56 protein-coding genes and 1 pseudogene (1 of these 57 running past the window's edge) are annotated in these 57206 nt (G+C 68.8%); 39 read left to right on the forward strand and 18 right to left on the reverse strand.

Features of this window, described 5'->3' with window-relative positions; all coding sequences use genetic code 11:
- Nucleotides 1-842: ATPase, T2SS/T4P/T4SS family (locus tag R2707_14575; protein ID MEZ5246324.1), on the reverse strand; the 842-nt coding region annotated here is incomplete at its 3' end.
- Between the two features lie 124 nt (nt 843-966).
- Between R2707_14575 and R2707_14580 the strand changes: the two genes are divergently transcribed.
- On the forward strand, nt 967-2670 hold the full coding sequence (locus R2707_14580; protein ID MEZ5246325.1) for an ATPase, T2SS/T4P/T4SS family: 1704 nt from the start codon (nt 967-969) through the stop codon (nt 2668-2670).
- 87 nt (nt 2671-2757) lie between these two features.
- Here the strand turns inward: R2707_14580 and R2707_14585 are convergent, their stop codons facing one another.
- The 4 genes from R2707_14585 to R2707_14600 all read right to left on the reverse strand — a co-directional run bounded on the left by R2707_14585 (nt 2758) and on the right by R2707_14600 (nt 5819).
- Nucleotides 2758-3621, reverse strand: a complete 864-nt coding sequence (locus R2707_14585) for an HDOD domain-containing protein (protein MEZ5246326.1) — start codon at nt 3619-3621, stop codon at nt 2758-2760.
- An 85-nt stretch (nt 3622-3706) separates the two neighbouring features.
- Nucleotides 3707-4732, reverse strand: coding sequence for a hypothetical protein (locus tag R2707_14590; protein MEZ5246327.1), 1026 nt, complete (start codon nt 4730-4732; stop codon nt 3707-3709).
- A complete protein-coding gene (locus R2707_14595) occupies nt 4729-5262 on the reverse strand; it encodes a hypothetical protein (GenBank protein ID MEZ5246328.1) in 534 nt (177 codons plus the stop codon). The genes R2707_14590 and R2707_14595 overlap by 4 nt, the downstream gene beginning before the upstream one ends.
- Complete coding sequence (locus tag R2707_14600) at nt 5259-5819, reverse strand: hypothetical protein (GenBank protein ID MEZ5246329.1); 561 nt, start codon at nt 5817-5819, stop codon at nt 5259-5261. Before R2707_14600 ends, R2707_14595 begins: the two co-directional genes overlap by 4 nt.
- A 98-nt stretch (nt 5820-5917) precedes the next feature.
- Here R2707_14600 and pilM point away from each other — a divergent pair, with 98 nt between their 5' ends.
- Genes pilM through R2707_14620 form a run of 4 tightly spaced genes read left to right on the forward strand, consistent with a single transcriptional unit; the run spans nt 5918 to nt 9898 of the window.
- On the forward strand, nt 5918-7537 hold the full coding sequence (pilM, locus tag R2707_14605) for a pilus assembly protein PilM (GenBank protein MEZ5246330.1): 1620 nt from the start codon (nt 5918-5920) through the stop codon (nt 7535-7537).
- A complete protein-coding gene (locus R2707_14610) occupies nt 7537-8172 on the forward strand; it encodes a hypothetical protein (protein ID MEZ5246331.1) in 636 nt (211 codons plus the stop codon). The genes pilM and R2707_14610 overlap by 1 nt, the downstream gene beginning before the upstream one ends.
- Nucleotides 8169-8408 (forward strand): hypothetical protein, encoded by a 240-nt coding sequence (locus R2707_14615; GenBank protein MEZ5246332.1) that lies wholly within the window; start codon nt 8169-8171, stop codon nt 8406-8408. Before R2707_14610 ends, R2707_14615 begins: the two co-directional genes overlap by 4 nt.
- A complete protein-coding gene (locus R2707_14620; protein ID MEZ5246333.1) occupies nt 8405-9898 on the forward strand; it encodes a diguanylate cyclase in 1494 nt (497 codons plus the stop codon). Before R2707_14615 ends, R2707_14620 begins: the two co-directional genes overlap by 4 nt.
- A gap of 12 nt (nt 9899-9910) precedes the next feature.
- On the opposite strand, the gene R2707_14625 is transcribed toward R2707_14620, so the two are convergent.
- The 3 genes from R2707_14625 to R2707_14635 form a co-directional block, all read right to left on the reverse strand.
- Nucleotides 9911-10462 carry a hypothetical protein gene (locus tag R2707_14625; GenBank protein ID MEZ5246334.1) on the reverse strand — a complete coding sequence of 184 codons (552 nt, stop codon included), beginning with the start codon at nt 10460-10462 and terminating at the stop codon, nt 9911-9913.
- Complete coding sequence (locus tag R2707_14630) at nt 10459-11031, reverse strand: hypothetical protein (protein ID MEZ5246335.1); 573 nt, start codon at nt 11029-11031, stop codon at nt 10459-10461. Before R2707_14630 ends, R2707_14625 begins: the two co-directional genes overlap by 4 nt.
- Before the next feature lie 61 nt (nt 11032-11092).
- Nucleotides 11093-12601, reverse strand: a complete 1509-nt coding sequence (locus R2707_14635; protein MEZ5246336.1) for a GGDEF domain-containing protein — start codon at nt 12599-12601, stop codon at nt 11093-11095.
- Nucleotides 12602-12736: 135 nt separating this feature from the next.
- Between R2707_14635 and R2707_14640 the strand changes: the two genes are divergently transcribed.
- The 11 genes and pseudogenes from R2707_14640 to R2707_14690 all read left to right on the forward strand — a co-directional run bounded on the left by R2707_14640 (nt 12737) and on the right by R2707_14690 (nt 22184).
- Complete coding sequence (locus R2707_14640) at nt 12737-13627, forward strand: FliM/FliN family flagellar motor switch protein (GenBank protein ID MEZ5246337.1); 891 nt, start codon at nt 12737-12739, stop codon at nt 13625-13627.
- A complete protein-coding gene (gene fliN / locus R2707_14645; GenBank protein MEZ5246338.1) occupies nt 13624-14283 on the forward strand; it encodes a flagellar motor switch protein FliN in 660 nt (219 codons plus the stop codon). Before R2707_14640 ends, fliN begins: the two co-directional genes overlap by 4 nt.
- Nucleotides 14283-14720, forward strand: coding sequence for a flagellar biosynthetic protein FliO (locus tag R2707_14650; GenBank protein MEZ5246339.1), 438 nt, complete (start codon nt 14283-14285; stop codon nt 14718-14720). Before fliN ends, R2707_14650 begins: the two co-directional genes overlap by 1 nt.
- 52 nt (nt 14721-14772) lie before the next feature.
- Nucleotides 14773-15609, forward strand: coding sequence for a flagellar type III secretion system pore protein FliP (fliP, locus tag R2707_14655; protein MEZ5246340.1), 837 nt, complete (start codon nt 14773-14775; stop codon nt 15607-15609).
- A 74-nt stretch (nt 15610-15683) separates the two neighbouring features.
- Nucleotides 15684-15953: a flagellar biosynthesis protein FliQ gene (gene fliQ / locus R2707_14660; protein MEZ5246341.1), complete on the forward strand. Its 270-nt coding sequence runs from the start codon at nt 15684-15686 to the stop codon at nt 15951-15953.
- A gap of 26 nt (nt 15954-15979) precedes the next feature.
- Complete coding sequence (locus R2707_14665) at nt 15980-16738, forward strand: flagellar biosynthetic protein FliR (GenBank protein ID MEZ5246342.1); 759 nt, start codon at nt 15980-15982, stop codon at nt 16736-16738.
- A 3-nt stretch (nt 16739-16741) separates the two neighbouring features.
- A complete protein-coding gene (locus R2707_14670; GenBank protein MEZ5246343.1) occupies nt 16742-17917 on the forward strand; it encodes an EscU/YscU/HrcU family type III secretion system export apparatus switch protein in 1176 nt (391 codons plus the stop codon).
- Between the two features lie 43 nt (nt 17918-17960).
- On the forward strand, nt 17961-19214 hold the full coding sequence (locus R2707_14675) for a DUF222 domain-containing protein (GenBank protein ID MEZ5246344.1): 1254 nt from the start codon (nt 17961-17963) through the stop codon (nt 19212-19214).
- A 10-nt stretch (nt 19215-19224) separates the two neighbouring features.
- Nucleotides 19225-19488, forward strand: a pseudogene (locus R2707_14680) (HIT domain-containing protein).
- A gap of 126 nt (nt 19489-19614) precedes the next feature.
- A complete protein-coding gene (locus R2707_14685; protein MEZ5246345.1) occupies nt 19615-21282 on the forward strand; it encodes an acyl-CoA synthetase in 1668 nt (555 codons plus the stop codon).
- On the forward strand, nt 21279-22184 hold the full coding sequence (locus tag R2707_14690; protein MEZ5246346.1) for an SDR family NAD(P)-dependent oxidoreductase: 906 nt from the start codon (nt 21279-21281) through the stop codon (nt 22182-22184). Before R2707_14685 ends, R2707_14690 begins: the two co-directional genes overlap by 4 nt.
- Before the next feature lie 10 nt (nt 22185-22194).
- Here the strand turns inward: R2707_14690 and R2707_14695 are convergent, their stop codons facing one another.
- Nucleotides 22195-22947, reverse strand: a complete 753-nt coding sequence (locus R2707_14695; GenBank protein ID MEZ5246347.1) for an enoyl-CoA hydratase-related protein — start codon at nt 22945-22947, stop codon at nt 22195-22197.
- Nucleotides 22948-23038: 91 nt separating this feature from the next.
- Between R2707_14695 and R2707_14700 the strand changes: the two genes are divergently transcribed.
- The 4 genes from R2707_14700 to R2707_14715 are packed head-to-tail and all read left to right on the forward strand — an operon-like array spanning nt 23039 to nt 27052.
- Nucleotides 23039-24271: a Xaa-Pro peptidase family protein gene (locus R2707_14700; protein ID MEZ5246348.1), complete on the forward strand. Its 1233-nt coding sequence runs from the start codon at nt 23039-23041 to the stop codon at nt 24269-24271.
- Nucleotides 24268-25218: an aminopeptidase P family N-terminal domain-containing protein gene (locus R2707_14705; GenBank protein MEZ5246349.1), complete on the forward strand. Its 951-nt coding sequence runs from the start codon at nt 24268-24270 to the stop codon at nt 25216-25218. The genes R2707_14700 and R2707_14705 overlap by 4 nt, the downstream gene beginning before the upstream one ends.
- A complete protein-coding gene (locus R2707_14710) occupies nt 25215-26303 on the forward strand; it encodes a phosphotransferase family protein (protein ID MEZ5246350.1) in 1089 nt (362 codons plus the stop codon). The genes R2707_14705 and R2707_14710 overlap by 4 nt, the downstream gene beginning before the upstream one ends.
- Complete coding sequence (locus tag R2707_14715) at nt 26303-27052, forward strand: SDR family oxidoreductase (protein ID MEZ5246351.1); 750 nt, start codon at nt 26303-26305, stop codon at nt 27050-27052. Before R2707_14710 ends, R2707_14715 begins: the two co-directional genes overlap by 1 nt.
- Before the next feature lie 12 nt (nt 27053-27064).
- Here the strand turns inward: R2707_14715 and R2707_14720 are convergent, their stop codons facing one another.
- From R2707_14720 to R2707_14730, 3 genes are read right to left on the reverse strand one after another with little or no spacing between them, the layout of a single operon-like run.
- Nucleotides 27065-27829 carry an SDR family NAD(P)-dependent oxidoreductase gene (locus R2707_14720; protein ID MEZ5246352.1) on the reverse strand — a complete coding sequence of 255 codons (765 nt, stop codon included), beginning with the start codon at nt 27827-27829 and terminating at the stop codon, nt 27065-27067.
- A gap of 8 nt (nt 27830-27837) precedes the next feature.
- Entirely contained in the window at nt 27838-28995 is a 1158-nt protein-coding gene (locus R2707_14725) for a hypothetical protein (protein MEZ5246353.1), read from the reverse strand.
- A 10-nt stretch (nt 28996-29005) separates the two neighbouring features.
- On the reverse strand, nt 29006-29614 hold the full coding sequence (locus tag R2707_14730) for a hypothetical protein (protein ID MEZ5246354.1): 609 nt from the start codon (nt 29612-29614) through the stop codon (nt 29006-29008).
- A gap of 206 nt (nt 29615-29820) precedes the next feature.
- Between R2707_14730 and R2707_14735 the strand changes: the two genes are divergently transcribed.
- The 4 genes from R2707_14735 to R2707_14750 are packed head-to-tail and all read left to right on the forward strand — an operon-like array spanning nt 29821 to nt 34684.
- On the forward strand, nt 29821-30756 hold the full coding sequence (locus R2707_14735; protein MEZ5246355.1) for a hypothetical protein: 936 nt from the start codon (nt 29821-29823) through the stop codon (nt 30754-30756).
- Complete coding sequence (locus R2707_14740) at nt 30756-32663, forward strand: PQQ-binding-like beta-propeller repeat protein (protein ID MEZ5246356.1); 1908 nt, start codon at nt 30756-30758, stop codon at nt 32661-32663. The genes R2707_14735 and R2707_14740 overlap by 1 nt, the downstream gene beginning before the upstream one ends.
- 12 nt (nt 32664-32675) lie before the next feature.
- On the forward strand, nt 32676-33857 hold the full coding sequence (locus R2707_14745) for a hypothetical protein (GenBank protein ID MEZ5246357.1): 1182 nt from the start codon (nt 32676-32678) through the stop codon (nt 33855-33857).
- Nucleotides 33854-34684 carry an amidohydrolase family protein gene (locus tag R2707_14750; protein ID MEZ5246358.1) on the forward strand — a complete coding sequence of 277 codons (831 nt, stop codon included), beginning with the start codon at nt 33854-33856 and terminating at the stop codon, nt 34682-34684. Before R2707_14745 ends, R2707_14750 begins: the two co-directional genes overlap by 4 nt.
- On the opposite strand, the gene yqeC is transcribed toward R2707_14750, so the two are convergent.
- Nucleotides 34681-35418, reverse strand: coding sequence for a selenium cofactor biosynthesis protein YqeC (gene yqeC, locus R2707_14755; protein ID MEZ5246359.1), 738 nt, complete (start codon nt 35416-35418; stop codon nt 34681-34683). The two genes, R2707_14750 and yqeC, sit on opposite strands and share 4 nt — an antisense overlap.
- Nucleotides 35419-35536: 118 nt before the next feature.
- Here yqeC and R2707_14760 point away from each other — a divergent pair, with 118 nt between their 5' ends.
- The 5 genes from R2707_14760 to R2707_14780 all read left to right on the forward strand — a co-directional run bounded on the left by R2707_14760 (nt 35537) and on the right by R2707_14780 (nt 41058).
- The gene (locus R2707_14760; protein ID MEZ5246360.1) at nt 35537-36709 is read left to right on the forward strand and encodes a BMP family ABC transporter substrate-binding protein; all 1173 of its coding nucleotides are present in this window, start codon (nt 35537-35539) and stop codon (nt 36707-36709) included.
- Complete coding sequence (locus R2707_14765) at nt 36706-38214, forward strand: ABC transporter ATP-binding protein (GenBank protein MEZ5246361.1); 1509 nt, start codon at nt 36706-36708, stop codon at nt 38212-38214. The genes R2707_14760 and R2707_14765 overlap by 4 nt, the downstream gene beginning before the upstream one ends.
- The gene (locus R2707_14770; protein MEZ5246362.1) at nt 38211-39284 is read left to right on the forward strand and encodes an ABC transporter permease; all 1074 of its coding nucleotides are present in this window, start codon (nt 38211-38213) and stop codon (nt 39282-39284) included. Before R2707_14765 ends, R2707_14770 begins: the two co-directional genes overlap by 4 nt.
- Nucleotides 39281-40231, forward strand: coding sequence for an ABC transporter permease (locus R2707_14775; GenBank protein MEZ5246363.1), 951 nt, complete (start codon nt 39281-39283; stop codon nt 40229-40231). Before R2707_14770 ends, R2707_14775 begins: the two co-directional genes overlap by 4 nt.
- A 92-nt stretch (nt 40232-40323) precedes the next feature.
- Complete coding sequence (locus R2707_14780) at nt 40324-41058, forward strand: thioesterase family protein (GenBank protein MEZ5246364.1); 735 nt, start codon at nt 40324-40326, stop codon at nt 41056-41058.
- Here R2707_14780 and leuA read toward each other — a convergent pair.
- Nucleotides 41039-42748 (reverse strand): 2-isopropylmalate synthase, encoded by a 1710-nt coding sequence (gene leuA / locus R2707_14785; protein MEZ5246365.1) that lies wholly within the window; start codon nt 42746-42748, stop codon nt 41039-41041. The two genes, R2707_14780 and leuA, sit on opposite strands and share 20 nt — an antisense overlap.
- Before the next feature lie 214 nt (nt 42749-42962).
- Between leuA and R2707_14790 the strand changes: the two genes are divergently transcribed.
- Nucleotides 42963-44444 (forward strand): alkaline phosphatase family protein, encoded by a 1482-nt coding sequence (locus tag R2707_14790; protein MEZ5246366.1) that lies wholly within the window; start codon nt 42963-42965, stop codon nt 44442-44444.
- A 7-nt stretch (nt 44445-44451) separates the two neighbouring features.
- On the opposite strand, the gene R2707_14795 is transcribed toward R2707_14790, so the two are convergent.
- Nucleotides 44452-45315: an alpha/beta hydrolase gene (locus R2707_14795; protein MEZ5246367.1), complete on the reverse strand. Its 864-nt coding sequence runs from the start codon at nt 45313-45315 to the stop codon at nt 44452-44454.
- A 31-nt stretch (nt 45316-45346) separates the two neighbouring features.
- Here R2707_14795 and R2707_14800 point away from each other — a divergent pair, with 31 nt between their 5' ends.
- On the forward strand, nt 45347-46264 hold the full coding sequence (locus R2707_14800; GenBank protein ID MEZ5246368.1) for an amidohydrolase family protein: 918 nt from the start codon (nt 45347-45349) through the stop codon (nt 46262-46264).
- Here the strand turns inward: R2707_14800 and R2707_14805 are convergent.
- Complete coding sequence (locus R2707_14805; GenBank protein MEZ5246369.1) at nt 46251-48029, reverse strand: bifunctional diguanylate cyclase/phosphodiesterase; 1779 nt, start codon at nt 48027-48029, stop codon at nt 46251-46253. The two genes, R2707_14800 and R2707_14805, sit on opposite strands and share 14 nt — an antisense overlap.
- A gap of 82 nt (nt 48030-48111) precedes the next feature.
- Between R2707_14805 and R2707_14810 the strand changes: the two genes are divergently transcribed.
- The 7 genes from R2707_14810 to R2707_14840 all read left to right on the forward strand — a co-directional run bounded on the left by R2707_14810 (nt 48112) and on the right by R2707_14840 (nt 53929).
- Nucleotides 48112-48969, forward strand: a complete 858-nt coding sequence (locus tag R2707_14810) for a PAC2 family protein (protein ID MEZ5246370.1) — start codon at nt 48112-48114, stop codon at nt 48967-48969.
- Nucleotides 48970-48983: 14 nt separating this feature from the next.
- Nucleotides 48984-49454: a 2,4'-dihydroxyacetophenone dioxygenase family protein gene (locus tag R2707_14815; GenBank protein MEZ5246371.1), complete on the forward strand. Its 471-nt coding sequence runs from the start codon at nt 48984-48986 to the stop codon at nt 49452-49454.
- A 100-nt stretch (nt 49455-49554) separates the two neighbouring features.
- Nucleotides 49555-50247 (forward strand): 50S ribosomal protein L11 methyltransferase, encoded by a 693-nt coding sequence (locus R2707_14820; GenBank protein MEZ5246372.1) that lies wholly within the window; start codon nt 49555-49557, stop codon nt 50245-50247.
- 10 nt (nt 50248-50257) lie between these two features.
- Nucleotides 50258-50773: a carboxymuconolactone decarboxylase family protein gene (locus R2707_14825; protein ID MEZ5246373.1), complete on the forward strand. Its 516-nt coding sequence runs from the start codon at nt 50258-50260 to the stop codon at nt 50771-50773.
- Nucleotides 50774-50781: 8 nt separating this feature from the next.
- A complete protein-coding gene (locus R2707_14830) occupies nt 50782-51603 on the forward strand; it encodes an alpha/beta hydrolase (protein MEZ5246374.1) in 822 nt (273 codons plus the stop codon).
- Nucleotides 51604-51641: 38 nt separating this feature from the next.
- On the forward strand, nt 51642-52469 hold the full coding sequence (locus R2707_14835) for a thioesterase family protein (GenBank protein MEZ5246375.1): 828 nt from the start codon (nt 51642-51644) through the stop codon (nt 52467-52469).
- Nucleotides 52466-53929 carry an NAD(P)/FAD-dependent oxidoreductase gene (locus tag R2707_14840; GenBank protein ID MEZ5246376.1) on the forward strand — a complete coding sequence of 488 codons (1464 nt, stop codon included), beginning with the start codon at nt 52466-52468 and terminating at the stop codon, nt 53927-53929. Before R2707_14835 ends, R2707_14840 begins: the two co-directional genes overlap by 4 nt.
- Here R2707_14840 and R2707_14845 read toward each other — a convergent pair.
- Nucleotides 53926-54729 (reverse strand): SDR family NAD(P)-dependent oxidoreductase, encoded by an 804-nt coding sequence (locus R2707_14845; GenBank protein ID MEZ5246377.1) that lies wholly within the window; start codon nt 54727-54729, stop codon nt 53926-53928. The genes R2707_14840 and R2707_14845 overlap by 4 nt on opposite strands.
- Nucleotides 54730-54748: 19 nt before the next feature.
- On the opposite strand from R2707_14845, the gene R2707_14850 reads away from it, so the two are divergent.
- A complete protein-coding gene (locus R2707_14850; GenBank protein MEZ5246378.1) occupies nt 54749-56233 on the forward strand; it encodes a hypothetical protein in 1485 nt (494 codons plus the stop codon).
- On the opposite strand, the gene R2707_14855 is transcribed toward R2707_14850, so the two are convergent.
- Nucleotides 56226-57206: the 3' portion of an EAL domain-containing protein gene (locus tag R2707_14855; protein MEZ5246379.1), read on the reverse strand. Its footprint extends 3183 nt past the window's final position; only the last 981 of its 4164 coding nucleotides appear in the window; its start codon lies off the right edge, out of view — the gene reads right to left on this strand; it ends in the stop codon at nt 56226-56228. The genes R2707_14850 and R2707_14855 overlap by 8 nt on opposite strands.

The raw sequence follows: 57206 nt of genomic DNA on the forward strand, positions 1-57206 counted from the left end.
GCTGCGGTCAGCGCTGCGGCGATCGTCTCCGTGTCGCGCATCTCGCCGATGACGATGACATCGGGGTCCTGGCGGAGCGCCTGACGCAACCCGCTGGGGAAGTTCGATGCATCGTCGCCGATCTGGCGTTGGGTGACGAGGGCGACCGGTGTCGTGTAGCGATACTCGATCGGGTCCTCGAGGGTGATGACGTGCACGGCGCGGTGACCGATGACCTGTTCGATCAGGGCGGCGATCGTCGTGGTCTTCCCCGATCCGGTCGCGCCCGTGAGGAGGAGGAGCCCTCGTGGCGCGCCGGCGAGATCGGCCACCGCAGGGGGAAGCCCGAGGGCCTCGAGCGACGGAACGGTGTCGGGGAGAATGCGGAACGCCCCCGCCAGCCCGTCGTCGCGGCGGTACAGGTTCATGCGCACCCGGGTGCCCGATCGAAGGGCGATGACACCGTCGACGCTGCCGTCGTCGCCCAGCCGGCCCCTGCCGGTGACGGCGAGCGCCGATTCGAGAATCGTCGCGAGGTCGGCCGGCGTGAGTGCGTCGATGTCGGTGAGCGGGCGGATCAGACCGTCGTGTCGGAGGCTGGCACCCGAACCGGTCGAGAGGTGGAGGTCGCTCGCGCCGCGACGCTCGGTCAGCTCGAGCAGGGCGCGCAGTCGAGGATCGACGTCCCTCGGGGGCGCCGGGCGGGCGGTGGCCGGTTCGGGAGCGGTTGCGGCCGCGGCGACCGCAGCCAGTTCGTCCTCGAGCCAGGAGCGCGCGTCGTCGTCGAGGCCCCGCTCGTAGTGGGCGTGCTCGAGGCTGCTCGTGGGTGTGGCCGAGTCCGGCCGGTCACTGTGGCGCGACACCAGGGACCTCCTTCGAATCACGGCAGTGTCGGCACGTTGCCGGTCGGCATGACGCCGAGCAGAGGTTTCATGTTCCGAGGGCGGCGCTCTCATCGCGCGGCCGAGGGTGACGACACTGTGCGCGATGTCCACGATTCCCACTGTCGCGACCCGCCGCCGACTCGGCGAGATCCTCGTCGACCTCGAGTTGGTCACCGAGGAGGAGCTGTCGCGCGCGCTCGCGACACAGCGGGTGCAGGGCAAGCGTCTCGGCGAGGTGTTGCTCGAGGAGGGACTCATCCCTCCGACGGGCCTGCTCCGTGCGCTCGCCGAGCAGTTCGGCCTCGACTATCTCGAACTCGACGGTGCACCCGTCGACCTGGAGCTCGTCCAGCGGATCCCGGCCTCGATCGCCGAGCGGCATCGCGCGGTGCCCGTCGCGGCCGATGGGGACGTGATCGTCGTCGCGATGGCCAACCCGGTCGACGTGGTGGCGAAGGACGACATCCGCAACATCCTGAGTGCCCCCGTCCGCACCGTGCTCGCCGATCCCGAACAGATCAGTCGGGTCATCGCCAGGGGCGCCTCCGCCGACAGCAAGGTGCGCGAGGTGCTCCTCGCCGCGGCCGACGATGTCGACGACGTCCCGATGGTCACGAGCTCGGCGGGCGACCCCGGTGCCGATGCGCCGATCGTGCGCTTCGTCGACCTGCTCCTCGCCAAGGCGATCCAGGAGCGAGCTTCGGACATCCACGTCGAGCCGTCGGGGTCGGGACTCCGCATCCGCTTCCGCATCGATGGGGTCCTGCACGACGCACTGGACCCGCCGCCCAGTCTTCAGGCCGGTCTTCTCGCCCGCATCAAGGTCATGACCGGACTCGACATCGCCGAGCGCCGGCTTCCCCAGGACGGTCGAGCCAGCGTCCAGGCGGGCGACGAGCGGGTCGACATCCGCGTCGCCACCGCGCCGACGGTCCACGGCGAGAGCGCGGTCCTGCGGATCCTCCGCACGGATGCAGCACTCGCGTCGATCGATCGGGTCGGCCTTCTCCCTCCCCAGCTCGCGCCCCTCCAGTCGGCCCTCGATCATTCGTGGGGCATCGTTCTCGTCACCGGGCCGACCGGTTCGGGAAAGACCACCACGCTCTACGCCGCACTGCAGCAGCTGAACGACCCGGCTCGCAGCATCGTGACCGTGGAGGACCCGGTCGAGTACCGACTCGACGGACTCAAGCAGGTCCAGGTCAACACCAAGGCCGACCTGACGTTCGCTCGTGTGCTGCGCTCCTTTCTTCGCCTCGACCCCGACATCATGCTGGTCGGCGAGATCCGCGATGCCGAGACGGCGCAGATCGCGGTCGAGTCGTCGTTGACCGGGCACCTCGTACTGTCGAGCGTCCACACCAACGGTGCGGCGTCCGCGCCGGTGCGGCTCGTCGAGATGGGCGTCGAGCCCTACCTCGTCGCGGCGTCCATCCGTGCGGTCACGGCGCAGCGACTGGTCCGCCGGGTCTGCACCGCGTGTGCGGTGCCCGAACGACTCGATCCGGCCCTGGTGGCAGCGATCGGCTTCCCGCTCGATCTGGTCGAGGAGGACGGCTCCGTCACGATTCGTCGGGGACAGGGTTGTGAGCGTTGCGCACGGACCGGGTTCCGTGGTCGTCTGGCGATCCACGAGGTCATGCCCTGGTGCGACGAGCTCAGCGATCTGGTCGTGCGTCGTGCGCCGGTGTTCGAGGTCCACAACGCCGCAGTCGCGGCCGGCCTCATGCCGATCCGCGAGGCGGGTCTGCGCCAGGTGATCGCCGGGCTGACCACGCCCGAAGAAGTTCTCGCCGCTGCGGGCTGAGTCCCGGCGAATCCAGCTCCTCGGAGCGAGTCGCGCCGCCGGCCGACATCGACGGCCGGCAGCAGCCGGGGGTCGTGAGGAGCGGACTCAGTCGGTGAAGCTCGCGACGACGTCGCTGGCGAGTTCGGCGGTGGTCGCCACGAGCGACGGCAGCTTCGAGGCCGCGATCCCGACGGCGGCCGCGTGCACCTCGGCGTCGACGAGCCACGGAGAGACGTCGTCCTCTTCCGGGTCGTCGGACAGGTCGTCGACGGCGTGGGCGAGATGATCGGCGAGCATCAGGGCGTGGGTGAACGAGTCCGCCGACGTGGCGTGATGCTGCATGAGCGCAGTCTGGACGCTGACCGGAAGGCCCCACGTGCGGACGACGACGCCGCCGACCTCGCCGTGGTCGATACCCAGTACCTGGCGTTCGGCCTCCCAGACGCCGATGCCGTCCATGGCCGCCGCATCGACGATCGAGTCGGTGAGCGCGGGCGGGAGACACTTGGCGATCACGATCTTGCCGACATCGTGCAGGAGGCCGGCTGTCGAGATCATCGGCGCGACGGGTTGGGTCGCCGCCTTCCTGATGACATCGCCGGCCACCGACGCGGTCACGGCATGACGCCACAGGTCGTTCGGGCCGAGCCCGTACGCGGGCACGGCCCCGGAGAGGCGACTCTGCATCGTGCGTCGCATCGCGATCTCCACGATCGCGTTGGCACCGATGCGGGCGGCGGCCTGCTTGAGATCGCCGATCACCGAGCGCGAGGCCGACATGACCGAGTTCGCACGGATCAAGACGTCGGCGGCAAGGGCGGGATCGTGGGTGATCACGTCGACGATCGCCGCGGCGTCGTAGTCCGATGACGAGACCAGGCTCATCAATCGGGAGATGGATGCCGGGAGCGGCTCGATCGTGTCTGCTGCCGCGATGATGTCGGTCCGGCTGATCAGTGCGCTGTCCATCGGTTCCCTGCTAGTCGAGAGTTCTGTCGTTCCAGTGTCGGCCTCAGCGGCCTCGGGTTGAGCCTTTCGGCCACTTCGCGCCGTGTCATGGTCGGGTTGTCCGCCACTCGGTGATCCGCCACCCACCGAAGCCGAGCGCGACGAGATCGTCGCTCCACCTGCCGGTCAGCTCCGATCCGTCGGCGCTGCGCAGCGTCCCTACGGCGATCGTGCCCTCCCAGCGCAGTCCGTCCGTGCGGAGCCCACCGTCGGAGCCGGTGAGAATGCCGTGGAACTCGCTCTTGCGCGCGGTGACCGCCGCGTCCGAGCGCGAATCGGTGCGGATGAAGAAGTCGGCGGGCGAACCGCCCACGTTGACGACCGCGCCCTCGAGTACCAGCTCGACGTCGGCACCGAAGGAGAGCGTCACCTGGCCGTCGGCGGCCACCTCGCCCGTGATCACGATCGATCGGGGCGACGCGCAGATGTAGTCGTAGCCTCCGGCGAGTTTCCCCGTGATCGCGCCGTCGACGGCGGGGCAGGGGGCCTTCGGGAGTTCCGGGGGCGCGATGGCGATGTCGGTCGGTTCGACCTCGATCGGGTTCGAGCAGCCGTTGCACTGCGCCGACGGCCCGATCAGTTCCTGTACGTCGCCGAGCGACCGACCGGCGAACGTCGCCTCGCCCCTGATGCCGACCCTGCCCTCGACGAGTCCGCTGAGCGGTCCGGTCTTCGCGTCGTTCACGACCAGGGTGTAGGGCGACAGTGGTTCGCGGGACACGATGATCTGTCCTGCGATCCGGTCGTCGTCGGTCCTGGCGTCGATTCGAACGGTCCAGCGTTCGTCGCCGGGCGTGGCCACGAGCGACCACCGGCCGCCGGTCGCCGTGCCCGAATCGGTGAACTCACGGGTTGCTCCGGCCACGATCTCGGCCCAAGCCTCGGCGACGGCGATCTCGATCAGCTGGTCGCCTTCGGTCCGGTCGACGAGCCGTTCGGCTCGACGTACTTCGGCCTGGGCGTTGGCGAGGAGGGCCGCTCCGAGCAGGGCGACGAGGGCGAGCGCCGCCACGGCGATGAGCAGCGCGGCGCCGCGGTCGGTGGCGGGAGAGCGGTCGGGTGCGCGCCTCATGCACAAGCCCCCGCGTCGTTCTCGACCCGAAGGGCGCTGGCGCGAACGGCCGTCCAGTCGTCGCCGACCAGCGTCAGCTCGACGAGTCGAGTGCACCACCGGACGGCGTTCGCGTCGTCGGGGTCCACCTTCGATCCGTTGGCCCCCTTGAGGATGAACCCGCTCGAGTCGTCGAGTCCGACCGCCATCGTCCTCGGTGTCGGACGCGGATCGGCGACGCGGAGCAGTGTCTCGCCCTTCACGTACCAGGCCACCTTGGCCGAATCGGAGACGAGGGTCACGGCGGTCACTCGCCCGCGGCTGGTCATCACCTCGACATGGCCGGCCTCGCGTACGTCGCGGGAGAAGAGGTCGGCGGCCAGCGCGACATCCGGCTCGATCGTGTCGTCGGGGGTGGCGCGGGCGGCGCTGGTCATCAACTGGGCGAGCAACCCGGCCGCCATGGCCGCGAGCAAGACCCCGACGACGGCCTCCACGAGCGTGGTGCCGCGGTCGCCGCCGGCGCCGGTCGGAGCGGTCCTCCGCCTCATCGCGACACTGCGGCGTCGGGTCGTCGGAGCGCGCTGTCCAGCCGGAGTCGGGCGGTTCGTTCGCCCTCGGCCCACTCCACGATCACGATCGCGTTGCGCCAGGCGGCGCTCCCCGGGTCGGTGATGTGTGTGGTGACGGTGAACTCTCGACCGTCTCGGACCTGGTCGACACGGGCAGGAACGCCGCCCTTGCCCTGCACCGTGGGTCGTCCTTCGAAGTCTCGCAGCGCGCCCTTGCTCTCGGGGTCGATCGCTGCGGTGTCCCATGGCCGCAGCCGCAGTTCCTCGAGCGAGTTGGTCGCGAGCTCGAGGGCGATCTCGCGATGGGCGACCGTGGCCTCGGTGCGCGCCGAAGTGACCGAAAGCCGTCCCCAACTGATGACGGCGATCGCCACGAGGGCCAGCGCGACCACCGCTTCGAGGATGGACCGACCGGCGTCGTCGCCGACCGCCGTGGTCGCACACGGAGTGGTGAGCCGGTTCACCGCCGCAGCATCGGGTCGTTGGTTCGAGAGCGCATGATCCGAACGGGCCATCGCGGTCGGCCCCGAGGTCATCTTCTTCGAATCGCCGCACTTCCGTCCGTTTCGAGCTGATGTCGGTCAGAAGCATGCCGACACTCGTCCCGATCCAACGCGGAAGGAGGTTGCCCGGCATGCACAGACGTCGATCCCGCTCGACCAACATCGTCGGCGTCGTGCTCGACGGCGACGTCATTCGGGGAACCCAGATTCGTCACGGCATCGCCCATCCCCGGTCGGTGCAGTGTGCGGAGATCGCGATCGATCCGGCGATCACCGACCATGGTCGTATCGTCGACCACGAAGCGTTCTCCGTTGCCCTGCGGTCCCTGTGGAAAGAGGGCGGTTTCCGGACCCGCCACGTGGCCTTCGGCATCGACGGCCGTGATGCGACCTTCCGACGCCTCGCCGTCCCGACCACGCTCGCCGACGACGTGGTCGACGCGGCGCGCTACGAGCTGAGCACCTATCTCCCCTATCCGCTCGACGAGGCGATCACGACGGTGCAGGAGGTGGCACGCGACGAAGAGAGTGTCGATGTGGTCGTCGTCGCGGTGCGGCGCCGCACGGTCGAGGACCTCGCCGACGCGGTGGCCCAGGCCGGCTTGAAACTCCGCGACGTGACCCTCTCGTCGACTGCGCTCGGCATCGGCGCCTCCGGCTCCTCCGACAGCACCATCGTCAGCGTCGACGGGGCCAGCACGACGATCGTCGTCCGCCGCAACGGGAGGGCGACGGTCACCCGCGTCCTGACCGGTGGCGGTGGTGACCGGTCCGTGCAGGCGGCGGACGAACTCGAAGAGGCGTTGGCCAGCGTCGATCAGTTCCGTCTCGGCCTCGGTGCCCGCGTGGCGGAGAACACCGATCCGCGGGTACGCCGCTTCCGGACCGTGGCCGAAGAGGTCGCCGCGGCGATTCGTTTCGAGGAGTCGCAGCAGCACGGCGACGCACTCGGACTCGGGGTCGAACTCACGGGCGCGTACGGTGCCGACGAGACGCTGGTGTCGTTGATGGCGGCGGGTGTCGACGCCCCCGTCTCGGTCGTCGACACGCCGAGTTGGTGGCCGGCGCAACACTCCTTTGCCGCATTCATGACCGCAGCCGGCGTCGCGCTCGGCTCGTTCGACCGGGTGCCCGGCATCGTGCACCTCGACGTGCCCTCGATCACCGAGCGAGACCGCAAACGTCGCGATCTCAGGGTGGGCATCATCGCCGGAGTCCTCGCGCTCGTCCCGGTCGTGCGTCTGGTCGAGACGGCTCGTGCCGACGCGGACATGGCCGACGAGCGGGCGACGGCCGCGGAGGTGCAGGCCGACGTGCTCGCGGCACAGGCCGACACGTTCGACGAGATCTCCGAGCTCTACGCCGATGTGCAGGTCCAGCGCAGTGTTCGCGTCGACGCCCTCTCCGGCGAAGTGTGGTTCCAACGGGTGCTCGACGAAGTAGCCGAGACCATCCCCGATGAGACCTTCCTCACCGGGCTGACGCTGCGGCGTCCGCTTGCAACTTCGCTGGGTGAGCAGGAGGACGCGACGGCGACCTTCAGCGGCGTCGCCCTGGACCAGGGCGGAGCCGCGCAATGGTTGCTCGCCGTCGAATCCCTCGACCTGATCGACGATGTGTGGCTCGTCCAGTCCACGGCATCCGTCTACGGAGAGAACGAGCTACCGGTGGTGGCGTTCGTGGGGGAGGGGAAGCTCACCCCTGACGCGGCGACACCTCGTTCGCTCGGCCTCGACGAGGAGGCATCGTGATGTCGTCTCGGCTTCTCCGCCTGGCCGGGCCGGCTGTCGCGGTGGTCGTCGTCGGCGCCGCGATCGGATGGTTCCCGGCCCGATCGGATGCATCGCAGGCCGAGGCGCGGACCGAGTCCGCCCTCCGGCTGGTCGACGATCTGACCTGGGAGATCGACGACCTCGACGTTGCCGTCTCGTCGGTCGATGAACTGCGCGACGAACAGGCGCGTCACGCGGCGGAGGTTCCCCCGGATCTTCAGCTGGCCGAGTTCATCCTCGACCTCGAGGCCCTCTCGATCGAGGTGGGCATCGACCTGGTCGACATCATCCCGACGTCGACGCTGAACTCCTTCGACGATCTCGCAACGCCGGTGGGAACGTCCAGCGTCATCATCGCCGTGGCGCTCAACGGCGGTTTCGCCGAGACAATCCGGTTCCTGGACGGACTGTCGCATCTTCCCCGTCTCGTCGTGGCCGAGGCGATCGCGGTCGGGTTCGATGAGGTGAGCGGCACGCTCGCGATCGATCTCGAGCTGCGGGTCTTCACCACCGACGAACTCGTCCCGGTCGACGACGAACTCTTCGATGAGTTCGACGATGCCGGTCTGGACGAGTTCGACGATGTCGGCATCGACGAGGGGAGCGTCTCGTGAGCGGTTCACGGATCTTCGTGGTCGGCGGGCTCGTCGCCGCGGCATGGATGGGTCGCGGGCTGGTGATGCCCGACGAAGGGTCGGACGTCGAGCCGCCCGCGCCGGTCGGCCGCTATGTCGAGGCCGAACCGGTGGATGTGTCATGGGAACCGACGCCCGACGTCCGCGACCCCTTCGCACCGCTCGTATTGCCGGGTGATGCGCCGGTGGACGCGGAGAACCCCACAGTCGGATGACCGATTCGGAGGTGAGCCTCCCGCCGGTGGCGGTGATGGGCCGGGACGACCCCGACGAGGAGCCTCGCGGCTATCACCTCGAACTGCACCCGGACGACGCCGAGGGCCTCGACGCGCTGATCGCCCACGTCGACGTCGAGGACGCGCACGCGATCCTGCGCTGGTCCGACGGCGATCGATGGCGGCTGGTCGAACACCGGGTCGATCGGCGGTTGGCCGACGGGTCGACGCTGCTCACCCGGGCCGATGTGACGCTTCGGGAACAGCTCCGCGAGCGCGCCGGGCGAGACGACGCGTACTGGCGGGCCGTCCTGCGCAACGGCCACGAGTCGATTGCGGTCGTCGAACCGGAGGGATTCACGATCACCCACGCCAGTGATCACCTCGCGTCGCTGTTGGGCGTCGCATCGGACGAGCTACGCGGGAGCCGCGCGCTCTGGCATGTCGATCCCCGCGACCTTCCCGAGGTCCGCCGCCTGTTCGAGAAGGCAGCCGGCGAGGACGGGCCCCATTTCACCGAGCTCCGCCTCCGTCGCCCTCAGGGCGAGCCGGTCTGGATGGAGGCGGTGTTGAGCGATGCGACGGCCGACCCAGCGGTGCGGGCCTATGTGCTCAACCTGCGGGAGATCGGCGACCGCAAGGCCGCGGAGGAGCAACTCCGTTCGAGCGAGCACCTCTTCCGGATGCTCGTCCACCATCTGGCCGACGGAGCGTTCGTGGTCGACCACACCGGTCACATCGCGTTCGTGAGCGAACGAGCGGCCGAGGCCGTCGGGCGCACTGTCGAGGGCTTGCGCGGTGCTCCGGTTCCGCTCGTGTCGACACCCGAAGGACTCGAGCTGGTCTCCCACGATCCCGTCGGGCCGCCGGTTCCGCTCTCGCAACTGCCGGCGGAAGTGCGCGGGCCGCGTGGCCGGTGGTTCCACCTCACCGGTCACGACCTCCGTGACGACCCCATCGTCTCGGGTTGGATGGTCGTGTTGCGCGACATCACCGACGGCAGGGTGCGGGTCGAGCGGCTTCGGCGGGAGGCCTCCCAGGACCCGCTCACCGGCCTTCTCAATCGGCGGGGGCTCGAGAGCCGAGTGGCGGACCATCTCGAGCGGGGCCGCTCGGTCGGTCTCGGCTATCTCGATCTCGATGGCTTCAAGGCCGTGAACGACGTCCACGGCCATGCCGCGGGCGACGCGCTGCTCTGCAGCGTCGCCGAACGGTTGCGCCGCTGTGTGCGGCCCGGCGACGAGGTCGCTCGATTCGGCGGGGACGAGTTCGTCGTCGCCTTCGTCGATCTCCCGTCGGATGGCGAACTCGTCGAGATGACGAACCGTGTCGTCCGCTCGGTCGCTGGTACCTATGCCACCGCCCACGGCCCGGTCGACATCGGCGTGAGTGCCGGTTGGAGCGTCGCCGGCGCGGGCATCGAGGTGGCCGATGCGCTGGCTCGGGCCGATTACCGCATGTACGAACAGAAGCGACGCCAGCAGTCCTGACGACGGTGTCGGTCAGGACGCCAGCGGTGCGGAGTCGTCGTCCGCCGGTCCCGCCGCGTCGTCATCGTCGTTCTCGAGATCGACCCCGACGCTGAGCGCCTCGCCCCATTCGTCGTGTGCTTCGGCGGCATCGGCCGACGGCGTGTCGTGGTCTGCGGAGCCCGCGGGAGCGCCGAGCGCCTCGGGGAGGACCTCGCCGTCTCGGGACACGATCTTGACGCGTCCGAGAATGGTGGTCGCGGTGACCTCGATGCGAGGGAGCGCCGAGACGGGACCCGGTTCGACCTCACACGCGGCGCGGGCGAGAAACGAGGTGCCGTCGAGAACCACGAGGGTGCCGGGCGGAACCACGAGGCTCACCGTGCCGAGGATGCAGGTCACGGACATCTCGACGGTCGGGCGCCCCGTCGTCTCGACCAACCGCAGATCGAAACTGGAACGGCCGAATGCGGTGAGCACGTCGACTTCGTCGCTCAGGTGCCATCGAGCCGTTCTGTGGGTCGAGCCGAACAGCGTGCGGATGTTGCTGTAGGTCGCTTCGCCGGGCTGCATGTCGTCGCTCATGCGATCGCCGCCGCGTCTCGGGGTGTCGCAGCAAGATGCTCGGACAGGTACGTGACGATCTCCTGACTCGACCGGTGGTGTGCGATGTCGCCGGGTCCGCATTCGAGGGGACTGACCACTCGAGCCCCGCGTTGGGCGAGGAGACGGAGCGTGGGGGAGTTCGGCTCGGTCTCGTCGATGACGACGGCGAACACCCGGGAACCGAACTCGACCCGCAGGGAGTGGTAGAGCTTGCCGAGTGACGGCATCGTGGCCGGCGCGGTGCTCTCATCGCCGCTGAGCTCGAAGCGGCCGTCTCGGATGTAGGTGTGACGATTCGGGGGAGAGATCCACAACGCCGCGTCGTCGAGCAGCGCGCCGTGTGTCGCCCAGCGAGAGCGCACGCCGTCGATGTGCGTCTGCAGGTGGTCGATCGACGCGCCGCGCACGCTGACGACGACGGGGCATCGCAGCTCCGGCAGCTGATCGAGCAGCGCGATGGCGCCGGTCAACCCGACCGGGCCGGCGCCCGCGATGAGCACGACTCGGATCGATGTGTGGCTGGTCGGCTGCACGGGGAACGCGTCCATGTCCTTGGCCTCCTTCAATCCCAGCATCGGAGTGGGCGGCGGCCACATGAGGGCGCGGGAGTCACTGCACCGGGGCAACCGCGAAGCGATTGCGACCCGCTTCCTTTGCCACGTAGAGCGCCCGGTCGGCGGCTTCGTACAGGGTGGTCGCGGTGTTCTCGTCGACATCGGCGGTGGACGCGACCCCGATGCTCACGGTCACGGGGAGGGGACCCACACAGGTGTCGAACGGCGAACTGGCGACGCACTTGCGGAATCGCTCCGCGGCGAGCTCGATCTCGTCGGGGTCGGTCACCGGGATGACGATCACGAACTCCTCGCCGCCGACTCGTGCCGCATACTCGTCGCGACGGGTGTGGAGACTCAAGCGGGCCGCGAATCCCCGCAAGACGTCGTCGCCGGCCTGGTGTCCGTGGGTGTCGTTCACCGACTTGAACTTGTCGAGATCCATCATCAGGAGGCCGAGCGACGTCGGCTGCGGGCGACGGAGCCGCGAGTTGATCTCGCGGCTCAGGGTCTGCTCGAAGGACCGACGGTTGGGGAGCTGGGTCAACGGATCGGTCAGCGCCTCGGTCGCGAGTCGTTCGTTCTCCGAAGCGAGTGCCTCGCTGCGAGACTCCTGGGCCGAGAGCGCGGCGACCATGTCGAGCGACATCCGGGCGAGCTCACCCTTGGCGCGGGTGAGGAGTTCGCCGACGGGCATGTGGGTGAGGGCGTCGGTCTTGAACATGGTGGCGATGTCGTCGACCGCGGCCGCAGCTCCGGTCAGGAACTCGTCGACGCCGCCCTCGTCGAGCTGCAACTGCGTCTGCGCGCTGAGCTTGAAGGCCGTGAGGGCAGCGGGTCCCTCGGCCTCGTCTGCGGTCAGGAAGCGAGCCGCGGCATCCGCCACCTGGAGGATCCGGGCGATCGCACCGGCCGGGCCTTCGAGCGTGTGGGGATCGTCGGTGTGGCGGATCGCGTCGGCGAGCAGCTCCGGGAGACCCCAACCCTCCAGCACCTGGGCGGCCACGTCATTGCTCGTCACGCCGAGTGTCGCGAGCTCGTCGGCGCCGTCGATCCACGGCGCGTCGCCACGGAGCGCCACGTATCGGGGCTCCGTCTCGAGGACGAGCTTGCCCATGTTGCCGAGCAGGCCGGCGATGAAGCACTCGTCGGCGAGGCGCCGCTGGTATGTGTCGGCCAGCATGCGGGAGAGGGCCGACTTGATGAGGGTGTGACGCCAGAGACGCTGGCCGAGAGCGTCGCCTTCGTCGGGTCGGGTCACCACCGAGAAACTCAGCGAGAGCAGCTTGACGGTGCGCAACCCCAGAACGGCGGCGGCACGGCTGAGGCTCGTGACCTCACCACCCATGCCGTACATCGCCGAGTTGGCGACCCGCAGCATCTGGCTCGAGAGCCCGGGGTCGCGGCTGATCACCCGGCCGATGTCGTCGAGGGTGGCGCGGTCGTCGTCGGCCAGGCGGAGCACCTCGAACGCCACGGGGGCGAGGGTCGGCAGGTCGCCGAATCGGGCGATCGCGCCAGCGGCGTCGACGGGATCCGCAGTCGTGGTCTGAAAGCTGTTCATCGGCCGGCAGCATCGGCGGTCGGCAGCGGTGTATGAGCGCGCCGACTGGGCCGAACGGCCCATTTGCGAAGGAGTGCCCTTCGCCATCTCATATCGGCGAGCAAGCGCACGAACCTGTGTCCCGTGGGTAACTCGATGGGGAGAAGCGACGTGGCGCCGTACGACTTCGGCGTTCCGCAACGTCTGGGGCGAGAGGCGGCCGGCGGTCTTCGTCGTATCCACGAATCGATCGCCCGGGACCTCGAGCAGGTACTGGGTGCGCTGTTCGAGCACGACGTCCGCGGGTCGGTCGTGAGCCTCGAGCAGACCCGCTACCAGCAGTTCATCGATTCGCTGCCGGCCCGCACCTATCACGGCATCGTCTCGTCTGATGCGCTCGATGGCGATTGCGCGATCCTGCTGCCCGGTGCCACCGCCCTGCGCCTCGTGGACTGCATGCTCCGCACGACCAAGGGTCCCGAGCGGAACCTCACCATCGTCGATGCCTGCCTCATCGAGGACTACCTGCCCCGCATCCTCGACGTGATGACCGCGGCCTTCCGGCCGTATCACCCGCTCGGGTTGGAGTTCGCCCGCAGCGAGTTGAACAACCAGCTGGTCAAGCTCGTTCCGGGGGAGGACGCCGTGGTCGTCCTCGAATTGCTCTTCACGTTCGGCGACGACGACATCACGATCATCATCTGCTATCCGCAGGAAGCGATCGTGCCGATCCTCGCGTCGCTCTCCGACCTCGAACGGGAGGCGACCGCCGAGGCCCTCGTCCGTTCCTCCCCGATTCGCCGCAGCATCCTGCGTGTGCCGATTCCGGTCACCGTGGCGCTACCGACCACGACGATCGCCGCCGGCGACATCAGCGCGCTCAAGGTCGGCGACGTCCTGCAGACCGGTATCGACGCCGACACGGCCCCGATGTTGATGATCGCGGGTCGTCCCACCCTCATCGTTCGACCGACGGTGCGTCGCAATCGACTTGCGTGCGCCGTGGTCGGCGAGCCCAGCAGTTCCACGAAAGGACTTCTGTCATGACTGACACGACAACGGACGGGGTCGACCTCGGCCGCCTCGCTGTCATCGGGGAGAGTTTCGTCACACCCGACAACGGCACCACGGTCAATGTCGCTGCAATGGACACCGCGCCGGAGCTCCGCCCCGACTTCCGGAGCTGGGAGTTCCTCACCTCGTCGGCGCGGGTGGTGCTGGTCGACGTCTCCGACGGTCTCGGCCATCCGGCCGGCGTGCTCGAACACTTCGCCGCGTCGCTCGGCGTCCAGCCCGCCGAGCTCGGCAGCACGGACACCGCCTCGGCCCACGGTTCGGTGCTCGTCATCGAAGGCGCCCAGGGCCCTGCGCTCGTCGGCTTCGTCACCGAAGCTCCTCCTGCGCCGACCAACGAACGCCGCCACCTCGACGAGGACGACTTCGCCGGCGGGCTCCTCTCGCTCGGCGTGCTCCGCGAGGTTCCGCTCGAAGTCAGCGCCGTCCTCGGCCACACCCAGCTCTCGGTGGCGGAGATCCTCCAGCTCACGGTCGGGTCGATCGTCGAACTCGACCGCACCGCCGGCGCCCCCGTCGACGTGGTCGTCAACGGCGCGCTGATCGCTCGCGGCGAGGTCGTCGTGATCGAGGACGAGTACGGCATTCGGATCACCGAGATCGTCGGTCGGATCGACGACGCCCTCTGATGACCGCTCCGCTCATGCTCGCCGACGTCTCCGTGATCTCGATGGTGTTCCGCCTCGTGGTCTCGTTGGGCATCGTCCTGGGCATGATCGCCCCGCTCGCGTGGGCCGCCAAGCGACCCAAGGGGCTGGGCCTCGGCTTCGGCGCCAAGGGAGCCATCACGGTCCGCAGCCGTGAACAGCTGGGGAGAGCGACCACGGTCGCGCTGCTCCAGGTCGGGGATCGCACGATCCTCGTCGGTGCCAACGAGCACACGGTCGAAGTGCTGGCAGAGGGCGATGACCTCTTGCCGTCCGAGCCGGAGCCGACGGCTTCGGACTCGGAGAATGTTCAGACAGCCGACGACAGGACGTCGTCGATGGTTGCACCGGACGGCGCAACCCCACCAGGGATGAATCTGATCGAGATGCTCCGGGAATGGTCCGTCCGCCGTACCTGACCCGGTGACCCGCCGCGCCCGCTTGCGGGCCGATTGCCGCCACCGGTCGCCGGTGACGGTCATCTTGGCGTTCGCGATCGCATTCGCGGCGCTGTGGATGGCTGCGCCGGTCGCCGCGCAGGATGTCCCCGCGCCGCCGGAGATCGAGCTGCCGGTGGCGGTCGTGCCCGGTCAGGACGCGCCCGCTCCGACCGACGGAAACGGCGACAGCATCTCGCTGAACATCGACCTGGGCGGTGAAGAAGACGGCGCCGTACCCAGCGAGTCGGTGGTGTTGATCATCGGCCTGACATTGCTGAGCGTCGCGCCGTCGCTGGTCATCATGCTGACCAGCTTCACCCGCATCGTGATCGTGTTCTCCCTCGTGCGGAACGCGCTCGGCGTGCAGAGCGTGCCGCCCAACCAGGTGGTCGTCGGACTCTCGCTGTTCCTCAGCATCTTCATCATGGGCCCCACGCTCAAGGCCATGAACGAGGACGGGCTCCAGCCCTACCTGGAGGGCGAGTTGACCCAGGCAGAGGCCTACGACGCCGCAGTCGAGCCGCTGCGCGAGTTCATGTTCGCCAACGTCGGCACCGACGAGCTCGAGCTGATGCTGGCCGCGGAAGACTCCGCGGTCGCTCCGGAAGGTCCCGAGGACGTGTCGATGTCGGCGCTCGTGCCGGCGTTCATCCTCTCCGAACTCAAGACCGCCTTCATCATCGGTTTCGTCGTCTTCATGCCGTTCCTGGTCATCGACCTGGTCGTCAGCTCGGTGCTGATGTCGCTCGGCATGATGATGCTGCCGCCGGTCTTCGTCTCCCTGCCGTTCAAGATCCTCCTGTTCGTGATGGTCAACGGCTGGGTCCTCCTCGCCGAGACGCTCATCACCAGCTTCAACACGACATAGGCGTGCGCGCGCCCGCGCGCGCCCTCTTTTCGATTCCCCCGACCCACTGTTCGCAACGAAACCGGAGTTCCCCAATGGATGACACGATGGTCCTCGAGATCGCCTCTCAGGCGATGATGGCGGCCGCCAAACTCGCGGCCCCCGTGCTGCTCACCTCGCTGTTGGTGGGTCTGCTGGTCGGTCTCGTCCAGAGCGCCACACAACTCAACGAGCCCACGCTGGCGTTCGTGCCGAAGTTCATCGCGGTGGGCGGCGTGCTGCTGCTCAGCGGCGGTTGGATGATGCAGGAGATGATCTCGTTCACCGAGGGGCTCTTCGACAGCATCCCTCGTCTCGTCGCGTGATCGTCCAGGGCTGAGTCGACGATCCCGTGATCGAAGGTCAACTGTCGCTCGAGGCGCTGGTCGCGTTCTTGTTGGCGATGGTACGAACCGTTGCGTGGCTGTCCACTGCGCCGCCGTTCGCCGGCGCGGTGCTGACGCCGCGTATCCGGGTGGCCCTCTCGGTGGGGCTCGCCTGGTTGATGGCGGATCGCATCCCGATGGCCGACGTCGATCTCGGCATCGGCTCGCTGGTGTTCGTGATCGGCTATCAGGTCTTCATCGGCGCGGCGCTCGGGTTCGTCATCCGTCTCTATTTCGTCGCGTTCGAGGTGGCGGGTTCGTTCATCGACTTCGCCAGCGGCCTGTCGATCGGTGCCGTGTACGACCCGTTGTCGGGCTCGCAGAACGCGCCGATCGCCCGCTTCTACGGGCTGATGGCCACGGTGCTGCTGTTCGTCGGCGGCGGCCACCTGTTGATCCTCAACGGCTACATGCGTTCGTTCGATGCCGCCCCGTTGTCGGGGCCGACCCTGGATCATCTGGGCAGCGTCCTGGTCGAAGGGCTGGGCGTCTTCTTCGTCGCCGCGCTCGAGATCGCGTTCCCGATCGCGGCGGTACTGCTCATCACCGAGATCGGGCTCGCGTTGTTGGCCCGGGCGGCGCCGCAGGCCAACGTGTTGATGCTCGGTCTGACCGCCAAGGCCCTCGTTCTCGTCCTGCTGCTCGGCACGGGGCTGGCCGTATTGCCGTGGGCGGTCGACAATCTGGCGGACCGGGCCACCCGCGCCGCGATGGGACTGTGGTGACCCATGGCCGGTGACAAGACGTCGAAGACCGAGAAGCCGACCGAGAAGAAGAAGAAGGACTCCCGCAAGGAGGGTCAGGTCGTCCGGTCGCAGGACCTCGTCCCGTGGCTCCTGGTGGTCTCGGCGACGTTCATCATGCCCGCCTACCTCGGGACGGCGGGCGACGTCCTCTCCGCTCGGTTCGCCCAGGTACGGACCGTTGCCGCCGATCCGAGCCCGCAAGCGGCGTCCGCACAGCTCAGCGGGGCCCTCGGCGACATCTTCCAGCTCTGTCTCCCGATCCTGATCGGCGCCGCGTTCATCGCCCTGGTCGCAACGCTCGGCCAGACCGGCTTCATGCTGAGCTCGAAGGCCATGAAGCCCCAGTTCAAGCGCCTGAATCCGGTGGCGGGACTCAAGCGGATCGCGTCCCCTCGGGGGCAGTGGGAGGCGGTGAAGGCAGCGTTGCGACTCGCGATGGTGGCGATGGTCGCCATCCCGCTGGTGATGGGGGTGGCCGACGATCTCACCGGCCGGCCGCAGTTCGAGATCGGCGCCTCGTTGGCCTACCTCGGTGGGAAGCTCATCGACCTCGCCCGGCTCGTCGGCGTCCTGGGTCTGCTCATCGCCGCGCTCGACTACGCCATGCAGCGTCGAAACCACCTGCGCGACCTGAAGATGTCGAAGCAGGAGATCAAGGACGAACACAAGCAATCCGACGGTGACCCCCACATCAAGGGGCGGATGCGACAGGCGGCGCGCCAGATGTCACGCAATCGGATGTTGGCGAACTCCGCACCGGCCACCGTGATCGTGGTCAACCCGACCCACTACTCCGTTGCGTTGCGCTACGACGAGGCGATCGGCGTGCCGGTCGTCATCGACAAGGGTGTCGGTGCCAAGGCCCTCAAGATCCGAGCGGACGGGCTGGCCCGTTCGGTGCCGGTGGTGGAGTGCCGTCCGCTGGCTCGGGCCCTCTTCCGGGTGTGTGATGTGGGGACACCGGTGCCCAACGAGATGTTCCAGGGTGTGGCCGTGCTGCTGGCCTTCGTGCATCGCCTGGGCGCTCGTCGTTCGCTGGGTGGCGTGCACCTGATGCCGTTCGACATCGAGGCGCTGGCCATACCCGAGAAGACCCGCAAGCTCGACGAAGCGCGGATGCTGGCCGAGGCAAGGATGATGGCCGAGACACCGGCCTGAACGGGCGGAAGCGCTGTCACAGGGGCGGCGTAGTATCGAACGTATGTTCGGTTCCGAGGTGGGTTTCGATGCGGATGTGGCAGCCGCAGAGATCGCGCGGCTCGAGCGTGAAGCGCGGCGGCTCGATGCGCAACGGATCGCCTTGTTGGATCGCATCGACCGGTCCGGCGTGTTCGTGGCCGACGCGCACTTCTCGGCCAAGACGATGATGCGCCTCCATGCCCACCTGTCGGGGCCCGAGGCGACCCAGCGCGATCGGGTGATGAAGTGTCTGCGGGATCTGCCGGCGGTGGCCGAGTGCTACGCCGACGGGCTGGTCGGCACCGACCAGGTGCGGCGCATCGCCGCGGTCTGGGCCAACCCGCGGGTGCGTGAATACGTGGCGGTGTGTGAAGACGAGTTCCTGCTCGCGGCCCGGCAGATGGAGTTCGTCGAGTTCGACGCGTTCTGTGTCGAGTGGGTCAACCGGGTCGATCAGGACGGCGCGCAGGACAAGGCCAACCGGCGCTGGCGACGCCGCTCGATCGACACCGTGCAGGACTTCAACGGGTTCTGGGACCTCCGCGGCCGCATGATGAGTGTCGACGGCGCCCAACTCGACGAAACACTCGACCGGTTGGTCGACGCGTTGCGCCTCGCCGACATCGAAACCGCCCAAACCGAACACGGCGACAACTGGCGCCAACACCTCCCGCGCACAACAGCGCAGCTGCGCTACGACGCCTTCATGCAACTCGTCCGCCGCGGCGCCGCGGTCGGCCCCGACAGCCAACCCCTCGGCACCTGCACCGACCTCGTCATCGACGACACCACCTACGAGCACCACGCGGCCCGCCTGGCCGGCGCGGACGCGCCGCCGATCGATGCGACCGACCGCAACCGGTTCTCCCGTACCATCGACGGCCGCTACGTCAACCCCGCCGAGATCGTCGCCCACTCACTCGTCGACCACGTCCGCCGCGTCGTCGTCAACACCGCCGGAGTCGTCATCGACCTCGGCCGCCGCTCACGGCTCTTCACCGGCAACGCCCGCGACGCCGCCCTGCTCACCGAAGCCTCCTGCTACTGGACCGGCTGCTGGATCCCCGCCTCCAAATGCCACATCGACCACCTCACCCCGTGGCGTCGACACGGCAGAACCAGCCCCGCCAACGGGGCACCCGGCTGCGGGAAACACAACCGCACCAAAGAACACGGCTTCCACACCTGGCGCACCGAGTCCGGCGAATGGAAACTCACCCGCCCCGACGGCACCCCCATCCCCGACCACCTCACCCACTGGCCCGACGCCGCCTGAAACACCGGCGAGCATCGCGCACGAATCGGACCGCATCCTCGCGTTCATGGACATCGACCCGGTGACGCCCGGCCACCTGTTGGTGATCCCGAGGGCGCACCATGCCGATCTCGCCGATGTGGACCCGGCGGATGCGGTGGAAATGATGGTGGTGGCACAACAGTTGAACGTCGCCGTTCGTGCGAGCGAACTCGCACCGCTGGGCGTCAACCTGTTCTACGCCGACGGCGAGGAAGCCGGTCAGGAGGTGTTCCATGCCCATCTCCACATCATCCCCCGCGACGAGGGCGATGGATTCGGGCTCACGATTCGACGCGACCCTGCGCCCTCGCGAGCCGAACTCGATCGACTGGCCGGGCTGATCACACCGCCAGGCGGCCGGGAACCTAGATTCCCCAGGGTGAGCTTCGACGCCAACATCGCGACGGTCTTCGAGCGGATCGCGGCGCGGATCCCCGACCGGGAGGCGGTGATCACCCCCGCTCGGCGGCTCACGTTCGCCGAGGTCGACGATCGAGCGAACCGCCTGGCCAATGCCCTCATCGACGCGGGCGTCGGCTGCCACACCGAGCGGGAAGAGCTCGAACCGTGGGAGTCGGGACAGGGCCATGTGGCGCTCTACCTCCACAACGGGCCCGAGTACCTCGAGGGCATGCTCGCCGCCTGGAAGGCACGCGGGGTCTCGCTCAACGTCAACTACCGCTACGTGGCCGAGGAACTGATCGGTCTGCTGACCGATGCCGACGCGAAGGCGATCGTGTACCACGCCTGCTTCGCGCCGGTGATCGCCGAGATCCGGCCGCACCTCCCGTCGCTGGCCACCCTGATCCAGGTGGCCGACACGAGCGGCGAGCCGCTGCTGGAGGGCGCCGTCGACTACGAGACGCTGCTCGCCGAGTCGTCGGCGGAGCGACCCGACCTCGAGCGTTCACCCGACGACCTCTACATGGTCTACACGGGAGGCACGACCGGGCTTCCGAAGGGCGTGCTGTGGCGCCAGGCCGACATCTGGGTCGGCGCGATGGGCGGCGCCGACCCCCGCAACGGCGAGGAGTTCGACAGCTACGAGGCCGTGGCCGAATCGGCCGCCGAGGAGCGGGTGTTCCCCTACCTCATCGCCGCGCCGCTCATGCACGGCGGCGGCCAGTGGCTGGCCTGGCTCGGGTGGATGGGCGGCGATCCGGTGGTGTTCGGCCATGTCGTCGACCGGCTCGATCCGGCCGATGTCCTGCAGACGATCGAGCGGGAGAAGTGCTCGTTCATGATCGTGATCGGCAACGCCTTCGGGCGGCCGATCCTCGACGAGCTCGACCGCGCCGTCACCGCGGGCACGCCCTACGACATCTCGTCGCTGAAGGTCCTCGCCACCGGGGCCGCGGCGATGACCACCGGGGTGAAGGAGGAGTTCCTCGCCCATCGACCGGGGCTGCGCATCATCGACTCGATGGGCGCGTCGGAGAGCGGCACCCAGGGGCGCAACGTCAGCACCGACAAGGGCGAGATCGAGGCCGGGGTGTTCGAGCCCGGACCCGGGACGGGGATCATCTCCGACGACATGACCGCGCCCGTCCCACCTGCGCCCGGCGCGTCCGGTTGGCTCGCCCGCTCCGGCCGCATCCCGCTGGGATATCTCGGCGACGCCGACAAGACCCGTCGCACCTTCCCGACCATCGACGGTGTGCGCTACTCGGTGCCCGGCGACCGGGCGGAGTGGTTGGCCGACGGACGACTCAAGCTGCTGGGGCGCGACTCGGTGTGCATCAACACCGGCGGCGAGAAGGTCTTCGTCGAGGAGGTCGAGGCGGTGCTGCATGCGCATCCGGCCGTGCGCGACGCCGTGGTCGTCGGCCGACCGAGCGAACGCTGGGGCAACGAGGTGTGCGCGGTCGTGTCGACCTCGTCACCGGTCACCCGCGAGGAGTTGATCGAGCACTGCGACGGGCATCTCGCGCGCTACAAGCTTCCGCGTACAGTGATCGCCGTGCCGGAAGTGGTTCGTGGACCCAACGGCAAGGCCGACTATCGATGGGCCGCGGCGATCGCGGCTGGAGAGAGGGAAGAACCATGAGCGAGCTTCGATTCGACGAGCGGGTCGCGATCATCACCGGCGCCGGCAACGGGCTCGGCAAGGCTCACGCCCTCGAGCTCGCCCGCCGTGGCGCGATAGTCGTCGTCAACGACCTCGGCGGCGCGGTCGACGGCGAAGGCAACGACTCCAGTGCGGCCCAGCTCGTGGTCGACGAGATCACCGCGGCCGGCGGCATTGCCCTCGCCAACACCGACTCGGTGACCGATCCAGCGGCGGCGAAGGCGATGGTCGAGAGCGCAATCGCCGAGTTCGGCCGACTCGACATCGTGGTCAACAACGCCGGCATCCTGCGCGACAAGGCGTTCCACAACTCGACCCTCGAGAACTGGCAGGCCGTGATCGACGTGCACCTGACCGGTGCCTACAACGTGACGCTGCCGGCCTTCCAGCACATGCGCGAGGCCGGCTACGGCCGCATCGTGATGACCTCGTCGCCGGCCGGGCTCTACGGCAACTTCGGCCAGACCAACTACTCCTCGGCCAAGATGGGCCTCGTCGGCTTCGCCCGGGCGATCAAGCAGGAGGGCGGCCGCAAGGGCATCCACGCCAACGTGATCGCGCCGACGGCCGACACCCGGATGACCGAAGGGCTGCTCGGATCGATCGCCGACGACTCCCAGCCCGAGCACATCACCGCCGTGGTCGGCTACCTCTGCCACGAGAGCTGCGAGCTCAACGGCGAGATCCTCGCCTGCGCCGCGGGCCGGGTCGCCCGCGCCTTCGTCGGCGTCACCCCCGGCATCTTCGACCGCGACCTGTCGATCGACACCGTGGCGGCCAACATCGACGAGATCATGAACGAGGACGGCTACACGGTGCCCGACAACGTCGGCGACGAGATGAAGCTGATCCTCGAGGGGCTCAAGGCCAACCCGCGTTAGACCACCACGGTCATCGCCCGGTCCACTCCGGGTCGCGCTTCTCGAGGAACGCGGCAACGCCTTCCTTCATGTCGTCCGAGGCCATCACCTCGGCGACGCCGCGTGCGGTGGCCGACCAGCCCTCGTCGTCGGTGCCGCGCAGCACGGCGTCGATGGCCTGGAGGGTCTGCTGCACCGACACCGGAGAGTTGGCCGCGATCTGCTCGGCCAAGCGGACGGCCTCGTCGAGCGCCGTGCCCTTGGCGACGACGCGGTTGACGAAGCCGAGCTGGGCGGCGCGATCGGCGGAGATCTCGGCGCCGGTGAGCAACAGCTCCTTGGCGACGTTTGGGGGCATGAGCCGGGCGGCCCGGAACAGCGCGCCACTGTTGGCGATCACGCCCCGCTTCACCTCGGGAAGTGCGAACCGCGCGTCGTCGGCGGCCACGACCATGTCGCTCGCCATGCAGAGCTCGAAGCCACCACCGAACGCCAGCCCCTCGACCGCGGCGATCATGGGCTTGGTTCGGCGCCGACGGATGACGCCGTACTCGCCGCCGCGTTCGGTGGGACGACCCGGGCCGTCCTTCAGGTCGGTGCCGGCGCAGAACAGGTTCGGCCCGCCCGTGAGAACGACCACCCACTGATCGGGGTCGTCCTCGAAATCGTTGAACGCTGCGTCGAGCCCTGCGGCGACATCGCGGTTGATCGCGTTGCGCTTGTCCTCGCGGGTGATCGTCACGATCGTCACCCGACCGCGGGCTGTCACATCCACTACTTCCATGAGTGCCTCCTGGCGGAATGATGCCACCGGTTCGGCCGCGCACCGGCGTCCGCACATGACGCGAGTGTTAGATGTGATGCATGCTGGCGGAATGAACGCCGCCGTGGAGCTCCCGCTTCCCGACCTCGCCCGCATGCGCCGGACCCGTCTCGACCGACTCCAAGCCGAGATGCGGCGCCAGGATGTTGCGCTCGCGGTTCTGCTCCACGCCCCGCATGTCACCTACGCGACCGGCTACGTACCCGACGCGGTCGATGCCAGCCATGTGAACTACCTCCGGCCGGTCGCGATCGTGCCGGCGCAGGGACCGGCTCGACTCCACGCACACACCACCGGCCGCACGCCCGACGGGAGCCTCGGCGCACTCGACGCGGTACTCGGGTCGCCGCTCTGGCCGGAGCTCGACGACGGCGTTCCCGACCTCGTACAGGCGATCCACGATGCTGCCGGCCCGCTCACCGGCATGCGGATCGCCGTCGACTCCATCACCGGCGCGATGGCGCGTGCCGACGTGTTCGCCGGGGCCGAACTGGTCGATGCGACACGGGTGCTCGGACCGGTCCGGCTGTGCAAGACCGACGACGAGGTCGCCTGCATCGAACACGCCCAGATCGTCAACGAGCGGGCGATGGAGGTCGCCCGGGCCCGATGCGTGCCCGGTGCCCGGCGATCCGAGGTCGCCGGAGCGTTCTTGGCCGAACTGCGCCGACTCGGCGGCGACCACAACGAGATCGACCCGATCTTCCAGGTGATGCCCCGTCGCCGCGAGGATGGCGTGACGACGGCCGACGGTGGCGTCGCCTTCCCGACCGGCATCGAGGATCCCGTGTTCGCCGAAGGCGATCTCGTCTGGGTCGACGCCGGCCACGGTCACGAGGGTTATGCGTCGGACTACGGCCGCACCTGGATCGTCGGCCGAGCCCCCGACGCCGATGAACAGGCGTGCTTCGAGCAATGGCAGCACATCATGGCGGCGACCATTTCCGCGATCCGGCCCGGCGCCACCCTCGGCGATGTGGGTCGCGCCGCGACGGATGCCAACGGCGGCGAACGACCCTGGCTGTCGCACTTCTACGTCGCCCATGCGGTCGGCCTCGACAGCGCCGAGATGCCGATGATCGGGTCCGACCTCGGCGACGAGTTCGACGACGGCTACGAGCTCGCCGAGGGAATGATCCTGGTGCTCGAACCGATCGTGTGGCGTGACGGCATCGCCAGTTATCGGGCCGAGGAGATCGTCGTCGTGACCGCTGACGGATGCCGGATGCTCACGAGCCATCCGGGGTACCTGCCGTTCGAGCCGCCCGCGCAGGACCACGCATGACCAGCGCCTCGCTCGTGGAGGATCGCCGCAACCGGGTGCTGGCCGCGATGGCCGATGCCGGGCTCGACGTACTCGTGCTCGGCCGCCAGGACGACGCGAACTTCGCATCCGGGATGCACCGCCTCTGGACCGCGGGCACACGACCATTCGGTGCCGGCTGCATCGTCGTCGGGTCGAGCGGGCGCACCCACGTGCTGTCGAGCTGGGACGCGGGTCTGCCACCGACGATGTCGACCGAGGACCTCTACCCGTCGACGTGGAATCCGCGGGTGATGGCCGGCCACATGGCATCGGTGCCCGGGCTCGCGGAGGCCCGCCGGATCGGGGTCGACGAGGTCTCGCCGTCGTTCGCCCGGGCCGTCGCCCGCATCGCGCCCGGCGCCGAGATCATTCCGGCCGACGACGTGATCGCACGAGCCCGCCGGATCAAGTCCGCCGAAGAGGTCGAACTGATCCGCGCCGCCTGCGGCGTCGCCTGGGCCGGGATCGATGCCTTTCTCGCCGACCCGAGCAACGGCGAGTCCGGCATCATCGAAGCGACCGCCGCACGAGGCGTCACCATTCCGTCGTCGGGACCCGTGATCCGGCGGCTCCCCGACCGGCACGAGGTCGACGTCGGCGTGATGGTCGCCGGCTACGAAGGCGGCGTCGGTGGCAGCTTCGCCGACGGGCGTCGGCTCGAGGACAGTGCCCTGTGGGCGGCATGTCGCCCCGGGGCGACCCACACGGATCTGGCCCGCGCCGCGACCAAAGGCTGGCGCGTGCGCGGCCTGGGCATGGGCTGGGAACGGCCGGTACTGGCCCCGGGGCTGGGACACCACGAGACGCTCGAGGCCGGCATGGTCCTCAGCGTCACCGACGGCGAACAACGAGATGTCGTTGCCGTGACCACAGATGAACCCGTCGTGCTGTCGGCACGGCCGGACCCGAAGGAGACCCACACGTGAACGACGACAGCTTGTCGACCGACGACAGCCTCTCCACCGACGATGCTGCGCGAACGGAGGGGCTGATCGACCCGATCAAGCTCGGCGCGTGGATGGACGCCGAGGGGCTGCCCGGCGAAGGCGAGGCGATCTCTTCACGGTTCATCTCCGGGGGCGCGTCGAACGAGATCTTCGAGATCACCCGGGGTGACAACCGCTGGGCGCTACGGCGGCCACCGCGGGTCGTCCCCAAGGGCCGAAACGAGACGATGCTGCGCGAGTACCGGATCATCGAAGCGTTGACCGACACCCCGGTGCCGCACTGTCGGGCCTGGGGCTCCTGCGAGGACACGTCGATCCTCGGCAGCACCTTCTATCTGATGGAGTTCATCGACGGATGGTCGCCGATCAGCGAGCCGGAGTGGCCCGAGCCCTTCCTCTCCGATCTGAGCCTCCGACCGGCACTCGCCTACGAACTGATCGACGCGATCGCCGAGCTGTCGAAGGTCGACTGGAAGGCCCGCGGGCTCGAGGGACTCGGCCGACCCGAGGGATTCCACGACCGCCAGGTCGATCGTTGGATGGCCCACCTCGACGCCTTCTCGTTCCGCGAGATCCCCGGGCTCGACGAGGCGGCCGCCTGGCTGCGCGACCGGCGGCCCCGCAGCTACGTACCGGGGATCATGCACGGCGACTACCAGTTCGCCAACGTGATGTTCCATCACGGCGCGCCGGCCCGCATGGCTGCGATCGTCGACTGGGAGATGGGCACGGTCGGCGACCCACTCCTCGACCTCGCCTGGGTCGTCATGGGCTGGCCCGACGAGGGCGAGGACCGCAGCGGCTCGGGCTATGTCGACTACGAGGGCATGCCCAATCGGGCCGATCTCCTCGAACGGTATGCGACGGTGTCGGGGCGCGATGTCGACGAGATCGACTACTACGTGATCTTGGCCCGCTTCAAGATGGCGATCGTGCTGGAGGGTGGCTACGCCCGCTTCGTCCAGGGCGGGGCCGACAACCCGAAGATGGCGGCCTTCGGCGATGTCGTCCTGAGCATGGCCGACAGGGCGGCCGAGCTGGCCCGGACGACAACCCTGCCCTGATGCTCCTCGACGGCAAGGTCTCACTGGTCACCGGCGCCGGAGCGGGCATCGGTGCCGCCGTGGCCCACCGCTTCGCCGCCGAGGGCGCGATCCTCTGGCTCAACGACATCGACGCCGACGCGCTCGCTGCCGTGGTCGAAGACACCGGCGGCAGCGGCCTCGCAGGCGATGCGTCCGACCCGGAGTTCGTGTCGATGTGGGTCGACGAAGCGGCCCGTGGCCACGGTCGCATCGATGTGCTCTACAACAACGTCGGCGTGTCGCGCTCGGGCCGCATCGGCGACCTCACCGACGACGACTGGCGCCTCCAGCAGCGACTCACCCTCGACACCTGCTTCTACGCGACGCGGGCCGTGATCCCCCACATGCTGACCGGCAGGGGCGGGAGCATCGTGTCGATGTCGTCGGGCGCCGGGATCGGCGGCCAGTACGGCCTCGGTGGCTACGCCGCCGCGAAGGCCGGGGTCATCTCGTTGATGGAGACGGTCGCCACCGAGTACGGCGACGAGGGAATCCGAGCGAACTCGGTCACGCCCGGTCCGACGGCGACGGCGCCGCTGCTCGCCTATCTCGACCAGCAGGAGGGAGGAGTCGCCGCCCACACCGCAGACCTCGACCTCGCCCGACTCACCGAACCGGAGGAGGTCGCGGCGATCGTCGCATGGCTGGCATCCGATGAGTCGTCGGGCATCACGGGCACCTGTATCCGGGCGAACAGCCGCTCGGCCAGCCGCCGACCCCGCCGCTGATCCGGCGACCGATCAGGCCCGCAGGATCCCGCCGCCATCGACGCCGATCGTCTGACCGGTGACATAGCGGCTCGCGTCGGACAGCAGGAACGCGACCACCGGTGCGATGTCGAGTTCGGGATCGCCGTCGCGACCGATCGGATGGTCGTCGTACATGGCAGAGAACGCCGCCGTACGTTCCGGACTCGACCCCGGATCGAGTCGATGCGCGGCCGACGCCGGCAGGATGCAGTTGACCGTGATCCCGTCACGACCCCACTCGTTCGCGGCGGTGCGGGTGAGCGACCGGATCGCCTCGTTGGACGCCGCGTAGGGTCCGTAGCCGGCCGCCCCGGTGAGCCCCATCGCCGTCCCCATCGTGACGATGCGGCCCCAGCCCCTCGTCTTCATGTGGGGCACCACCGCCTGCATCGACCACAGCGTGCCCTTCGGGCCGGTGTCGAACAGCAGGTCCATGTCGCTCGCCGCCACCTCCTCGAGCGGGGTCACCGGGCGGAAGCTCTGGGCGTTGGCGACCAGGCCGTCGATCCGGCCCCACGTCTCCATGGTCTCGGCGCCGAGTGCCAGCATCGCCTCACGATCCGCCACATCGACGGCGCGCGCCAGATGGTCGATCCCGAGCCCGTCGAGTTCCGCCGCCGCGTCTGCGACCCGCTCGCGGTTGCGGCCGGTGATCACAACACGAGCGCCGAGCCCGCCGATGTGGCGGGCGAGGCCCCGGCCGATGCCCCGGGTCGCGCCGGTGATCACGACCACGCGATCGACGAGGTCGCTCACGGGCTCGGTCAGGAGAAGGTCGGAAGCTCGATGACGCCCTCGCCATTGGTGAGTCCGGCTCGATAGGCCTCCAGCCAGACGATCATGACGGCCTCGGCGACCAGACCGGTCTGCGCCGCGGCGACATCGTCCTCGGCCACGGCGCGAGCGTTGATCAGCGCCGCGGCCTGCACCGTCTCGAGGAACGACGAGCTGACGTCGAGCAGCTGGTCGTAGCTCTCCTGCGAGAAGCCCTGAACCGAGAGGCCCCCGCTCCACACGCTCACTCCACGCGGGATCGCCGCTTCCTGCACGGGCAGAAGCTCGGCGACGAGCTCCGGATCGGGTGGGTTCTCGCTGTTGAGCAGCGCCTGGAAGTCGCCGAGTTCTTCGAGTACCGCGAGTTTCGGCGTCGTGTAGACGCAGTCGAACAGGCCGCCGCAGTTCACCTGGAACTGGGGCGATGCCTCGACCCCCTCGGGTGGCGTGTTGAGGATCTCCTCGAGATAGCCCCGGTTGTAGCCGAAGTTGTCGGCGAGGCCTCGGATCGGATCGCCGCCCTCCTCGGCGGGTGGGCGATCGAACAGTGCGGCGCGAGCCGCCTCCAGGATCGCAGCGTCGTCGCCCTCGAGCGACGCGAGGCGGTCGCTCGCCCGGCCGATGGTCCCCGCGAACGACTCCTCCGTCGGCGTGTTCGAGAAACCGACCAGCGGCGCCTCCGGCTGAGCATCGGCGATCTCGCCGCGCAGCCAACGGCCGCCGAAGTAGCCCGACACCCACATCATCCACATGAGTTCCTGGCGACGCTCGGGAGTCGTCCCCTCGAACACCTCGTCGAACACCGTGACGGGAAGGTCGCCGAACAGGAACCGTTCCATCTCCGGCTCCTCGTCGGCGCCGAGACCGGCCACGTAGGCCGCCGCCAGCTCGTCGAGCGCGTCCGGCGCTTCGGCCGCCACATCGTTGTCCCAGAACGGATACGACACGAGTTCGACTGCCGCCGCCGCGGCTTCGACGGTGGTGGTCGTGGCCTCGGTGGTCGTGGTGGTCGCGTCGGCTGTCGTGGTCGACGCAACAGTGGTGGTCGACGGGGTCGTGGTCGGCGACGACGTGTCGGCGTCGTCGCCACACGCACCCGCGAGCAGTGCGACCGTGATCAGAACGGCAATGACGGGCATTCGACGCATGACGGTCCCCCTAGGACGTGCAGCTGGTGGCAATCCAAGCCGAGATGGCCGACATCGCGCCAATCATGCCCACGATCTCGGCGTCGCCCATGGCGCCCGCGAGTTCGAGGGCGGCCTGCGGGTTCGCCGAGAAGTCGGTGTTCCAGTCGAGCCCTGCGAAGATCTCGCCCAGCGCATCGAAGCCCTCCAGTGCCTGCTCGACCTCGCCGGAGATCTCGGGTGCCGTTTCACCGAGCGCCGCCAACGCGGCTCGCGACTGGTTGAAGCTCGCCTCGAACTCCTCGGGGTCGGAGCCACCGGTGGCATCGATCGTGGAGAGGTCGCCGGCGGCCTCGACCGCCGCCTGGATCTCGGCGCAATCGAGTGTCGTCCCGGTCAGCGGGGTGTCGTCCGTGCCCATGTCGTCGCCGGAACTCATGTCATCGCCGGAACTCATGTCGTCCCCGGAGCCCGTGTCGTCGCCGGAGCCCGTGTCGTCGCCAGTGCTGCTGTCGTCGGACGACGTGTCGTCCGCGCTCGTGCTGTCGCTGCTGCCACCGTCGTCGCCACACGCCGACGCGAGCAGGATCACCGCCGCCAACACCGCGATCCACCTGAGCAGACTCTTCCCACTGCGCATGTCACCCTCCGAGAGTTCATTTTCGACGCTCGCCGCTGCCTTCGCCGCCGGAGCCTCGCCAGGCTAGATGCTGGCGCTCCCCTACGCAGCACACCTCGCCCGAGAGGCCTCGTGCTCCTACAATCCGGCAATTGCGAAAGGGGCCTGCCGATGGTCGTTCGAATCCAGTGATCCCGCTCGACGGGCCCTTCTACGATCACCTCCGCGTGGGCGAGGAGCTGCCCCGGCAGCCGTCGATGACGATCGACGAGGGCATGGCGGCGCTGTACCAGTCGTGGGTCGGCGAACGCCTGCCCATGGCGCTCGACGCCTCGGTGACCGAAGCCGTCACCGGATCACCGGGTCGCCTCGCCAGCCCCGGACTCGTCATGCAGCTGTCGATCGGGCAGAGCACGACGATCAGCCGCCGGGCGATCGCCAACCTGTTCTATCGAGACGTTCGCCTCGTCCGGCCCGTCATGCTCGGCGAATCGATCGCCACGGTGGTGACCGTCACCGCCCTCGCCGACGGTTCTCACACCGAGGGCCGGGATCGACGGGGAAAGGTCCTCGTCGACATCGTCACCACCGCCGACGGTCGACCGGCAATCGAGTACGAGCGCTGCCCGATGCTCCCGCAAGCCGACCATGCCACCGCGCCCGGTCATGCCGACGATCTCGGCCGCGGCAGCGACCTCGACCTGGCCGCCTACGCCGCGCTCGTGCCCGCCCACTGGGACTTCACCGCACTCGGCGAACCGACGGCGTGGGCGACCGGCGACACGATCACCGACCCGATGCGCGACGTGATCGACGGCGCCACGGGAATGGTTCGTCTCACCCACAACCTCGCCATGATCCATCGCGACGCCGAGAAGTCGCCGTATCCGCAGCGACTCGTCTACGGCGGTCATGTCGTCGGACTCGCGCAGGCGTCGCTCTCGAGAGTTCTGCCCGGAATGGCCACGGTCGTCGGGTGGCACGGGTGTGACCACACCGGTCCGGCGTTCGAGGGCGACCTCCTGTCGTTCCGACACACACTGCTCGATGTCGCACCGGCGGGGAACGGTCGGGCGTTCGCCGTTCGGGTCGAGGGAACCGCCCATCGCGAGGACGACGAACCGAAGATTCTCGACTGGACGGTCATCGCGGTGGCCCCCTGATGGGCCGGATCGTCGGAGCGCTCGGCGCACTCGTGCTCCTGGCCGGGGCCTGCGCCGCCGACGATCCGCTGCCCGCGGCCACGGTCGACGCCGGCGTCGGCGCCCCCACGGGCATCGAGTGCCAGTGGCCGACCTACGGCCAGAACGCGACCCGGGCCTTCCGCGCCTGCGACACGAACCTCTCCGTCGGGACGGTCGCCGACCTGCGCGAGGCCTGGTTCTTCACCACCGACGACGTCGTCAGCGCCGCCCCGATCGTCGTCGACGGCACCCTTTTCGTCGGCGACTGGACCGGGGTCTTCTACGCGCTCGACGCAACGAGTGGCGACCTGCGATGGCGGCGACAGCTCCGCGTCAATCCCCAGCAGTACGGCGGGCAGATCTCGGCCAGCGCGGCCTACGTCCGACCCGGTGCCGGCGGGGCCGACGCCGTGGTGGTCGCGTCGGGCGACACCGTCTACTCGCTCGATCCGATCGACGGCAGCATCCGATGGTCGTCCTCGGTCACGACCGATCCGTTCGGCGAGGTACTCGGCTCGCCCCTCGTGATCGGATCACTCGTCGTCGTCGGCTTCGATGCCCACGGCGCACCGTTCCGTTCCGGCGTCCTGGCCCTCGACCTCGCGACCGGCGCCGAGGTCTGGTACTTCGACCCCGAGCAAGGGTCACGAACGGGGTGTGGTGGCGTGTGGGGCAGCCCGACCTTCGATGCCGACCGCGAGACCATCTTCATCGGCACCGCCAACTGTCCACCGGCGCGAGGAGGCTGGAACGAGAACAGCGAGGCGCTGATCGCCCTCGACGCCACGACCGGCGAGCGTCGATGGTCGTTCCAACCCCATCCCGAGAACGATCGCGACACCGACTTCGCCGGCGCACCCAACCTCCTGACCTCCGACACGGGTCGTGCCCTCGTCGGCCTCGGCAACAAGGACGCCCACTACTACGCGGTCGACCGCGACACAGGTGAACTCGTGTGGGCGACGGAGGCGACCGAGGAGGGCTACATCCGTCCCGGCTACGCGAGCGGCGGGTTCGTCGGCCCGGCGGCCGTCGGCGAGGGGCTGGTCATCGGAGCCACCGCGGTCGGCGACTGCCCGTGTCTGCACGCGCTCGACGAATCGACGGGCGCGATCCGCTGGCAGCAGCTGGCGGTCGAGCCGAGCTACGCCCCCACCACGATGGTCGGCGACCTCGCCTTCGTCGCCTCGATCGACACCGTGTTGCGCGCCGTCGACGTGGCCACCGGTGACGTGGTCTGGTCGCAATCGCTCGGTGTCCTCGCCAGCGGCGGGATCGCCGCGATCGGCGACGACGTGTGGGCCGTCGCCGGCTTCCGCGAACCCGGATCGGCCGGTCCGTCGGCCCGCAGCGGCGTGTTCCGTTTCACGATCGATCCCGATGCCGTGACGACCACTTCGACGACCACCACCGTCGCTCCCGACGTTGCCGATACCGAGGTGCGGTTGGTCGACCCGGCGGGCGCGTGCATCGACGAGCCGTGCACGCTGAGCTTCGAGCTCAAGGACCCGCCGCCGGGAACCGAGCCCACCGGCACGCTCGCGATCACGGCCGATCCCTTCTCGGTGACCGTCACCGCGAGCGGACTCGGTGACCCGACCGGCTGGATCCGCGAAGGCAGCGACGCAGCCACCGCCGGCGCCGTCGCCTATGGCGTGATGATCTCCGAACGCGACGACGAGCCCAACGGCGGATTCCTCTGCGTCCTCGACGCCGAGTTCTCGTGCACCGGCTCGTTCGTGCCCCGACCCGGCGCGAGCTACAACCGCATCAGCATCCTCGCTCTCGCCGATGTCGACGAGGTGCCCGACGCGGTCGACGGGTTCTCCCGCCTCGTCGACAGCATCTCCTTCAGCCCACCCCTCCAGACCCGAGTGATCGAATGAACAGGTAGTCGAATGAACCGTCCTGCCCTCCTCTTGTTCACACTGCTGGCCCTCGTGGCTGCGGCGTGCAGCGATGACACCGCCGCTGAACCCGACGCCACCACGACCACTTCGACCACCGCCGACACGACGTCCACGACGTCCACGACGTCCACGACGTCCACGACGACGGCTGCTCCCTCGCCCGAGCTCGGCGGCGCCATCGTGTTCTCGGGACAGGGCAACGACCTCGTGGCCTACGACCTCGACGGCAACCGGCAGCTCGTCATCCCCCGCGCCACCGACGACGATCCCGACAGCCGCGATCTCAACGGCCAGGTCTGCTTCCTCGACGCCACCACCTTCATCGCCGGCGAGGACACCGGCCAGCCCGACGTCGCCCCCGGATGGGGCATCTTCACCCTCGAGGGCGAGACGTTCGACGAGCTGCGGGGCGTACAGATCGGCAAGCTGATCCCCACCTATCAGCAGGCCGACAGCCAGCCCGAGATGTTCGGCTGCGGGGTGCTGGCCGACGGACGGATCGTGCTCACCGACGTCGGCAACCAGGCGCTCGGGGAAGGCACGGGTCAGCTGATGATGTTCTTCCCGCCCGATGCCGACGAGGGAATGGCGAGCTACCGGGGCGAGATCACCGAGCACTGCAAGCTCGACACCGGGATCGCGACCGCCCAGCAGATCGCCCTCGACGGCGACGGCGTCCTCGTCGCTTCGGCCCGCCCGCCGACCGTCGGGGTGTGGCGCTACTCCGGGCTGCCCGAGACGATCGACGATTGCGCACCGGCGGACAAGGAGCTGTTCATCGACCCGGCCGACGGCGGTCTCGGTATCGCCAACGGCATCAGCCGGGCGCCCGACGGCTGGTATGTGTCGTCGGTCTTCACCGGAGCGATCAACGAGTACGACGCCGACGGCGCGTTCGTGCGGGAGATCCTCCGCCCCCCGGCCGGCGAGACGCTCGGGGCCGATCCCTACTCGACCGGGACACCCAACGGGCTCGCCACCACGGCCGACGGGACGCTGTGGTACGCCGATCTCGGGCTCGTCATCAGCGACGACGGGGGAATCGGCCCGGGGTCGGGTACCGGCACGGTCCGCATCATCCGCTTCGTCGACGGGGAACCCCAGCCACCCGAGATCATCGACGACGGCCTCGCCTTCCCCGACGCGATCAGCACTCTGGAGACACCATGACCAACCACCGGGCCATCGACCTCTGGGTCAACGTCAACATGGGCGACGGCGTCCCCGCCGAGTTCCTCCAGCGGGTGAAGGAGGACTACTTCAAGGGCGGCGACGACTTCTTCAGGTCGCTGACCATCGACGAGACGATCGCCCAGATGGACGAGGCCGGTGTCGAGAAGGCCGTCATCTCGACCAGCGTGAAGAACCCCGAGCCGCGGATCCTCGAATTCGTCACCGAGCGGCCCGACCGGTTCGCGCTGGCCGCCTACGTCCGACCCCAGAAACTGATGCGCGAGCTGTGGCGGCTCGAGGACCTCGCCGCCGAGTACCCGGTGGCCATGGCCCGCGTGGTCCCGTTCGACATCGACGTCCCGCCGAGCGATGCCGTCTACTACCCGCTCTACGCGAAGTGCGTCGAGATGGACATGCCGCTGTCGATCAACACGGGCCTCCCCGGACCGCCCGTGCCGGGTGAGTGTCAGGACCCGATCCAACTCGACCGCGTCTGCTACCGCTTCCCCGAGCTGCGGATCTGCATGGCCCACGGCGCCGACCCGTGGTGGGGCACGGCGATGCGCCTGATGATCAAGTACGCCAACCTCTCGATCATGACGTCGGCGTATTCACCACGGCACTTCCCCGACGAGTTCGTGCACTTCATGAACACCCGGGGCAAGCACAAGGTGATGTTCGCCAGCGACCATCCGGTCCTCCCCATGAAGCGGGTCATCGACGAGGCCGAGCAGCTCGACCTGCGCGAGGGCGTGCTCGAGCGGTTCCTGCGCACCAACGCCGAGGAGTTCTTCTTCCGCGAGCGCCGTCCGCCGCGCGGTTAGCGCTCCGGCCGGTTCGGCGAGTCCTCGGGGTCGAACGGGGCGATCGCGATCACCGCCGCCTCGTCGCCCAACAGCTCGTCGACCCGTTCGAGCAGCGGCCGATGGCGATCGGTGACCTGGTTCACGACGACGACGAAGCGCGCCCCCGGAGGACATCCCTTGCGCGAGCCCGCCGGATCGAGCAACACCCGGGCCAGACGCTCGGCATCGAGCTCGTCGTCGACACCGCATCCTGCGATCGCGGCGACGAGTTCGGGGCGATGGCAGACCTGGCCGATGGGGTGGCCCAACGCCGCAGCGCCGACACACGCAACGAGGGTGGTCGTCGTCGCGGGGACGACCGGTTCGTGCGAAGCGGGGGCCTTGAACGGCATTCGCCGTGAGCCGTCCGCCTCGAGCACCACCTGATCGGCGAGTCCGGTCCAGCGCGCCACGACGTCGGGGGCGAAGCCGAGCGCGCGGTGTTCGTCGATGCCGTTCCAGCACAACACCACCCGGTCGCGAGCCAGGGTCGCCGCCAACTCGTCGTCGGTGGGGCTCGACAGCGGCACGAGCCCATCGGTGCGATCGCTGCCCATCTTGGTGGTGGTGGAGAGCACGACGGTGCCCGGCAGTTGGCGGCCGAGGGCGAAGAGCACGGTGGTCTTTCCACCTCCCCCGACCAACGCGGTCGTACCCCGTTCGGGAAGCGCGAGGGCCGGGGCGAACTCACCGATGGGGAGTGGCTTCGTCACGTCGATCTTCCGCATCGTTTCTGCCGAGTTTCGGGACTGAGAATTTGTGGCCCCAACGATTGACACCCCCGGTGTATCACCTAAGTTTCCGGGCGATTCACCTTGGAGGGAACCACTCATGAAACGACGACTACTCGTTGTCCTCGCCATCCTGCTCGGATTCACGCTGTTCGCCGCCTCGTGCGGCGACGACAGTGCCGACGACAGTGCCGACGACAGTGCCGACGACACCGGCGATTCGGGCGATTCGGGCGCGACCGATGACTCCGGCGACGCGGGCGGCGACGCCAGTGACGTCACCGCAGCATTCATCTACATCGGCGAACCCGGCGATGCCGGCTGGACCTACGCCCACGATCAGGGTCGCCAGTTCGCAGAGGCTCAGACCGGCGCCACCACGGTGACCGTGGAGAACATCGCCGAGGGAAGCCCCGAGTTCGACCAGGCTGTCCGCGACTTCATCGCCGACGGCGCCGACGTCATCTTCGCGACGTCGTTCGGCTACATGGACGCGATGGAGTCGCTTGCGGCCGAGTTCCCCGATGTGGCGTTCGAGCACGCGACCGGGTTCAAGTCGAACGACACGAACTTCGGCAACTACTTCGGTCGGATCTACCAGGCCCGGTACCTGACCGGCCTGACCGCCGGCGCGGCGAGTCCGACCGGCAACATCGGCTATGTCGCGGCCTTCCCGATCCCGGAGGTCATCCGTGGCATCAATGCCTTCACGCTCGGTGTGCGCGCCGCCAATCCGGACGCGACCGTGACGGTCAACTGGACCTCCACCTGGTTCGATCCCGCGGTCGAGGGCGACGCCGCCAACGCGCTGCTCGAGGGCGGCGCCGATGTCATCGCCATGCACCAGGACTCCACCGCCGCGGGCGAGGCCGCCGAGGCGGCCGGGGCCCGATGGGTGTCGTACAACAGCGACATGAGCGCCTTCGCTCCCGAGGCCTACCTGTCGTCGGCCGTGTGGGACTGGGGCCCGTACTACGCCTCGGCGATCGAGCAGGTCGCGGCCGGCACCTACGCCGGCGGTTCCTACTGGGGCGGCATGGACGACGGCATCGTGCAGATCGGCAGCCTGGCCGACGACGTGTCCGACGAGACCAAGGCCCAGATCCAGGACCTGACCGATCAGATGATCGCCGGCACGTGGGACCCGTTCACGGGTCCGATCAACGACCAGGACGGCAACGAGGTCATCGCCGAGGGCGTGGTCCCCGATGACGGCGCACTTCTCGGCATGGACTACTTCGTCGAGGGCGTCATCGGCTCCGCTGCGGGGTGACAACTCCCGCCGTCGAACTCGACGGCATCTGGAAGCGATTTCCCGGTGTGATCGCGAATTCCGGGGCGAGCCTCACGGTTCGCCCCGGAACGGTCCACGCCGTCCTCGGTGAGAACGGCGCCGGGAAGACCACCCTCATGAACTGTCTCGCCGGGGTCTACCGCCCCGACGAGGGGAGCATCCGTATCGACGGTCGGGAGATGCGCTTCTCGTCGCCGGCCGACGCGATCAGGGCCGGCGTCGGCATGGTGCACCAGGAGTTCCGGCTCGTCCCGACGTTCACCGTCGCGGAGAACGTCGTCCTCGGGGCCGCTCCCCACATCGTCAACCGGGCTCGGATCGACACGGGAGTGGCCGCCCTCGCCGAGCGGTTCGGTTTCCGAGCCGAGCCCGAACGGCCGGTGTGGCAGCTCTCGATGGGCGAACGGCAACGTGTCGAGATCCTCAAGGCACTCTGGCGCGATGCTCGCGTCCTGATCCTCGACGAGCCGACCGCGGTCCTGACTCCTCAGGAGGCCGAAGAACTGGGGGCCGTGCTGCGGCGGATGGTGGCCGAGGGTCGCTCGGTCATCTTCATCTCCCACAAGCTCGACGAGGTGACGGCGTTCTGTGACGAAGCCACCGTCCTGCGCGGCGGCAGCACCGTGGCCGCCTCGGTCGAGGTCGCCTCCGTCGACGCCGGCGAACTCGCCCGGTTGATGGTCGGCGAGGTCGACGCACCACCGGTCAACCGGCGGGACACGATCGTCGGCGACATCGCCCTGTCGGTCCGCGATCTGCGGGTCGTCGATGCCCGCGGGATCACCGCCCTCGACGGGGTCTCGTTCGATCTGCGGTCGGGCGAGATTCTCGGCGTCGCCGGCGTGGCCGGCAACGGGCAGCGGGCCCTCACCGATGCCATCGCCGGCCTCCAGAGTTCCATCGGCGGCACCGTCGAGGTCATGGGCACCGACATCACCGGCGCCCACCCGCGAGCGCGACACAAGGCGGGACTCGCCTACGTACCGGAGGACCGCCTCGGCGTCGGCCTTGCGCCCAAGTTGCCGATCACCGAGAACGCGATCATGCGGGAGTACCGGGCGCTGCGCCGCGGGCCCCTGCTCTCGTGGTCCACCGCCCGGGCCTTCTGCGACGGACTCGTCGAGCGGTTCGAGGTGAAGGTCGGCCGGGTGGAGGCCCCCATGGCCTCGCTCTCCGGCGGAAATCTGCAGCGGCTGCTGCTGGGTCGCGAGCTCAGTGGGAACCCCGAGGTGGTCGTCGCCTCGCAACCGACCCGTGGGCTCGACGTCGCCGGAGTCCGCGCGATCCAGCAACTCCTCGTCGCCCAGCGCGACGAGGGCACCGGAGTGCTGATGATCTCCGAGGATCTCGACGAACTCCTCGCCCTCGCCGACCGGATCATCGTCATGGTCGAGGGTCGCATCGTCGGCGAGTTCGACGCGCGCACCACCAGCCGAACCGAGATCGGCGAAGCCATGATGGGCGGCAGGCGGGCCGACGCATGAAACGGCTCGTTCTGGCCCGCCGGGAGACCCCGACGCGTGGAGGCCAGCCGGTCGCGTTCCTGGCCGGATTGATCTTCGCCCTGCTGGCGGGCGCGATCCTGATGAAGATCTCGGGCGATCCCGCCCTCGACGTCTACCGCCGGATGTGGGAGCGCTCCCTGGGATCGACCGACACGTGGAGTGTCACCTTCAATCGGGCGGTGCCACTCGCCCTGGCCGGCCTGGCCGTGTCGATCGCGGCGACGATGGGCCTCTGGAACATCGGGGCGGAGGGACAGATCCTCTTCGGGGCCACCGCGGCGACACTGGTCGGCCGACTCTTCCCCGACGCGCCCGGACCCCTGCTGATCATCGCCATGTTGCTCGCGGCGGCGATCGGCGGCGCGTTGTGGGCGCTCGGCCCCGGACTCGCCAAGGCCGAGTTGGGCGTGAGCGAGATCATCACCACCCTCATGCTCACCGAGGTCGCCATCCGCCTGATCACCTATCTCGAGCAGGGCCCGTGGAAGGACCCGGAGGGCTTCGGCTTCCCGAACATCACCGAGCGACCTGCGCAGGCCGAGCTCGGCGATCTCTGGGATCGAACCCACATCGGTGTACTCCTCGCCCTCGCCGTCATCGGGGCGTTCGCCTGGTTCATCAACCGCAGCGTGTGGGGATACGAGCTCCGCATCGCCGGGTCATCACGCCAGACCGCGGCCTACGCCGGCATCTCGATGCGCCGCAAGGTGCTGGGCGTCCTGCTCCTGTCCGGGGCCGTCGCCGGGTTCGCCGGCGGCATCGAGCTGACGGGAACGGCGGTCCGTCTCAACACCCAGCTGTCGAACGGCTACGGCTTCTCCGGGATCATCGTCGCGGCGTTGGCGCTGATGAAACCGAGCGGCCTCCCCTTCGTCGCGCTGGCCTTCGGAGCCGTGCAGGTCGGCGGCCAGAGCATCCAGACCTCACTCGGCGTCTCCCCCGCCGTGTCGACGATCCTCCAGGCGCTCATCCTGTTCGGCGCCATCGGTGCCGCCGTCTTCTCGAACTACCGGGTCGTCGCCGTCGATCGTCAGGTGCCCACCGCATGATCCTCGCCTTCACCTTCACCGAGGCCAGTGTCATCGGCCTGCTGGTCGCCGCAGTGCAGTTCGGCACGCTGCTGTACCTCGCCGCGCTGGGCGAGACCGTCGCCGAGAAGTCCGGCGTCCTCAACCTGGGCGTCGAGGGGATGATGGCCACCGGCGCCGCGGTCGGCTTCATCGTCGCCGTCGAGACCGGCAGTCCATGGGCCGGCCTGCTCGCCGGCGCCGCCGCCGGAGCCCTGCTCTCGCTCGTGCATGCGGTGGCGGCCGTCGGCCTCGGGGCCGACCAGGTCGTGAGCGGACTCGCGCTCACCATTCTCGGGCTGGGCCTGGCCGACTTCGTGGGCGACGGCTACACCGACGACGCCCGGCGATCGGTGTTTCGTGACGTCGAGATCCCCGGGCTCGACGACATCCCGTGGTTCGGTGAGATCGTGTTCCGTCATTCGCCGGTGACCTATGGCGCGATCCTGAGCGGCATCGTCGTGTGGTTCGTGCTCAACCGGACCGATGTCGGGCTCGGCCTCCGGGCTGCCGGCGAGACCGCGGCCACCGCCGACGCGGCCGGACACTCGGTCCTGCGGCTGCGGTTCGCTGCGGTGATGGTGGGAGGGGCATTCGCCGGCGCGAGCGGCGCCTACCTCACCACCTACCTGGTCGGATCGTGGAGCCAGAACCTCACCGCAGGGCGCGGATGGATCGCCGTCGCCCTCGTCATCTTCGGCGCCTGGCGTCCGGGCCGGGTCGCGCTCGGCGCCCTGCTCTTCGGGTTCACCCTGGCCCTCAAGAGCCGCCTCGGGGTGTTCGGCATCGAGTTCTCGCCGATCCTGCTCGACATGACGCCGTATCTCCTGACGGTCGCCGTCCTCGTCGTGATCTCGATCCGGGCGCGGGACAAGCCGTCGCCCGCGCCCGCTGCGATCGGGATCCCCTACCGCCGGGAAGAACGCTGAGCACGCCGCGCATCCGCCGGCCGGCCGATCTGCTCGCCGGCCTGCGACTCGACCACGCCGGAGAGCTCACCTGGACCGGGCCGGGGCTCGTGATGCCGAAGGCGAAGTGGGTGTTCGGCGGCATCGTGGGCGCCCAGGCCCTCGTGGCCGCTGCCAAGACCACCGACGGCAAGGTCCCCCGTTCCGTGCGTATCCGGTTCCTTCGCCAGGCGACGCCTCACGAACCGATCCGCCACACCGTCGCCATCGTCTCCGACTCCAACACCTTCGCCGACCGAAGGATCGAAACCACCTCGGGCGACGACCTGATCGCGACGACCACCGTCGTCTTCCACTCCCCCGACGACACCGATCTCGGCCACCAGCACACGATGCCCGACGTCGACGCCCCGACCGAGGAGCTGGCGATCGAGGGCGCCGGTTTCGAGTCGATCGATCTCAACATCCCACCGATCCACGGCCATGCCGCAGCGCCGCCACAACAGCGCCACTGGATGCGTGGGCGCGGCACGCCGACCGACGACGTCGTCGCCAACGCGGCGATGCTCACGATGGCGAGCGACCTGTTCCTCGTCGCGTCGGCCTGGCGCCCGATCGAGGGCTACTCGATCGTCGATGTCGGCACGGTGATGTCGTTCGGACTCGACTTCACCGTCTGGTTCCACCACCCCGTCGAGATCGCGGATTGGCACCTGCTCGACGTCGACACGCCCTCGGCCGCCAACGGACGGTCGCTCAGCTTCGCGAACTGGTACCGGCCCGATGGTCTCCTGGTGGCGTCGGTCGCGCTCGACGCGGTGATGCGGGTCAGGCCCGCATCCGGTTGACCGCCGACACGATGGCACGCAGCGAGGCCGACACGATCGACTCGTGGAGGCCGACCCCCCACACGACATCGCGGGCACCGGTGTCGACCGCCACGTAGGCCGCGGCGGTCGCGTCGGACCCGGCACCCATCGTGTGTTCGGTGTAGTCGGCGATCTTGCCCTCGAACAGCCCCACCTCGGTGAGGGCACGGACGAACGCATCGATCGGACCGTTGCCGTCGCCGGTGATCATCCGCTCCTCGCCGTCGATGATCATCTTGGCCTCGAGGGTCGTGAGTCCACTGTCGATCGTGTCGCTGGTGGCGCGGTGGCCCACGATCTCGATCGTGCGCTGTTCGGGTTCGACGTACTCACCCATGAAGCGACGATGGATCTCGTAGGACGTGATCTCCGTACCGGATTCCTCGGTCACCTTCTGGATCTTCTTCGAGAAGTCGACCTGGAGGCCGCGCGGGAGATCCAGCCCGTACTCGTGCAGGAGCACATAGGCCACGCCGCCCTTGCCCGACTGGCTGTTGACCCGGATGACCGCCTCGTAGCTGCGGCCGAGGTGACGGGGATCGATCGGCAGGTAGGGCACGTCCCACGAGTCGTAGTTGCCGACGAGCGCCTCACCGGGCTGGACGTCGTAGATGTCGGCCATGCCCTTCTTGATGGCGTCCTGATGGCTCCCCGAGAAGGCGGTGTAGACGAGATCACCGACATAGGGGTGCCGGGGGTCGATGGTCATCCGGTTGGAGAACTCGTAGACGCGACGCATCTCGTCGATGTCGCTCATGTCGAGCTTCGGGTCGACACCCTGCGTGAAGAGGTTGAGACCGATGGTGACCAGGTCGACGTTGCCGGTGCGTTCGCCGTTGCCGAAGAGGGTGCCCTCGACCCGGTCGGCGCCGGCCATCAGCCCCATCTCGGCCGCGGCCACCGCCGTGCCCCGATCGTTGTGGGGATGCAGCGACAACAGCACGGTGTCGCGGTTCTTGATCTCGCGATCGAACCGCTCGATCAGGTCAGCGTAGAGATTCGGGGTCGACATCTCGACCGTGGCCGGCAGGTTCAGGATCAACGGCTTCTCCGCGGTCGGCTGGAACACGTCCATGACCGCCTCGCACACCTCGATGGCGAACTCGGGCTCGGTCCCCGTGTAGCTCTCGGGCGAGTACTCCCACCTGATCGATTCGGGGTTGCTCGAGCGCTCGAGCCCTTCCATGCAGACCCTGGCACCGTTGACGGCGATGTCGACGATGCCCGCACGGTCGAGACCGAACACGACGCGGCGCTGCGTCGTCGACGTGGAGTTGTAGAGATGGACGATGGCACTCGGCGCGCCGTCGATCGCCTCGAACGTGCGGTCGATGAGGTCCTTGCGGGCCTGGGTGAGCACCTGGATGGTGACGTCGTTCGGGATGTGGCCGCCCTCGATCAGCTCACGAACGAAGTCGAAGTCGGTCTGCGACGCGGCCGGGAACCCGACCTCGATCTCCTTGAAGCCCATCTGCACGAGCAGGTCCCACAGGCGCCGCTTGCGGGTGGAATCCATCGGATCGACGAGGGCCTGGTTGCCGTCGCGAAGGTCGACCGAGCACCAGATGGGGGCCGACTCGATGCGTCGGCCCGGCCAGGTGCGGTCGGGAAGCTCGACGGCGGGATACGGCCGGTACTTCTCGAACGGCATGGGCGCCTGGGTGGTCATGGGATGCTCCGTGATCGGGATGGGGAAAGGGTACTGAAAAACACGAAACCCCCCGGGCCCGAGGGCACGAGGGGTTCGGCGAGCGCCGTATGGGGCGCTCGCCTACACGAGAAGAAGCAGCTGGTGCTGGGGGGAGGGTGCTGGCGTCTTCACGGGGTCCACCCTAGGAGAATCGGCCACGATGTCCAACCGATGAGTGGATTACGCTCGGCCCATGCCCGATCCCTCGATCGACCCGGCCGCTCTCGCCGAAACGGTGCTCATCGACCCGGCCCTCGACGCCGAAGTCGACACCGTCCTGCGGCGAACGGCCGACGGGTACCGTGCGGCCTCGGCGCGCGGCTCGGTCGACTTCGTCCGCAGCGCCGACGACATGATCGAGATCCTCGCAGAGGTCGGCGACAACCCGTTGGGCGACCAGCGGACCGACCAGCGCACGAGCGTCGAGGTCGAGACCGACGACCCGTGGGCCCGACTCGGCGAGCACCCGACACCGCACGCCATGGCGAGCGTGGCCCAGTACTTCGACTCGCCCCATGCCCCCGATCTGGTGGTGTTGCACGCGCCGACCCACCGCTTCCACGGCAACGTCGGCGAACACGGCTCGTTGGCCACCACCCAGGCCCGGGCGCCGTTCATCGCGGCGGGGCCGGGCGTCGTCGCCCGCGGCATCGTCGACGAACACATTCGCACGGTCGACGTCGCCCCCACCCTCGCCGCCTTGCTCGGCTGCGCCACGATCGACGGGGTCGACGGCCTCGGGCGGGCTCGGGCCGGTGTGCGCCTACGGGTCCAGGACGGCGACGAGGCCACGACCCTGCTCGATCCCGACACCCGGCCCGATCATGTCGTGCTGTTCCTCTGGGACGGCTGCAACCCGCAGGCCCTCCACGCCGCCGCGGCCCGGGGCGACGCGCCACGAACCGCCGAACTGATCGAACGCGGGACGTCGTATCGCCACGGCGCCTACGCCAGCCTCCCCACGGCCACGCTGGCCAACCATTCGGCCGCGTCCACCGGGGTGTTCCCCGGACGCTCCGGGATCCTCCACAACACCTGGTACGACCGCGGCAACGACCACGTCGTCGACCTGCTCGACTACCGCCAGATGATCACCGCCCGCGACCACCTCAGGGCCGACATCGAGACGATCCACGAGGCACTGCACCGCAACGAACCCGACGCGGTCTCGGTCGCCACCTACGAATACGGCGACCGGGGCGCCGACTGGTCCAGCTACCTCCAGCTCAGTTCCGGGGGACCGCAGGGTCCGATGAGCGACGAGGACCGCCGACGGCACCGGACCCCGGACTTCATGGGCATTCCCGAGTTCCGCAACTACAGCGTCTACGACGCCCGCAGCGTGGCCGATGCGCGCCACTGCTGGTCCGGAGCGCTCGGGGCACTCCCCCGCTTCTCGTGGGTGACGCTCAACCTCACCGATTCGGTGGGCCACTACGGCGGACCCCACAGCGAGATCGGTCGGACCGCCATCCGCGACACCGACGCCCGCATGGGCGAGGTCATCGACGAGATCGACCGGCGGGGAGTGCTCGACCGCACGGCCATTGTGCTGTGCGCCGACCACGGGATGCAGACCACCGCCGACGGCGATCCGGTCGATCTCTCGGTGCCCCTTCGCGATGCCGGTGTCGAGCACCTGATGGTCGACGCCCAATACGTCTACCTGCGCTGAGGGTCCGCTAGTCCAGACGGTCGAGGAAGCCGACGACGGCGTCGGTGAAGGCGTCGTTGCGATCTCCGGCCACCATGTGGCCGGCATCGCTCACGTCGACGAACTCCGCATTCGGCACCTCGTCGACGAATGCCGCCGCGCCCTCGGGCGACACGACGTCGCTCATGCGGCCCCGGACGAGCATGATCGGCTCCGCGATCGCCTTGGAGCACTCCATCAGCAGGGTCGGGTCGTTGATCTCCGACGGACCCCGTTCGGCGACCGGCGAGATGAACTTCGGGTCCCAATGCCAGTACCAGCGGCCGTCGCGCTCGCGCAGGTTCTTGCGCAGGCCGTCGATCGATGGCGGCCGGTCACGATGGTGGTTGTACGCGGCCACGGCATCGGCCGCCTCCTCGAGCGTGGCGAACCCCGACTCTGCGTTGGCCATCATGAACTCGGCGATCCGATCCGCACCCTTCTTCTCCATGTCGGGGACGATGTCGACGAGCACGAGACCGCTCGCCGCGCCCGGTGATTCGCGACCCAGCAGCAGCAACGAGGTGAGCCCGCCCAGAGACGCGCCGACGATCGCCGGGCGACCACCCACTTGGTCGATGACATGGGCGACGTCGGCTGCGAACCCGGACAGCCGGTAGTCACCGTCGGGGTGCCAGTCGCTCTCACCGTGGCCACGGGCGTCGACCGTCCACGACGTCCACCCCCGACCGGCCACCGCCGCCGCGGTGCCGCCCCACGAATGGCGGGTCTGTCCACCGCCGTGCAGGAAGATCACGTTGCGCCCGCCCGGCTCACCACGACGGTCGGCGACGAGTGTCAACCCGTCGCTCGTCGTGAACGTGTGGCGTCCATCCCCTGCGCTCGAAACCATGCCCGCGGACCGTACCCGTTAGGGTCGGCGCATGGGTATTGAGGGCAACGCATTTCCTGACGGCATCGCAGTGATCGACACGATGATGGGCACCACCGCCGGCACCACCGGCAAGGACCGCTACAAGTTCCTCGACCGGGCCCTGAAGGACGCCGAGTCGGCCAACATGAACTTCCCGGCGCAGTACATGTTCAAGGACGTGCCGTTCTCCGACCAAGCGCGCGACGCCGACGGCGAACTGGAGGAGCCGCCGCAGGGCGCCGATCTGTTGTTGCCGTTCATGGACCGGGCCGGAGTCGAGATCGCGATGGTCGGCTGCAAGCCCGAGGGCGACGGCTACGGCAACCAGTGTGTGAAGGACCACCCCGATCGGTTCATCGCCGCCTACGAGGCCGACCCGAACGAGGGGGTCGACGCGCTCCGCAAGATCCGCAGGATGCACGCCGAGCTCGGCTTGAAGGCGGTGACCGCGTTTCCGTCGGGCCGCAACCCGCAGGTGCCGATCGACGCGCCGCTGATGTATCCGATCTACGCGCTCTGCGTCGAGCTCGACATCCCGATCTTCTGCTGCGCCGGGATCCCGGGCCCTCGGGTGCCGGCCGATGCCCAGCACGTGCGCCGCATCGACAACGTGATGTACGACTTCCCCGAGCTGACCTTCGTGACCCGTCACGGCTGTGAACCGTGGGAAGACCTCGCGGTGAAGCTCATGCTCAAGTGGCCCGGCCTGCACTACTCCACGTCGGCCTTCGCGCCCAAGCACTACCCCCAAGCGATCATCGACTATGCCAACACCCGGGGCGCCGAGAAGGTGATCTACGGCGGCTACTTCCCGATGGGGCTCTCGCTCGACAAGATCTTCGAGCAGATGCGCGACGTACCGTTCCGCGACCACGTCTGGGAACCGTTCCTGCGTGGAAACGCAGCCCGCGTGCTCAGGCTCGGCTGAGGTTTCGCTCGCTGATCCAGTCGAGCAGCTCGACCGCGGGCATGGGCCGGGCGATGCCATAGCCCTGGAGTCGGTCGATCGGGAGTTGCCGGGCGACCATGTGGTCGCGCACCGCGTCGTCTTCGACGCCTTCGGCGACCACGATCAGATCGAGCGCCCGGCCGAGATGGCTCACGGCGGTGACGATCGCCTCGTCGTCCTCGGAGACCATCATCGTGGAGACGAAGCTCTGATCGATCTTGAGCGAGGTGACGGGAAGTCGCCGAAGGCGCGCCAGCGAGGAGTGGCCGGTCCCGAAGTCGTCGATCGCGATGCCGACGCCGAGCTCGCCGAGGGCGCTGAGCACGGCGCGGGCCGTGGACCGTTCGTCGACCATCTCGTCCTCGATCACCTCGACGGTGATGCGTTGCGGGACGACGTCGTGGCGGCGCAGCGCGTCGTCGAGTGCCTGCGGGACCGACGACCGCTGCAGACTGCCGGCAGACACGTTGACGGAGACGCCGACGTTGTGCGGCTGGAGTCGAGCGGCCAGCTCGGCGGCCTGATCGAAGACCATCCGGTCCATGCTGGATCGGTGCCCGATTCCCTCGACGAGTTCGAGGAAGTCGGCGGGCGAGAGAAGACCGTGCTCGGGATGTCGCCACCGGAGCAGTCCTTCGACATCGACGAGTCGTCCGGACGTCATCTCGACGATCGGCTGGAAGAAGAGTTCGAACTCGCCGCGCTCGAAGCCCCGCTCGACGTCGCCGGAGAGGCTCACACGGAGCCGGGAGGCCGTGCGGGTCTGACCCGACCAGCGACGCACTCCCACCTGGGTTCGCTTCGCTTCGTACATGGCGAGGTCGGCGCGACGGAGCAACTCCCCCGGCTCGATGCCGGGTTCGGCGAAGGCCACACCGATCGAGGCCCCGACCGAGACATCGATGTCGCCGAGCGCGATCCGGTGACGACAGGCGCGAAGGATCTCGCCGGCCATGACGTTGGCGTCGGCACCGCGCACCAGCACCGAGAACTCGTCACCACCGGTCCGGGCCAGCGCGCCGCCGGTGCCGATCACGTCGTCCATTCGCGTGGCGAGCGCCACGAGGAGCTCGTCACCGGCCTTGTGACCGAGGGTGTCGTTGATGTCCTTGAAGCCGTCGAGGTCGATCGCGATCACCGCATCGACGTCCTCGGTCGACATCGCTGCGGCCAGACCGGTGCGGTTCCGCAAGCCCGTCAGCGAGTCGTGCTCGACCCGATGCTGGATGCGGCGCTTGTTGCGATGCTCACGCTCTCGCTGCGTCACCGAGATGAAGAAGAGCAGCGGCAGGAGCACGATGTACACCGCGACCATCGCCGCCCACAGCTCGACGTCTCGCACCACACCGACGACGATGAAGCCGACGGCCCCGATGACGGCCGAGATGACGAGTTCCCGGGCGCTCTCGTTGGCCACGAAGGCGAGCATCACCACCGCAACCAGCATCGACGGCGAGTAGGTGCTCGGCAGCAGCAGTGCGACGACCGGACACCAGACCATGTCGACCGTGATCGAGACGGCGAGCACGCGATCCGGCTCCACCAGCCGCTTGACGATGAACGAACCCGCCGGAATCGGCCCCAGGAGGAGGGCCGAGATGGCGAATCGCTGCGGGCCGAATCCCGGCAACAGGGCCACCACGATGCTCAACGCGACCGAGGAGAGCACACGGCCCCAGACGACGCGCTCGAGCAGCACGGGATCCCAACGGGGATCCGACTCGAAATCGGGCTCGATCGTCACGACCACTCCATCGGCAGTCGCGAGCCGCCCGTGAGTCGCCGACGGGTGGGCGCGGGCCGCCCCGCAACGGCATGCTGGTGACGTGGAGCAGCTGATCTGGGACCAGGAACCGACGCGGGACCTGCGGAGCCCCATCCTCGTGACCGCGTGGGACGGACTCTTCGACGTCGGCGGCGCCGCAACCGGTGCCGTCGAGGCACTCCGGGGAGGGGCGGCGACGAAGGTCGGGCATGTCGACGCCGATGAGTTCTTCGACTTCAACGAACGGCGACCCCACGTACGCCTCGACCCGTCGGGGCGCCGCGAGATCGTCTGGCCCCACAACGACATCTACGCGCTGCCCCTCGACGGGCGTGACCGTGATCTCGTGCTGATGGACGGGGTGGAGCCCCATCTCCGCTGGCGCACGTTCGTCGAGGCCGTCGTCGAGGTCGTCCGCCGCTTCGACGTCAAGATGGTGGTGACGCTGGGGGCGATGATCGCCGAGACCCCCCACACGCGACCACCCTCGATCACCGGATCGACGACCGATGCCGAACTGGCCGAGCTCATGCGGCTCGACCGGCCGTCCTACCAGGGCCCGACCGGTGTGGTCGGCGCGCTGCACGAGCATCTCGACCGCATCGGGATTCCCGCCGTGTCCCTCCGAGCGAGCGTGCCCCACTATGTCTCGGGCGCGCCGAACCCGAAGGCGTCCCGTGCCCTTCTCGAACGGTTCGAGCGGGTGACCGGTCTGCCCACGCGCTGGGCCGAACTCGATGAGGAAGCGCGTGAGTGGGAAGCCCGGGTCGACGAGGCGATGGCCGACGACGACGACATCGGTCACTACGTCCGTCGGCTCGAGGAGCGCTACGACGCGAGGACTGCGTCGACATTGCCCAACGCCGACGATCTGGCCGCAGAGTTCGAACGCTTCCTTCGCCAGCACGACGACGACTGACCTACGCTCCGGTCATGACTTCTCTCGACAGCGCACTGACGGAAGCCGTTCACCTCGGTGAGGACGAGATCCCCTGGGTCGACACCGGCACCGGTGTCGAGATCAAGCTGGTCCAGGCCGATGTCGAACTCGGCCTGTGGATCGTGCGCAACCGGTTCGCACCCGGCTCCGTGGTCCAAAAGCACAAGCACACCGGCCAGGTCTTCGGCTACACGCTCAGCGGAGCGTGGAAGTACGCCGAGTATCCCTACGTCAACCGGGCCGGGTCCTTCCTGTTCGAACCGGCGGGCTCGGAGCACTCGCTCCACGTGCTCGACGACAACACCGAACTCACCGACGTGTGGTTCCAGATCTATGGCGCCAATCTGAACCTCGATGCCGACGGCAACGTCGAATCGATCACCGACGCCGCCGGGATCTACGCGGCCTACATGGCGATGTGCGAGGCGCAGGGCCTCGGTCGACCCAACGTCCTCAAGCGATGACATCCTGAGCCACTTCCTCCTCACCGTCGCGGTCGACACGACCGACGAGCACGCGACCGAGAGGCTCGCGTTCGATCTGTGGCAGCGGGGCGCGGTCGGGGTGGAGGAACTGCCGGGACGACTTCGTGCGGCGTTCGCCGATCCGGAAGCGGCCGATCGCGCTCGCGACGCGCTGGCGCCCGACGCCGCCATCGACCGCTTCGACGACACCCACGGGCTCGACGCGGCCCGCGACCTCCTCACCGTGGAGTACGCCGGGCGCTTCGCCGTCCATCCGCCCTGGCTCGACCCGCCGGCCGGCCACCAGCCGATCGCGATCGACCCGGGGCACGCGTTCGGGAGCGGATCGCACCCCAGCACGCGTCTTGCACTCGAGTTGCTGGGAGAGGAGAGCCCGTCGCCGCTCGCGGTGTTCGACATCGGCTGCGGAACCGGCGTGCTCGCCATCGCCGCGGCAGTGCTCGGGGCGCACGTGATCGCGGTCGACATCGATCCGGCGGCGATCGCGGCGACCCGCGCCAATGCCGATCGGAACCGGGTCGCCGATCGCGTCGACGTGATCGCGGGTTCGGCCGATCTCGCCGTCGCCCCGGTGGATCTCGTGACCGTCAACGTGACCATCGACATCCACGAGCGCATCGCGCCGACGTTGCCGACGGCCCATCGCCGGCTGGTCGTTGCCGGCATTCTCGGCGAGGAACAGCTCCACCGGTGTGCGACGGCGTACGGCGCCGCAATCGAGCGCTCGCTCGCGCAGGAGGGCTGGATGGCTGCCGTGCTCACTCGCCCGTAGGCTCGACGCCATGGCACGGATCGATGTTCCCGATGGTCGAGGGCTCGAACGCGAGCGGCTCCTGATGATGCAGCCCGATGTCGCGATCGGCATGGGGGCCTACTCACAGGCCGTCTACGAGAAGACCTCCCTGTCGCCCCGGCTGCGCGAGATCGCGCGACTCCGCGTGGCGGTGGCGAACGGTTGCCCGGTGTGTCTCAACACCCGTTCACCCAAGGCCGAGGCCGAGGGTCTCGACGAGAGCGGCGTGCAACACGTGATCGCGTGTTCGATCGGGGAGGCGCCTCCCATCGAGGGTCTGACCGAACGGGAGCGGATCGCCGGCGAGTTCGCCGACCGCTTCGCGACCGACCACCACTCGATCGACGACGAGTTCATGGACCGGGTCAAGACCCACTTCACCGACGTGGAGATCATCGAACTGACCGCCCTGTGCGCGATGACGGTCGGCAACGGCCGCTTCATGACCGTGCTCGACATCGCAGCCGACGACGACGGCTTCTATCTGCTGCCTGAGGGCGACTGAGTCGACCCATGGCGGAGATGATCGAGTCGTCCGATGGCGTCGTCGTCGCGCTCCACGACCTCGGCGGGGCGGGGCCTCCACTGCTCTTCCTCCACGCGACCGGCTTCCACGGACGCTGCTATTCGCAGATCGCGGCACGACTGCACGATCGCTTCCACGTCTGGGCGCCCGACCTCCGTGGGCACGGCGACAGCATCACGCCCGACATGGCGTTGCCCTGGCGGGGCATGGTCGACGACGCCCTGGCGGTCATCGACCATCTCGGGCCCGCGGAACCGATCGCCGCGTGCGGGCACTCCATGGGTGGGGCGATCGTGTTGTCCACCGAGCTGCGTCGCCCGGGAACGATCGCCGCGGCATGGCTGTTCGAGCCCATCGTCTTCCCGACGTCACTGCGGTCCGACACCGCGGAGAATCCACTGGCAGCCGGCGCCCGACGCCGCCGTCACGACTTCGGCTCGTACGACGAGGTGATCGAGCGCTACACGGGCAAGGGACCCTTCGCGGCGGTCGACCCGGCGACGCTGCGCGACTATGTGATGTACGGGTTCCGGGAGACCGACGAGGGGGTGACCCTCAAGACCACCGGAGAGAACGAGGCCCGCACCTTCGAAGGGGCCGCCCACGATCTGTTCGACCATCTCGGCGAGGTGTCGATTCCGGTGACGGTGGTCGGCTCGGGCGACGGCGCTCCCCCGGCGACGGTCGCCCCGCTCCTGGTCGACGCGTTGCCCGCCGGCACCTTCACGCCGTGGCCCGACCGCACCCACTTCGGCCCGTTCGAGGATCCCGATCGGGCCGCCGCCGAGATCCTCCTGGCCATCGGCTGACCCCGCTCCGCCAGGTCGCACACCGATAGCTTTGCGGGATGGACGCCCGCGAGTGGCTCGGTCTCGAGTCGACCCACAACCCGATGCGATGGATCCTGCCCATCATTCCGAAGATCAGCGTCGGGTCGCGGTTCCTCTTCGGGGGCGCTGCACTCGGTGCGGCCATCGCCGCGCTGGAGGGTTCGACCCGACGCCCCGTGGTGTGGGCAACCGCCCAGTACCTGTCGTTCGCACCGGTCGGCTCGGTCATGGACCTCGATGTCCACGTGTCGGTGAGCAGTCGCTTCACGTCGCAGGCCCGGGTGATCGGCCATGTCGGCGACAACGAGGTCGTCGCCGTGACCGCCGCCCTGGGGCGCCGCGAACTCGACGTGGAACGAGAGTTCCCGGTGATGCCGACCGTGCTCCCACCGTCGGAGTGCCACCCGCGTGACCACCACTACCAGGAGGAGAGCCTCGGTCAGTACATGGACCAACTCCTCGCGAAGGCACCGGCCGGACACCGACACGGTGGACCGACCGGACACGGGCCCGGCCACGTCTGCATGTGGGCGAAGCCCCCGGAGGCCTTCGAACCCTCCGCCACGACGCTCGCCGTGCTCGGCGACTGGGTCCCGATGGGCATCGCCATCACCTCGGGCGAAGCACTGTCGAGCAACAGCCTCGACAACACCCTTCGCGTGCTCGACGTGCATCCGACCGAGTGGTACCTGCTCGAGATCGAGGCGGCCGGCATCCGCCACGGATTCGGCCACGGACAGATCCGCATCTGGGGCGACGACGGCCGACTCCAGGCGATCGCGAGCCAGTCGGTGGTGACCCGACGTCGCAAGGAACCGATCGCTCACGACAGAAGGCCCACATGACCCGAAACCCCCGGATCGTCGTCATCGGCGCCGGCATCGCCGGGATCGGCACGGCGATCAAGCTGCGCGAAGCCGGATTCGACAACTTCGAGATCGTGGAGAAGTCGCACGACTTCGGCGGGACGTGGCTCGACAACTCGTACCCCGGCGCTGCGTGCGACGTGCCCGCACACCTCTACACCCTGTCGTTCGAACCCAACCCCGACTGGACCGAGACATTCGCCGGTCAGCCGGAGATCCTCGCCCACATCCAGGCCACGGCCGCCAAGCATCGACTCCACGAGGTCACCCGCTTCGGCACGGAAATCGCTGCGGCCGTGTGGGACCACGACGCGACCGAGTGGGTCCTCACGACGACGAACGGCGACGAGATCCGGGCCGCGATCGTGATCTCCGGGCTGGGCCAACTCAACCGACCGTCGATTCCTCCGATCCCTGGTCTGGATTCCTTCGAGGGAACCACGTTCCACTCGGCCCGCTGGAACCACGACCACGACCTGGCCGGTCGCCGCGTCGCAGTGATCGGTACCGGCGCGTCCGCCGTGCAGTTCGTCCCCGAGATCGCCGGCACGGTCGGTCATCTCGACCTCTTCCAGCGATCCGCCAACTGGGTGATGCCCCGCGAGAATCCGGCGATCGGCGAGGCGAAGCGTCGACGCTTCCGGCGAATCCCGGGCCTGCGCCGCCTGCATCGCCTCCGGATCTACCTGACGTTCGAACTGATCGTGAACCAGGTCTTCAACACCGGCTCACTGGCCAACAAGAAGGCCACCGAGGGCGCGATGAAGTACCTCGAGTCGGTGGTGCCCGACGACGACCTGCGCGCCGTGCTCACCCCCGACTACCCGATCGGCTGCACCCGGATCCTGGCCCACAGCGACTGGTATCCGTCGCTGCAACGCGACAACGTCGATGTCGTGGGCACGGGCATCCGCGAGATCGTCGCCGACGGCATCGTCACCGACGACGGTGTCCACCACCGGGTCGACACGATCATCTTCGGCACCGGTTTCGACACCAACAACTTCCTCGCGCCGATCGACTTCATCGGGCGCGACGGTGTCTCGATCCGACGCCGGTGGGCCAAGGGTGCCGAGGCCTACCTCGGTATCACGGTGGCCGATTTCCCGAATCTGTTCATGCTCTACGGACCCAACACGAACCTGGGCCACAACTCGATCATCTTCATGATCGAGCAACAGATCCACCACACGATCGGGTTGCTCGAGGAGATGCGCGACCGAGACATCGCCGCCATCGACCTCCACCGCCACGAACAGGACCGCTTCAATCGTCGGATCCAGCAACGGATGGGCAAGCGGGTCTGGGTCACGTCCTGCAGCAGCTGGTACAAGAACGAGTCCGGCAAGGTCGTCAACAACTGGCCGGGCTCCACCGTCGACTACTGGTGGAAGTGCCGTCGGACCGACCTGGACCGCTACGAGTTGATCGGCTCCTAGAGCCCGAAGGTGCCGTCCTCGCGCACCTTCCACGACGCCGCGGCGATCGTGCCCCCGTCGACGGGGATCGACGTGCCGGTCACGAAGCTCGCCATGTCGCTCGCCAGGAAGACGATGACCGACGCGCACTCGGTGGCGTCGCCCATACGCCGCAGCGAGGTGGGGTGCAGCCCCGGCATCAGCGCGCTGCTGTCGGCCTGGAGTTCCTCGTCACCCGGGGTCGGCATCATGTCGGGGGCCACACAGTTGACCCGGATGCCGCGATGGCCGAGCTCCATCGACAGCGTCTTGGTGAACTGCTCGACGGCCGCCTTCATCGCCGCGTAGACGGCGAAGCCCGGGGCGGCGTGATACGCCTCGACCGATGTGACATTGACGATCGCACCGCCGTCGCGCAGCAACGGAACACCGTGGCGCACACAGTTCGTCACCGTGCCGAAGTTCTCCGCGATGAGAACGCCCTCGCCCTTCGGCGAGACGTTCTCGTAGAGCGCGTGGAAACCGCCACCGGCGTTGTTGACGAGGATGTCGATCGGGCCGAGTTCGGCGGCGACCGAGGGGAGCCATGCACCCACGCCGGGTTCGTCGCGCACATCGAGCACCGTCGAATGACATCGTCGTCCGATCGCCTCGATCGCGGCCTGCACGCCGGGGAGCTTGTCGGCCTGGTTGTCACAGATCGCGACATCGGCGCCGAACGCGGCGAGGGCCAGGGCCGTTGCCTCACCGATGCCCTGCGCGGCGCCGGTCACGACGGCCACCTTGCCGCTCAGGTTGACGAGGTCGGGGGTGACATCCATGCCGCGTACCCTATGCGCCGTGAGCATCGACCCTCGAACCCCTGTCATCATCGGTGTCGCCCAGACCTCGCATCGCCCCGCCGCCGAGGAGCGCCCGGGTGATGCCCCCGACCCGATCGATCTGATGGCGGCGGCGGTCCGTGACGCGAGCGCCGACAGCGGCACCGACCCCGATGCGCTGCTCGCGCAGATCGACACGATCGCCGTGATCGGCGGGCTCTGGCGCTACAAGAACCCGGGCGCCCAGGTCGCCGACGAACTCGGGCTGACCCAACCCGTCCACTCCATCCTGACCACCTTCGGCGGCAACCTCCCGATCTCCTCGACCCACGCCATCGCCCGACGGATCCAGGACGGCGACGTCGACCTCGCCGTCCTCACCGGCGGCGAGTGCAACCTCACGCGGCGGGCCCTGGCGAAACGGGGCGAGGAGCCACCGCGACGCGACGACATCCGGCCCGACGAGGTCGAGACCTGGGGCCCGCCGCTCGACATGGGCGACCGCGTGTCCATGGGCCGCGGCGGTGACACTCCGCGCAACAGCTACGCGATCCTCGACAGTGCGATCCGGGCCCATCGCGGCGAGACGCTCGACGAGGCCCGAGACCGTGCCGCTCGGACGTGGGCCGGCTACGCCGCCGTCGCCGCCGACAACCCGCACGCGGCCGACCGCTCGAACCCGACCGACGCCGAGATCCGCGAACCGTCGGCGCGGAACCGCATGGTGAGCTGGCCCTACACGAAGGCGATGTGCGCCAACAACACCGTCGATCACGCGGCCGCGATCATCATCTGCAGCTCCGCACGCGCCGATGCACTCGGTGTTCCCGAGGCACAGCGCGTGTACCCGGCGCTGTGCGTCAACTCCGAGGACACCCCGACGATGCTCGATCGGGAGGAGATCCATGTCGCACCGGGGCTGCGCGCCGCGGCGTCGACCCTGGTCGACGCCCTCGGGTCGGTCGACGCCATCGACCACATCGAGCTGTACTCCTGCTTTCCCTCGATCGTCGCACTCACGGCCGAGGAACTGGGCATCGATCCCGGGCGGCGCCTCACCGTCACCGGCGGACTTGCCTTCGCAGGAGCACCGCTGAACTTCGCGGCCGGTCAGGCTCTCGTCGGCATGGTGGCGACATTGCGGGCGGACCCCGGCTCGATCGGCGTGGTCCAGGGCAACGGCGGCCACGCGACCAAGCATTCCATCGGCGTCTACTCCACGACCCCGCCGGCCGCACCCCACCAGGTGCACGACCTGGGTCTGCGAGGTCCCGGCCGGCCGATCGCCGACCCCGAACGCGAGGGCGACGCCACCGTGCGAGGCGTGACCGTCGAGTACGGCCACGACGGTCCGGAGCGGGCGATCGCCGTGGTCGAGTTCGACGACGGTTCGCGATCGTGGGGCGTCTCCGACGACCCCGACTTCATGCAGCTGATCACCGAGGAGGAGACGGTGGGCCGCCGGGTGCGCATGGCGGCCGGGAACATGGCGCTTCTCAGCTGACCGACTGGGCGAGCCGGGCCCGGAACGCGTCGGCCGAAGCCGGGCGACCGAAGTAGAACCCCTGGGCCCGATGGCATCCGAGCTCGATCAGGATCGCGGCCTGCGCGGCCGTCTCCACCCCCTCGGCGACCACATCGAGTCCCAGCGCGTCGGCCAGCGACACGATCGACCGGACGAAGGCGACATCGGATGCGTCGTCGCCGAGATCGCTCACGAACGCCCGATCGATCTTCAGCGCATCGACGGGGAACCGCTTGAGGTAGGCGAGCGAACTGAAGCCGGTGCCGAAGTCGTCGACCGCGAGGTGGACGCCGAGTTCCTTGAGCCGCCCGAGGATCTCTTCCGAACGGTGGACGTCGTTCATGACCGCCGACTCGGTGATCTCCAGACAGAGTCGTGACGGAGCGAGGCCCGAATCGCCGAGCACTCGCCGAACGAGCGCCACCGTCTCCTCGCGCTGGAGTTGGGCCGCCGCGAGGTTCACGCGGATCACCGGGGCGTCATCCCCGCCGGGCCAGGTGGCGGCTTCGGCACACGCCGCCACGAGGACACGCTCGCCGATCTCGACCACCAACCCGGTCTCCTCGGCCACCTCGATGAACTCGCCGGCCGACAGCAGGCCGCGGGTGGGGTGTTCCCAACGGACCAGCGCCTCCGCGCCCAGCACCGTGCCGTCGTGAAGGTCGAACTCCGGCTGGTAGTGCACGAGCAGCTCGTCGCTGCGCAGCGCCCCGCGCAGCCCGGCCTCGGTCTCCATCCGCGCCTGCACGGCTTCCCGGAGTTCTTCGTCGAAGGCCTCCGAGCGGGCCCGGCCCTGCGACTTCGCCCGGTACATGGCCGTGTCGGCGCGGCGAATGAGGTCGTCGACCGCGGTCTGGTCGTCGGCCACGGCGATACCGATACTGGCCGTCGGGTAGACCTTCTGACTCCCCAGGGCCACCGGCTCGCCGATCAGGCGCATCAGCCGCTCGGC

This window comes from Acidimicrobiales bacterium (genome assembly GCA_041394245.1).
GTDB lineage: Bacteria > Actinomycetota > Acidimicrobiia > Acidimicrobiales > Aldehydirespiratoraceae > JAJRXC01.

Bases quoted from the DNA above. Each gene is read 5' to 3' on its own strand.
- R2707_14770 (MEZ5246362.1), top strand. From the start codon at position 38,211: ATGAAACGGCTCGTTCTGGCCCGCCGGGAGACCCCGACGCGTGGAGGC.
- R2707_14835 (MEZ5246375.1), top strand. From the start codon at position 51,642: ATGGACGCCCGCGAGTGGCTCGGTCTCGAGTCGACCCACAACCCGATG.
- R2707_14690 (MEZ5246346.1), top strand. From the start codon at position 21,279: ATGAGCGAGCTTCGATTCGACGAGCGGGTCGCGATCATCACCGGCGCC.
- R2707_14840 (MEZ5246376.1), top strand. From the start codon at position 52,466: ATGACCCGAAACCCCCGGATCGTCGTCATCGGCGCCGGCATCGCCGGG.
- R2707_14650 (MEZ5246339.1), top strand. From the start codon at position 14,283: ATGACCGCTCCGCTCATGCTCGCCGACGTCTCCGTGATCTCGATGGTG.
- R2707_14580 (MEZ5246325.1), top strand. From the start codon at position 967: ATGTCCACGATTCCCACTGTCGCGACCCGCCGCCGACTCGGCGAGATC.
- R2707_14790 (MEZ5246366.1), top strand. From the start codon at position 42,963: ATGCCCGATCCCTCGATCGACCCGGCCGCTCTCGCCGAAACGGTGCTC.
- R2707_14590 (MEZ5246327.1), bottom strand. From the start codon at position 4,732: ATGAGGCGCGCACCCGACCGCTCTCCCGCCACCGACCGCGGCGCCGCG.
- R2707_14730 (MEZ5246354.1), bottom strand. From the start codon at position 29,614: ATGCGCAGTGGGAAGAGTCTGCTCAGGTGGATCGCGGTGTTGGCGGCG.
- R2707_14630 (MEZ5246335.1), bottom strand. From the start codon at position 11,031: ATGGACGCGTTCCCCGTGCAGCCGACCAGCCACACATCGATCCGAGTC.
- R2707_14610 (MEZ5246331.1), top strand. From the start codon at position 7,537: ATGTCGTCTCGGCTTCTCCGCCTGGCCGGGCCGGCTGTCGCGGTGGTC.
- R2707_14585 (MEZ5246326.1), bottom strand. From the start codon at position 3,621: ATGGACAGCGCACTGATCAGCCGGACCGACATCATCGCGGCAGCAGAC.
- R2707_14635 (MEZ5246336.1), bottom strand. From the start codon at position 12,601: ATGAACAGCTTTCAGACCACGACTGCGGATCCCGTCGACGCCGCTGGC.
- R2707_14845 (MEZ5246377.1), bottom strand. From the start codon at position 54,729: ATGGATGTCACCCCCGACCTCGTCAACCTGAGCGGCAAGGTGGCCGTC.
- pilM (MEZ5246330.1), top strand. From the start codon at position 5,918: ATGCACAGACGTCGATCCCGCTCGACCAACATCGTCGGCGTCGTGCTC.
- R2707_14775 (MEZ5246363.1), top strand. From the start codon at position 39,281: ATGATCCTCGCCTTCACCTTCACCGAGGCCAGTGTCATCGGCCTGCTG.
- R2707_14725 (MEZ5246353.1), bottom strand. From the start codon at position 28,995: ATGCGTCGAATGCCCGTCATTGCCGTTCTGATCACGGTCGCACTGCTC.
- R2707_14815 (MEZ5246371.1), top strand. From the start codon at position 48,984: ATGACTTCTCTCGACAGCGCACTGACGGAAGCCGTTCACCTCGGTGAG.
- R2707_14825 (MEZ5246373.1), top strand. From the start codon at position 50,258: ATGGCACGGATCGATGTTCCCGATGGTCGAGGGCTCGAACGCGAGCGG.
- fliQ (MEZ5246341.1), top strand. From the start codon at position 15,684: ATGGATGACACGATGGTCCTCGAGATCGCCTCTCAGGCGATGATGGCG.
- R2707_14675 (MEZ5246344.1), top strand. From the start codon at position 17,961: ATGTTCGGTTCCGAGGTGGGTTTCGATGCGGATGTGGCAGCCGCAGAG.
- R2707_14625 (MEZ5246334.1), bottom strand. From the start codon at position 10,462: ATGAGCGACGACATGCAGCCCGGCGAAGCGACCTACAGCAACATCCGC.
- R2707_14620 (MEZ5246333.1), top strand. From the start codon at position 8,405: ATGACCGATTCGGAGGTGAGCCTCCCGCCGGTGGCGGTGATGGGCCGG.
- R2707_14595 (MEZ5246328.1), bottom strand. From the start codon at position 5,262: ATGAGGCGGAGGACCGCTCCGACCGGCGCCGGCGGCGACCGCGGCACC.
- R2707_14800 (MEZ5246368.1), top strand. From the start codon at position 45,347: ATGGGTATTGAGGGCAACGCATTTCCTGACGGCATCGCAGTGATCGAC.
- R2707_14740 (MEZ5246356.1), top strand. From the start codon at position 30,756: ATGGGCCGGATCGTCGGAGCGCTCGGCGCACTCGTGCTCCTGGCCGGG.
- R2707_14700 (MEZ5246348.1), top strand. From the start codon at position 23,039: ATGAACGCCGCCGTGGAGCTCCCGCTTCCCGACCTCGCCCGCATGCGC.
- R2707_14715 (MEZ5246351.1), top strand. From the start codon at position 26,303: ATGCTCCTCGACGGCAAGGTCTCACTGGTCACCGGCGCCGGAGCGGGC.
- R2707_14795 (MEZ5246367.1), bottom strand. From the start codon at position 45,315: ATGGTTTCGAGCGCAGGGGATGGACGCCACACGTTCACGACGAGCGAC.
- R2707_14640 (MEZ5246337.1), top strand. From the start codon at position 12,737: ATGGGGAGAAGCGACGTGGCGCCGTACGACTTCGGCGTTCCGCAACGT.
- R2707_14705 (MEZ5246349.1), top strand. From the start codon at position 24,268: ATGACCAGCGCCTCGCTCGTGGAGGATCGCCGCAACCGGGTGCTGGCC.
- R2707_14760 (MEZ5246360.1), top strand. From the start codon at position 35,537: ATGAAACGACGACTACTCGTTGTCCTCGCCATCCTGCTCGGATTCACG.
- R2707_14745 (MEZ5246357.1), top strand. From the start codon at position 32,676: ATGAACCGTCCTGCCCTCCTCTTGTTCACACTGCTGGCCCTCGTGGCT.
- R2707_14670 (MEZ5246343.1), top strand. From the start codon at position 16,742: ATGGCCGGTGACAAGACGTCGAAGACCGAGAAGCCGACCGAGAAGAAG.
- leuA (MEZ5246365.1), bottom strand. From the start codon at position 42,748: ATGACCACCCAGGCGCCCATGCCGTTCGAGAAGTACCGGCCGTATCCC.
- R2707_14830 (MEZ5246374.1), top strand. From the start codon at position 50,782: ATGGCGGAGATGATCGAGTCGTCCGATGGCGTCGTCGTCGCGCTCCAC.
- fliN (MEZ5246338.1), top strand. From the start codon at position 13,624: ATGACTGACACGACAACGGACGGGGTCGACCTCGGCCGCCTCGCTGTC.
- R2707_14695 (MEZ5246347.1), bottom strand. From the start codon at position 22,947: ATGGAAGTAGTGGATGTGACAGCCCGCGGTCGGGTGACGATCGTGACG.
- R2707_14780 (MEZ5246364.1), top strand. From the start codon at position 40,324: ATGCCGAAGGCGAAGTGGGTGTTCGGCGGCATCGTGGGCGCCCAGGCC.
- R2707_14600 (MEZ5246329.1), bottom strand. From the start codon at position 5,819: ATGACCTCGGGGCCGACCGCGATGGCCCGTTCGGATCATGCGCTCTCG.
- R2707_14750 (MEZ5246358.1), top strand. From the start codon at position 33,854: ATGACCAACCACCGGGCCATCGACCTCTGGGTCAACGTCAACATGGGC.